This window comes from Acidovorax sp. SUPP2539 (genome assembly GCF_030158975.1).
Lineage (GTDB): Bacteria > Pseudomonadota > Gammaproteobacteria > Burkholderiales > Burkholderiaceae_C > Paracidovorax.
In genome coordinates, this window is record NZ_BQXJ01000007.1 from 1 (window position 1) to 57312 (window position 57312).

A 57312-nucleotide genomic window follows, 5' to 3' on the forward strand; every position below is an offset into this window, starting at 1 on the left:
CGCACGGCCTCCTGCTTGAACTCCTGCGTGTACTTCGCTCTCGTTTGCTTCTCGTTCAATTCATACTCCCGTCCCGGCATTCTCCGGGCTGGGGCTATGCACTCCAGAATTCGAGGGCAACCTCAGATCGCCACTTCGTTTTCGCGAGCGCTGAGAGCGCTCAGTCGCTTGGCTTCCTGAATCGGATCGGGAAGCAACTGGACAGGGATTGCACCGCCGCTCCACGTCATCGCCAAGGCATAAAGGTAGGCCGGACGTCGGTCACCGTTCTCGACGTTTCTTCGGATCTTGGCTCGCAGTTGCGAGGCGATCAGCTGCAGGCCATGCCCGTCATCCTGGATCTGTTTGACGATGAACGCTTCCAGGTGACCGTCGATTGCCCTGGATCGCTGTGTCGTTAGCCAGTCCAGGGACTTGAGCGCTGTGAAGACGATGTCGTGAATTCGAATCGATGCCTTACCTTCAGGCGCCGTGAGGCCATGGCGCTCGAACGCCCTCATACGAAGGGAACCGATGACGTGTTCAAAAAAGGCTCGATCTAAGTTACTTTGGTCCGCCCATTGAAAGAGGCTCAGCTCCTCCTCAAGCGCCGGCCTGAGCCTTCCTAGGATGCTGTCGGCAAGCCGCGCTCCGTGCAGTTGAAACTTGGCTACGTGCGCGCACTCATTCGCAAGCTCGTTCCAAGACGATCCTTCCCGTGCCGCGGCGTTCAGCATCGTCAGGGTAAGTGGGTGACCTCCGACTGTTCGCCAAATCGTGCGGAAGGCTTTGTCGGATAGCTGGCTCGCCACGTCGTGGGTGAGCAAGGTGCGGGCCTGATGCTCGTCCATCAGCGGCATGGCGAACGCTCCTGGGGATGAGTGCTGCCGCGTGATCACGACCCGCGAGTCGGGGCCGCACAAGTTCGCCAGCCCGCATGGGTCAAGCCGGGCGTTTGCGTCATCGAGGACCAACATCGTGCGCTCTCGCCGCAGCAAGGCACTCACGTTTCGTTCGGCACCTCCGCGCCGCAGAGGGACCGCAGAGAGGCGCTCAATGCCGTCGATATCTCTGCCGCTGACCCAGAAACGGTAGTGGAATCGACCTTCTGCGCGCGCCAGGCACGCGGCTGCGGCCTGAGATTTGCCGATGCCGCCGATGCCTGTGATCTCAACGCATTTCTTCGTCTCCAGCAGCCGGTCAAGTTCCATGTCGACCGCTGTGTTTGGCAAATAATTCTCGCTCAATGGTGCTGCGGTCAGAGATGCGGGGTGGTCGTCCCGAATGTCCGACAACACAGGCAGGTGGACCGACAGCTTGTCTATGGCGCCGTCCCGAAGCATGAGCGTATCGACGATGGCCTCAGCGATCGCCCGGCTGTCCATAAGATGCAGGCGCCTACCGGACATCCGCGCTTGCCCGAGCGCTTCGTTGACCATGCCTTCGATTTTCCCCGTTTCAGCACGTTGCGAGCTCAGAAGGTAGACATCTTGTGCTCTCGGCGCGAGATCAAGCGCGTGCTCCAGATCGCCCCAGGGCTTGGCCATCTGCCCCGAAAAATACCCCTTGACGATGGAGGCCTCCACGACCACGCGGCCGTCTTCCGAAACGGCATCAAGCGCACCGCCGACAGGGCTGCCAGTGACGGAAGATCCGCGCTGCACCAGCGTGATGTCGTGCAGCTGTTCTATCAGGACGACGGCGAACCTCTCGAATACCGAGCCTGGGGCGAGGACCGCCAGCGATTCCATCAGGCGCGTCACTAAAAGACTACGGGTGTGTTGGTGCACAAAAAGCCTAAACTGATGTCAGCGCCACGCGGCCGCACTCTTCGCAGGCGCAGTCACAGCGACTGCTCAATGATGCGACGTACTGCGGCAGCGACTTGATCGACGGGCTGGTCTGCATTCACGACGCGGCACCGTCGCGGGTCGTTGCGTGCAATCTCAAGCAACGCGCTTCGGATCGCTGAAAAATCCCGGGTTTTTTCCGCGGGGTCATCTTCTTGGTCGCCACGCAGCCTGCGGCGGCTTATAGCCACTTGCGGCGGCAGGTCAAGGATAAGCGTTAGATCTGGGAGTGTGGTTCCTACGACAATGTCGCAGGTGGCTTGAAAGAGTGGACGAAGATTCGTTTCAGACACAGACACCTGGAAAGCGGAGGTGGAGTCCAAGAATCGGTCGGACACGACCCAGGCTCCGGCGGCCAGAGCTGGCCGAATGACATTCTTGACGTGGTCGTAACGAGCAGCGCTGACCAAAAGGAGCTGCTCCGTTGGGTCCAGCGTGCGCTGAGGCCGCGTCAAGATCGCTCGCACCTCCGCACCTAGATGTCCTCCGTCTGGCTCCTTGGTCTGTAGTACGGACCGACCTGAATCACGCAGGTGCTTGACAATCCGCCGAACCTGCTCAGACTTTCCGCTTCCGTCGATGCCTTCAAAACTAATAAACGGCACTGCTTTCCTTCTAAAGCCGCAGTTCGCGGGTCGCTGCTCGAAATGAGGCGATCGAACACAGTGGCGTTCGTGTCCGCAGGCATGCTGTCGCCCAAGAAGCGCGATCATATGCTGGCTCGCCGGCAGCTCTACTTGAACTATGGCGCTCTCTCGCTTGCAACGATCCTGAATGATCAGGGATTCAAGACCTTGCTGGTGCACGGCGAGCATCGCGAGCCCAGCGAACTGCTCGATGCGCTTGTGCAAGACGGAACGTTGCCGTCCTCACTGCCGGTCATGCTGTCGATCCCGAGCTTCTACGCTCTCGGATGGGCGCAACGGTTTTGCAAGCTTGTCCGCCTCGCGGACCCCTGCGCAAAGATCATCGTTGGCGGGCGCTGGGTTGTCGGTCCGGATCCTGGCTGGCTTCGCAAAAAGCTTCCTGAAGCGGACTTGCTTATTCCAGGGCTGGCTGAGCCTGTCATAACGAGTTTGCTCACCGCCACGCCGATCGTGCGCCGGCTCTCCGCACCGACGCCGCAGTTCGTTCTGAACCATCGACTGGTCTCGGGGTTTGAGCGGTATCAGCCAAGCATTGAGGCGTCGCGAGGGTGTGGCATGGGGTGCAGTTTCTGCGAAGAACGAGACATCCCCCTCGAGAAGCTGCTGCCAGCCGAGCAGATCGCGGCCGCCTTGGCGATGATCGCGGGGCAGTACGGAACCAGCGATGTTCGCCCGTACCTGCAATCGTCGATGTTCGCGCCCAATCTGAACTGGAGCACTTGTCTGGTTAGCGCAGTGCGCTCACATGGCCTAGAAATCAAGTGGCGCACAGAGAGCCGTGTCGATGCGCTGACGCCAGAGACTATCGCCTGCCTGGCCGAAGCCGGCATGAAGGTCCTGGACCTAGGGCTCGAGACCGCCTCTCCCACTCAGATCCTGAGCATGCGCAAATCGGCACACCCTGATCGTTACCTGCATCGAGCTTCCAAGCTCCTTAAGGCTTGCGGACAAAACGGAGTGGCTGCCAAAGTCAATGTGTTGCTCTACGCGGGAGAGACGGCCAAGACACTCACCGAGACGCGCTCATTCCTCGATGAACACAACGAGCACATTGCCGGCGTTTCAGTCGGCCCTGTGGTGGCCTACGGCCCTCCCAAGACTGCCAATATCTTGTTGCATGAATGGTCGGGTAGTGGCTGCGTCGCTGTGGACTCCCGCAGCACCGATGAGACGGGCATCACCCATGTTCACTTGAGCCGGGAAATGGATGCAGAATCGGCCGAGCTTGCCAGCCTGGACATGTCGCGGCGCTACATGAACGCAAACGCGTACTACCGCCTTAAGAGCTTTTCCTACTACCCTCGTGACTACACGCGCCATGACTTCGACCGCGACGTCGACGCAAGCGACAAGTCGAGACTGCCCTTCCGCCAATAGCTGAATGAGATCGCAAACACTCTGGTTTTTCAGCCCAAGCGGTGGCATTCTTCTTCCGAGCGAGGATGTGCGGGCGGGCGGTCTTCGTTGAAGTTGGGCGACTTGTACCGAGCGAAGTCGCTCGCGGCGCACGACGGCCGATGTCCGGTGTCAGCGACCTCAGACATTCGCGCGGCAAATCTGACCGTCCGCACTCAGTCTGAAGCAGCCGTCCGTCACGCGAGGTTGATGGACGACCCTCGGCCAACATCGGACCGTGAGTGCCCTGTCTCGAGTGTCTGCTTCAACGTTTGCAGTCTTTTTTTCTGGGACGTCTGCCGACAGGCAGTTTTAGGTGGTTGCTGCACTGCGGCAGAGCATTCTTCTCTGCGGACTTTAACGACAATTCATCAACGGGTTGCTTCGAAAAGTCGCGTAGTCAGGCCAGAGCAGCGACGACTGTCATCTCCACCCGCAGGCTGGCGGTGGCAAGCGCCGCCTGAACGGTCGTGCGCGCAGGTGCGGCGGCATTTTTCCCCTCGAGCCATGCCTCCCATACCGCGTTCATTCCTGCGAAATCTGAAATCTCGCGCAGGTAGATGGTGACGGTGAGCAAGCGTCTCGCATCGGTGCCTGCCTCCGCAAGCAAGTCGTCGATGCGAGACAGCACTTCCGCAGTCTGTTCCTCAATGCCGGACTCGGCGGCAGCGCTGCCCTTGGCGGTCTGGCCACAGAGATAGGCGAGTCCGCAATACGTCACGATCTTGCTGATACGGGAGTTGGTGTGACGGCGTTGGATGTCCATGTTCATTTCTTGGTCGATGCTTGTTGAGAGGCGGCAGCGGGTGCAGCCATCGCGGCAAGCGAGCCCAGGCGCACCGGCTTGAGCGGCGCACGCACGCGATAGGCGCCGACGTCGCCGGGTGCTCGGTCGAGCGCCTTTGCAAGCACTTGCGTCACCGTAATGCCGCACATGCGTCCCTGGCACGGGCCCATGCCGCAACGGCTGAAAAATTTGGTCTGGTTCGGGCCTTCACAGCCCAGCTTGGCCATTTCGCGGATGCGGCCGGCCGTGACTTCCTCACAGCGGCAGACCAGCGTTTCATCCGGGCAATCGACCAGCCACTCGGGCGGGCGGTACAGCGCATCCAGAAACGGTCGGATGACGGTTTGCGCGGCAAGTTGTCTGCGCCACGGAAGGGCTCGGCGGTCGACTTGTGCGGCATCGAGCTTGCCCATCGCAAGAACTGCACCCAGGGCCGCGATGGCGCCTCGCGCTTCGGCGGCAAGCGCGCCACCGATGCTGCTGCCGTCACCGGCGAGGCGAAGCCCGGCAAGCGATGTACTTCCCCAGGCGTCTATGACCGGCTGCCAGGTCAGTTGGGCGTCGCTCCACACGTGGTCCACCCGAAGCAGCCGGCTGATCTGGGTGTTGGGCACCACGCCGTGGTGCAGCAAGACCACATCGGCTTTTAGTCGGTGGCTCTTGCCCTGGCTGGTGAAGCTGACCGTCTCGACACGCAACTGGTCGGACGAGGCCTCGAAGCGGACCGTCTCGGCATGCTTGAAATGCGGCACGCCCGCGCGCCGCAGTTGCCACAGCATGCGAAGGCCCTTGGCCAGCATGCCCGGCGCACGCAGTGCGGACGCGGCATGTGGCATGGCCCGCGCGCGATTGGATGCGGGGGAGGTATCGACAATGCCCGCGACCCGCGCACCCGCCTTCAGAAGCTGACAGGCCACCAGTAGCAGCAAGGGCCCGTTGCCGACCAGCACAACCGCACCGGACGGCACCTGCCCGGCGGTCTTCAGCGCGATCTGCGCGGCGCCCGCGTTCATCACGCCGGGCAGGGTCCACCCCGGGATGGGGGAGGGCCGTTCGATCGCGCCGTTGGCCACCAGCAGCTGCGGCGCGCGCAGGGCGAACGATCGGCCGGCCTTCTGCGCCGTCACCGTCAGGTCGCGGTCGATGTCCCAGACCAAGGTGTCGTAGTGCACCTCGACACCCGAGGCGACAAAGCGCCGCACCAGGTCGCCGCCGTGGCGGTAGTCCGGGCCCAGCAGAGCCGCGACGGTGGGCGGTGCCACCGATACGTTACGGTAGATCTGGCCACCGGCGCGCGGCTGCTCGTCGAGCACGACGGTGCGCAGGCCGGCATCCATGGCGGTGATGGCAGCGGACATGCCCGCCGGGCCGGCACCGATGATGACCAGGTCGTGGGTAAAACCGTTGCCCTCAACGGAGACTGCCGCCGCTTCGCGGGTGCTCAAGCTGTTCATGCCGTCTCCTCGTTTTCAATGCGGCGGGCACCCGTCGGCAGGCGCACCTGCATGCCGTTCTTCACCTCGACGAGGCACGACTGCACGTTCTGCGAGCCGTCCACTTCGACGAGACAGTCGAAGCAGACGCCCATCAGGCAGAGCGGCGCCCGCGGTGCACCGGAAACCGATGTACGACGAAACGGCACCACGCCTGCGCCCAGCAAGGCGGTGGCCAGGGTCTGGCCTCCCCGGGCTTGGATCGCACGACCCTCGACGTGGATCACGATGCTTTTGCGCTGCTCCGCAGCGGGTAGGTCAATGGGCTTGAACATCGAAGCGCTCCGCTTTGAATCCCTGGATTTCCGTCGGCTCCGCGCCGCCACGCATCCAGTCGACCAGGGGGCCTGCGTGGACGGGCGCCAGCGTGATGCCGCTGTGGCAGGTCACCACGAACGCGCCGGGACATTGGGTGGACTGTTGATAGATGGGGTAGCCGTCCGGGCTCATCACCCGCAGGGCGCCCCAGGTGCGGACCACATTGGCGTCAGCCAGCATCGGGAAGGTGCGGGTGGCCCGGGCCGCAATGCGCGCCAGTTCGCCGTGGGTGGTGCCGTCGTCCATGCCGACTTCTTCCTTGGAGTCGCCGATCTGCACCACGCCCTCGCCGGTCTGGCGCACGTAATGCGTCGGGTGGAAAAGAAAGGGCTGCATGCGCTCGGTCACTAGGATCTGGCCGCGCACCGGGCGCACCGGCGCGTCAAGACCCACCTGTGGCGCCAACTCCTTGTTGGCCAAGCCGGCGGCCAGCACCACCCGGCCCGCGATGTAGGTCTGGTCACCCGCCTGCACCTTGAACTGGCCGGCCTCATGCTCGATCTTCTCCACATGCACGCCGCTGATCAACCGGCCGCCGCGAGCGTAGAAGCCCTGCACCAGGGCGCGCAGCGTGCGCAGCGGGCTGACGTGGCCGTCCAGTGGGCAGTACACGGCGCCGACCACATCGGGGCCGATCGCCGGGGTCAGCTTGCGCAGTTGGTCGTGGTCCAGCACCTGGTACGGATAGTCCATGCCCAGCTCCTGCCCGAGGGCGTCGAGCTTGCGGGCATGGGCGACCAGCGTTTGCTGGTCGAAGCTCATTGCGAGGCCACCAGGCTGCTGCAGTTCGACGTCCACGCCGGTGAGCGATAGCAGGTCGTCGGCAAGCGCCTGCCAATCCTTCGCAGACCGCATCGTCCAGCGCGCGTAGCCGGGTCGGCCCAAGCCCTTGTTCTGCACCCACACCAAGCCGAAGTTGCCTCGCGAGGCCCGGAAGGAGCTATCGCTCCCGTCCAGCACGCAGACCGAGTCGCCGGCCCGGGCCATGCCGAAACCGATCGACATGCCGACGACACCCCCGCCCAGGATGAGGGTGTCGAATTCATTTCTACTGCTCATGCATGTCTCCGCATAGTTCGATGAGTCCCGTCACTCCGGCTTGATGCCGCGATCCTTGATGACCTTGGCAAACTTTGCAGCCTCGGCTTGCACGAACTTGCCGACTTCGGCGGGCGTCTTGCCGGTGTCCGGCTCGATGCCCAGCGCGATCAGCTTGTCGCGGAATTCCGGCGTTGCGACGATCTGGCGGATCGTGGCGTTGAGCTTGTTCACGATCTCGGGCGGCGTGCCTGCTGGCGCCTGGATGGTTTCCCAGGCCACCAGTTCGTAGCCCGGCAGGCCAGACTCGGCGATGGTCGGGATGTTGGGCACCGCCGACACGCGCTTGGCGCTGCTCACGGCGATGGCCCTGAGCTTGCCTTGCTTCACCAAGGCATTGGATGCGGCCACGGTCGGCATCATCATCGTGACCTGGTTGCCCATCACATCGACCAGCGCCGGGCCGGTGCCCTTGTACGGCACGTGAATCATTTCCGCGCCGGCCATCGACAGCAGAAGTTCGGATGCGATGTGGCCCGCGCTGCCAGCGCCGTAGCTGGCGTACGGCAGTTTGCCGGGCTGGGCCTTCGCAAGCCCGATCAGCTCTGGCAACGATTTCGCCGATACCTCGTTCGGAGTCACCAGCATCAGCGGAATGATGCCCAGCAAGGCGACTGGCGCGAAATCGGTGTCGATGTTGTAGCTGAGCTTCTGCAGCGCCGGGTTGATGGCGAACGAAGACGAGACCGACAGCAGCGTGTAGCCGTCGGCCGGCTGGCTGCGCAAGTACTGGGTGGCGATGACGGTATTTGCGCCCGCCTTGTTATCCACCACGACTGGCTGACCCAGCTTGGCGCTCAGAGCGGTGCCTAGCATGCGCGCCGTGGCGTCCGAAGAGCCACCTGGTGGGAAACCCACGATGAGCCGGATCGGCCGGTTGGGATAGGTCTGGGCTGCCGTCTGCGCCTGGAGGGAGGGGGCGACCGCCAACAAACCGTACACGGCGGCGGCTGCCACACGGCGGGTCAAAAGCAAGGCCAAAGACCTTTTCGACAAATTTCTTGTGCTCACGTCATCGATTCCTGATAAGGGTTGGGGGGCGGCCTTTTGGCTTTGCTTTCCTGCAGGGATGGCGGATTGTTGGACAGATCGACATCAATAACAATTCAAAGTAGATAGGCTCCTTATGTTTGAATGTTATGTATGAAGCCGAGCCTGAACCTCCGACAAGTCGAATCCTTTTATTCCGTCATGCGCACCGGCACGGTGGTGGCGGCCGCGAGGCTGATGAACGTGAGTCAGCCGGCGGTCAGCCGCTCGATCGGCCTGCTGGAACTGCGGATCGGCTACAAGCTTTTCGAACGGCGTGGACGGCGGTTGGTGGCGACGCCGGAAGGCGACGCGCTCTATCGCGAGATCGAGCCCATCTATGGCAGCTTGGACCGCATCGCCCAGGTGGCCCTGGACATCGGCGAGACACGGGCCGGGGCATTGCGCATCGCCTGTCTGCCGTCTCTGTCCCAATCGCTGCTACCACTGGCACTGGGCCGCTTCCTGGCGACACGACCGCACGTGTCGGTCTATGTGCAGAGCCTGCCGTCGCGGCAGGTGGCCGACCAAGTGGCCACGCGGCAATTCGACGTGGGCCTCATTGAGCTGCCCTTGTCGCGCCCCGCCATTTCTGTGGAGCCGCTGGAGCCCTCGACCTCTGTCGCGGTGATGCCTTCCACGCACCGCCTGGCTGGCAAGCGCCAACTGTCGGTGAAGGACCTGGACGGCGAGCGCATGGTGCTGCTGTCGCAGCATAGCTTCCTGCGCTACCAGATCGACGACCTTTTCTCGCGCTCCGGCGTCAACCCGAAGGTGGTGCTTGAGACACCACATTCGGTGATCGCTTGCGGCATGGTGGCAGCCGGCCTGGGCATCACCTTGGTGTCGCGTTGGGCCGCGTCGTCGTTTGTCGGGCCGACCGTGGTGGTGCGCCCTATCAAGGAAGAAATGACATCGCGGTCCGCACTGATCTTTCCTTTTCCTGGTAACAGGCTCGCTCTGGCCGAGGCCTTCGCCAAGGATTTAAAGGACGAGATTCGAAGAACCGAATGAGCGGCGAGGTGATGCAGATCAGCCGGTAGCGAAATCAGCCCGCGCCTGCTCCTCGCAGATGACTGCATGGGGCCCGAAGGCACGTTCGCTTGGTCCCTTGCCACGGTCGGCTTTGCAGCGAGGCTGTGTAATAACGCACGGAGAACTTGCCCCGCTGCAGCGCTACTTGAGACCCACAGTGGTTTACTCGAATTGGCCGAGTCTGCGATTCGTCTGAGTGGTCTTTGAGATGCCCTCGGGCGACCGATTCCCGCTTACAAAGACCCTTTCGGGCTCCTATGCGCCCGAGAGGCGCATTGCCTTCATTGTGTTTTCGAAGCCCAGAATGCGGAGCACGCGTTTGAAGTTGTACGCCAGCACGCTCAGGCTCATTTCGGTGGACACGTTCTCGATGCCTCGGGTCAGGAAGTGCGTCCAGCCCATCCAGTGCTTGAGGGTGCCGAAGACATGCTCGACGGTGCTTTTGCGCACCGTCATGGCGTGAGGCATCCGGTCCAACCGTTGCTGAACCCTGTCCATGACCTCCTCGTGTTCCCATCGCCTGATGCGCCGGTACTGGCTCGTTGTGCATTGCGCTTTCATGGCGCAGGCGGGGCAGGCGCTGGACCAGTAGATGCTGATCTGCAATCCAGCTTCTTCTCGGCTGAAGCGGCGGATCGCTCGCTGGCCCGCTGGACATTGGTACTCATCGTCGCGAGCGACATAGATGAAGTCGGTTTTATCGAACCGGCCTTCGAATCTGGCATTGGATGTCATGGGCTTGGGAACAAGCGCGGCAACGCCGGCATCCTCGCAAGTCTTGAGTCCAGGGCCGCTGTAGTAGCCACGGTCGGCGATGGCCTTCAAGCGGCGTTTGCCCATCGCATCGCGTGCCGCCAGGGCCATCGGGCTGAGTTGCGCTCGGTCACTGCCATTGTTCGTGACCTCGTGGGCAACGATGAGATGGTTCTTGGTGTCTACCGCAGCTTGCACGTTGTAGCCCACCATGGCCGTGCCCTTGGCGCTGTAGGTGGTCATGGCGCGCGCATCAGGATCTGTCTGGGAGATTTGACGATCCGGCATGGTCTCCAACTTAGCCTTGATCACCTGCAGACCTTGAAGGCGTTGGCGCATCTTCTGGATCTTGCCTTGCAGCCGATCGGTCTTGGCCTGCATCTCCACAGGCTGCGTCCGGTCTGCCGTCTCCAAGGCATCGAGGTAACGCTGGATGCTCTCCTCCAGTTCGCGTTCTCGGCGCTCGATCTTGCCGGGCGTGAAGTTGCGCTCCCGGTTATTGACGGCCTTGAACTTGCTGCCGTCGATGGCCACGACGGAATCAGTGAACAGCTTCAATTCGCGGCACAGCATCACGAAGCGACGGCAGACATTGCGGATGCCCTTGCCGTTGTCGCGCCGGAAGTCCGCAATCGTCTTGAAGTCGGGAGCAAGTCGGCCGGTCAGCCACATCAGTTCCACGTTGCGCTGGCACTCACGCTCCAGCCGGCGACTGGACTGGATGCGGTTGAGGTAGCCGTAGAGGTAAAGCTTCAGGAGCACTGCGGGATGGTACGAGGGCCTGCCGGTTGCAGCCGGCATTGCACCTTGGAACCCCAGGACCACCAGGTCCAACTCGTTGATGAAGGCATCAACGATTCGAGCCGTGTTGTCCTGTGCAATGAAGTCATCCAGGCACTCCGGCAGCAACGTGACCTGATGCCGGTCCTGACCCTCGATGTATCTGGGCATATTGATCTCTGTGTTCAATATGTCGCCAGACTTTACTGGCGCACGCGGCAGGCCGCGAGAGGGTTTTCACACAGCCTCCAGCGAATGCTGACGGAGATGTCGCCATCCTGAATTCACCGTTATGTCCATACAGTGGTCATCCAGGCACCAGTAGCACTTCAGAGAAATGAGGGATTTTCAACCTTGATGCGGCGCCCCATCAGGATCCTCTTTAAGCCAACGCATCGGTACGAGCTTGATGCCTTCACGCCACTCTTTCAAGCCAACAACCCCCGCACTGTCACCCCACACATCGCGCGACGCATGATCCAGCACGATAACCTGCAGCTTGCCCTCGGCTTTCATCACAACCTTGCCCAGGACTTCAAAAACCTTCCGGACTGCGTCGATATCCTCGTCGCGCAGGCGCAGCTCCTGTTCCCCCTCATCCGGACGTCGCACCAGGTTTTTTGGGAAGTAAACCTGGCTGGGCTGATCCAGCACAAGGAAGCTTGGCACCGGGCTCTGATTCTGGGAAAGGTAGAACTGATGCAGCGCGAGCAGCATGGCAAGATGATAGGAAAGCCAGTTAGAGCCGCTGCCAATTTCCGAAAGGTAATCTTCACGATCGGCGCCGCGGACTTTGATTGTCAAGTCGCTGATTTCCAGCGAGATCGGGTCGTCAGGGTTCTCGACGTCTAGGGACGGCAGGAGTCGACCGGCATAGCTGTTTACGGCATTCAGGGCGCGGCGCTTGCGCGTGTCTACATCCTGTGCTTTCAGCTCAACCTCCAACGCTTGCACGATGTCGCGCAGCTTTGCCACCTCATCCACCAAGCCGCTGTCGCTGCCTAGTCGCCTATGCAGATCCAACGCTGCTTCCAAATTCCCGACAAAGCGCTCGCCTTTTTTCGCTGCGAACTGGCGCTCACTGGCTTCCTTTGATCGGCCGGACAATGACCGCTTGCGAAGCTGAACTGAGCGAAGGCGTTCTGTTGTCACGCCAACCTCGGTCGTCACACGCTGCAATTCCCGATCAAAGGCCGCTGGTACCTCCTTGTCAACGCCTGCTTCAGCCTCAACTTCTTCAAGCCGGGCGGACAGCACTTTGAGCTTTTTGCGGGCCGACGCCGTGTGGCTACCACACATGGGGCAGTCAGCCTGGTCGTCGGTATGGCCGATCAACCAACTGGACAGCTGTAGGCGGCCTCGCTGCAAGCCTATGGCAGCGCCGTACTGGTCGCCACCCACGAGCATTCGGTTCATCTCTTCCAGCCGGTGCCGCAGAGTGGTCAGCTCGCGCGAGACCTCCCGCTCCTCCGCCTCCAGGCCGTTGAGTTCGCTCAGAGCTTCGGAAATCGTCGCGGTGCTGACAGTGATCGTCAGATCCGTGCGGGCGACAACTTCCTCTAGTAACTCGATCATCTGGCCCCGCGTCAACTGCTGCTCCGGCTTAGGCGTCAGGCCCAACTCCTGCGCTTCGCTGAACTTGGCAGTGAGATCGGCAAGCCAGCGCGCCGACACCTCTTGGGCTTCCTTGAGTTCGCGCTCCTTGCGCCTCAATTCCGACCTCGTGCGCTGCAGCTCGAACTGCTTGGCCATCAACCCTGGTGTCACGGCCCCCAACACGTAAGGAAAGATCTTGCGCAGCTTCTCGCGGTGCTCGTAGGTGTTGGTCTTGAAGAACAACACATCAGGGTTGGCAATTATGTTCTGCGGCTGAAAAGTAAAGGCAGCCAGATCCCGAAAACTCGGCCTTCCGTCGAATCCGTTCGATTCCTCGCCGCCCGAAAAGTCCAACTTTGAGAGACCTGCCAGATCGTCAAGCAGACGCTTCACCGCATCGGCATTAGTGTTCTTTACGATGCGCTGCGGCACGTCGACGATGGTGTTTGCTTCCATCAGAAACATGTCGTCGGTGCTTCGCTGTGCTCCGGGTTCCCGACGTGCCAGCAGTTTGTCGCCTTGGGCGGTCGCAACGATCACACCAAACCACTCACAGTGCTTGCGAATGGTGTTGACAGGGATGGAGCACGTGCTGGAGCCCAGACAATAATCAATGATGGGGATGACCGCTGACTTGCCGGTGCGCGAGGCCCCGCTGATCACATTGACCTTGCCTAAGGCAAACTGTAGCCGGCGCGGTTTGAAGGCCGGATTGCGGGGCCAAAGCAGAATCGCACGTAGCTGGAAAAACATCAGAGCCTCACCTTCAGCGTTGTCGCAATCTCGTGCAGGGTCAGTGACCCACACCACGCGCCGAGCTTTTCCGCGTCGTTCATCAGCTGCTTTACTTCATCGGGGAGCCCGCGCGCCTTGGTCTTGGACAAGGGTATGACCTCGCCGGTATCGGGCAGATGGATCAAGTGCCCCGCGGCCGCCAGTTCGATGGATTGCAGCGTCAGGGTTCGCCAGCGCAGCGCTCGATCATGGATTTGCAGCAGCAGGTCTTGCTTGGAGACGCTGGTCTCGCCGAACTTGGCCGCGAAGGCTCGAAGTCCCGAACTCGGCCGGGTACGGCGCAGCAGTTCGGCGGTAGCTTGGTGCAACACGATTGGCAACACTACAAACAATGTGGGCAGAGCGGGTGCGTCGTTCGTCGGGTGCGTCGTCCCATAGGCACAGCAAAAGCGCCAAAGGATGGCCGCGCCAAGTGCGGGGTTCTGTACGTTCTGCGCTTCTCTGGCCAGCATCGTCATGCCGCCTTCTTAGGTCTGAGTTGAACTGCGAACTCAGGATGCCAGCCAATCAATAGGTCATCAGCCAAGCGGTGCAGGCAGCCCGGGATGAAGTGGTCAGGTGTTTCCTTCTGCTGCACAGCCATGGTTAGGTCCATGCAATCGGCGTATAGCGCTAAGCCCTGCGCATCAAGACATTTGTCACCATGAGCAACGTTGCAGGCAAGCCGCTTGTTCTTCCACCTGCGCTTCAGGTTAACGTCAAGTTCGTCGAACGACGCAGGGTCCACATCTCCGCTGACGGCCCAAGCCGTGCGGTCCGCTGCTGCCATGAGGTAGTCACTCACTGCCTCGAGCTTGTCCTCAAACGGCAAACCGATCATTTCAAGCTGTTGAACGAACACTCTGGGAAGATAGACTTCGGTTTCTTGATTGCTGGGCCGCTTTGCATGACTCTGCAGCACCGTGTCTCGGTCGACCTTCTGGACGTAAGCGGTGTACCAAGTGTGGAACTCTTCACTCGTGACGATGGCCGGCTTGCCCACCTCCAAGAGTGCGTCAATGCGATTCTTGACGACGCCACTCATGTGGTCAGCGATGTCACGAATGCGGCTAGGAGAGATCGGGTGTGTTTCGAGAATGGCTATGACGTCGGCCTGTGGGCTCCCCGAAGCGCACGTCAGTGTGAAGTTTTTGATCACCTGCGTCACCAGCTTTGGGTCAGCCTCGAAGACCTTGCTAACGTAGTGCGTGATCTCAGTCGCAACAGCACTACGCAGGGGGTAATTTGGCGCTTCGCCCCACAGCGTGGTGCGTGCCATCAAGATGGCGGCCTGGGCGGCGTCCAACGTTTTTGCAGCAGAAAAGGCATCGACCAATGTCCCCGACACGGGGCGCGACACATACATTTCGAACACCGTACGGTCCGGAACGCAGCCGCCGTCCTCTGCCAACGTGATCCAGTTCGACAAAGTCTTCCAAAGCGATTGGGCTCGATCCGCGACAGGATTGGCCGTGCGAGCGCTCTTGCTCTGTCCGAGCTTGACACTCTCGGGATTTTCTTGCGCGACGTCGTCCAAATACTCCATGCTGCAGGCGCTATCTAGAGGAGCCTGGAACAGTAGCTGCACGAGACGCGTGTACTGAAGCCCGATGCCCAGCGCCTGACCAGGAACTTCGGTCTTACGCCGCGGCCGAGAGTTTCCTCCCCCCGTCGTTTTCGACATTGCCCCCCCTTGATTTGATGCCTACACAATCTTACATGCGCTGCAATAAGAGCCTTCAAAGATCTTGAGCGGCAGAGGACGGCACAGCGCGAGAGCGGCCGGAATGTTAATCGTCCTGTGGCGAAGCAGGCTTAGCCGAGCCATCAGCCATCAGCAGCAGAATTTCGCGCAGCTTGTCTAGCAGTTCGTCGAACGTGACGACCACCCCGTCTCTCGACGGTGAGCGTCCAGTGGCCCCATCTTGAAGACAGACCGGCGGTATAGGAGCCTCGTGTCCACTAACTCTTGGTGGACACGTGAACACTATCTCAGATCAACAAGTCAGCCCGTGCCGGCGGCGTCGCCTGCACAGTGACGAATTCAAAGCCGATGCCGTAGCCAGCTGCATGCAGCCTGGCATGTCGATGGCTGCCGTCGCAATGGCCCACGGCGTCAATGCCAACCTGCTGCGCCGCTGGGTCCGCGAGGCCGAGCTGATGCCACCGGGCATGGCCCTCGGTAAGCCCACTGCCTGCGGCATTGAGGCGCCAGAGGCCAAACCGTTGTTCGTCCCTGTGAGCCTGCCGCCACTGGCGGCGGCAGCGCCGGTCGCTGATATCCGCATCGAGCTGCAGCGCGGTGCCACAGCGATCACCGTCACCTGGCCGGTAAGCGCCGCCAGCGAGTGCGCCGCGTGGATGCGTGAGCTGCTGCGATGATCCGCATTGACGCGATGTGGTTGGCTGTAGAGCCTATCGACATGCGTGCCGGTGCCGACCGGCTACTGGCGCGCGTGGTGCAGGTATTCGGTGCTGCTCAGGCCCACCACGGCTACCTCTTCGCCAATTCCCGCGGCACTCGCATCAAACTGCTCGTGCACGACGGCTTCGGCGTGTGGTGTGCAGCGCGGCGCCTGAACGCCGGTCACTTCATCTGGGCCCCAGCTACTTTGGGCGGTCCTGCCTCGCTGGAACTCGGGCGTGCTCAGTTCGACGCCCTGGTACTCGGCTTGCCCTGGCAGCGTCTGCCAGAGCTGCAGCGCATCTGCCGGGCATGACAGCCGCACGCTGACAACGGCAGTTGTGCTGATGGTGCTGCCAGACAGTTCCTGGCACGATGCCGTTGCGGCGCTCGCCCGGCAGATGCTTGAACACATCGAGCAGCAGGCTGGCCAGTTGCAGCAGAAGGATCGAGAGATTGAACGCAAGGACCGCGAGATCGCGCTGCGCGAGGCAAAGCTGGAGAAGGTGCAGTTCGAGCTGGCGCGCCTGAAGCGCTGGAAGTTCGGCGCCAAGACCGAGGCCATGAGCGCCGACCAGCGGCGCCTGTTCGAGGAAACCTTGACCGAGGACGAGGCAGGCCTGCAGGCTCAACTCGATGCACTGCGCGCGCAGGTCACGCAAGCCGGCCAGGGCATACCCCCGAATCCCCCGCCGCGCCGGCCGCGACGACAAGCGCTACCCGAGCACTTGCGTCGTGTCGAACACCAGCACGAGCCCACAGACACCAGCTGCCGGAGCGAGGGCTGCGGCCGCGCCATGATCCGCATCGGCGAAGACGTCAGCGAGCGGCTGGACATCATCCCGGCCGAGTTCTTCGTGCACCGCCACATCTATGGCAAGTGGGCGTGCCGCTTCTGCCAAGTGTTGAAGCAGCAGCCCACCGTTCCTGAGATCATCGACTCGGGCCTGCCCGCCAGCGGGTTGCTGGCCCATACGCTCATCAGCCGCTTCGCCGACCACTTGCCGTACTACCGGCAGGAGGAGATCAATGCGAGGGCCGGCGTACATACGCCACGCTCCACGCTCGCCAGTTGGGCTGGCCAGGCTGGAGCGGCCCTGCAGCCGCTGTACGAAGCGCAAAAGCGCTTCGTGCTCGCCAGCCGGGTTCTGCACGCCGACGAGACGCCGGTAGCGCTCTTGGACCCGGGCGCTGGCAAGACCCGCACAGCCTATGTGTGGGCTTATGCCCGCAGCCACCACGATCCGACACCGGGCGTGGTCTACGAGTTCGCCCGCGGGCGTGAGGCGCAATATCCGAGGGACTTCCTGGCTGGGGATGAGCGCGCCGGGCTGCCCGCTTGAAAAGGCACGCTGCTGACTGACCGCTACGGCGCCTACGACCCGGTGCTCGATGAACAAGTGCACCCAGGTCGCAAGGCCGCAGCATGCGTGGCGCACGCCCGGCGAAAGCTCGACGAGCTTGCCAAGGCCGGCACCAGCGCGGTTGGCGAGGATGCGATACAGCGCTTTGCAGGCATCTATGCGGTCGAACGTGAACTCGCTGGCTTGAGCGATGAGGGTCAGCGCAGCGGGCGGCAGGCACTGGCCCGACCGCTTTGGGACCAGCTCGGCGCCTGGCTGCAACTTGAGCGCCGGCGCGTAGCCGATGGCGGCTCGACGGCAGCAGCCATCGATTACACGCTCAAGCACTGGACGGCACTCACCCATCACCTCGAAGACGGCGCGGTGCCCATCGACAACAACCACCTGGAGCGTCAGATCAAGCCATGGGCGATGGGGCGCAAGGCCTGGATGTTCGTGGGCAGTGAACTTGCCGGGCAACGCGCGGCCGTGGTGATGAGCTTGGTGCAGTCGGCCCGCATGTGTGGCCACGAGCCTTGGGCCTACCTGCGCGATGTTCTGCTGCGGCTGCCTACACAGCTCAACAGCCGCATCGAGGACTTACTGCCGCATCGTTGGCTGCCCGCCTAAAACCGCAGCTTGCCTGCCGCAAGGTGCGGCCGACTAGACGCTCATACTGGGGACTTGAGAGCAAGGCGGTGCAGCATCATCCATCGAAGACCGCCTATCCAGGCAAGGGCGCCAGCAACGCACCATCTATCTCAGCGCCGCTGAGGCCATGGCTTGCCATACGCGCGCGGTGGTCGGCCGAGCCCAGATAGCGCTGCAGCTGGCCGTTCACCGCCTCGCGCAAGGTGCTGTTGTTGGGCGCGAAGGAGAACGCGCCTCGGGGCGCAGGCGCGCCCTGTGCGGCGGGGTGGGCGACGGCCTGGGTGCCGGGGTGGGCCTGGGCCGCGGCATGGTTGCCTACGGCGGTGGCGGCAAAGGCGTCGATCTTGCCGGTCTGCAGGGCGGCAATGGCGTCGGGCTGGTCCTTGAACACGGTGAACTGGCCATCGCCCACGCCTGCCGCCTTGGCCGAGGCGATCTGCACTTGGCCGGCGATGACGCCTAGGCGCGCGTCGGCGCACGCCGCCAGGGCCGAGTAGCTGGTCAGCGCCTTTGGGTTGCCCGCCTGCACTAGGAAGCCGTCGCCAAGTGCCCACACAGGGCGGCTGAAAGCGACCTGTAGAGCGCGCTCGGGGGTGATGAAGATGGGCACGTTCATCTCCCAGCGCCCTTGCTGCACGCCGGGGAGGAGCGCATCGAAGGGCACGCGCAGGTACTCGATGTCCGTGGCACCGCAAGAGCGCAGCACGGTCTCTGCCAGGTCGATGTCAGCCCCGGTGACGGTGCCGTGCGGGGCCGTCCAGTAGAACGGGGGCTCGTCGACGTAGGCGATTCGAATCTTCATAGGGTCACATGGAGAAGGGAAAGAACTGGACCTGCGCGCTCATCAGTACGAGATGACCAATGCATCTTTCGATCCAGCTCATATTCGACTGTCAAGTCAAACAGCCGCCGCGTCAAGATGGAGTCACTGGACGCTTACCCTGTACAAGCTGGCAAACCTGTCGGTGCGCAAGCGCCGCAAGGCCAAGCGTATCAGCGGCGAGCTCCAGTCGCTGGCAGCCAGCCGGCGCATCAATGAAACCTGGAGCACAGACTTCGTGATGGACACACTGATCAACGGCCGGCGTATCAAGTGCCATTCAATGTTCGAGCTAGGCTGGCCGCTTACCCGCCTACAAGTTCGCCGCCTGGTGCGTACGAGAGATCCGTTCGATGGAACAGTTCGACAGAAATTGACAGGATGTCCAGCGCACCGACATTCTCGAATGTAGCCCTGCCTATCGCGTTGCGCCTTCACTGGATGCCGTTGTCGGGATTGGGTGCAGGAGAGAGCAACATGCGGAGAGCCTCACTGGGAAAGCCCTTCTCATCCTCGGTTAGGAGATTGAGGATCTCGCCAATGCGCAACCTCCTGCCTGCATCTTGCAACTCTAGTAGATGCTGTGCTAGCCGGCTGGTGCGCTGCACGAGAACGCGGTAGCGACCGAGGAATTGATACGGCTTGCCGGTTGGGGAGTTGAAATTGCGAAAGTAAACCGTTCCAGTCCAGCGGCTTTGAATATCTGCAATAACATCCGTCGGCTGTTCCATGAAGCGCATGAGTTCTAGGCTCATCGACTGGATGCAGAGATTTCCAAACGGGGGGGCGTTGATGTATTTGACCGAGCTGTCAGGGTCCGCATCGAAAAGCATTGACCCAAGGCGGTTTGTTTCTATGAAGTAAGCTGGCTGCGCTACCTCTCCGCGTGCAAGCCATGCTTGCACCGCGAAAAATGCAACTCGTGCGGTATCCGGACCTTCTGTATCGAAGGATAGGTATTGCCCACCCTTAACAGGGACGTCTGCCCTAGTCTGCAGAGTGAAGACCGTTCCGTGCAGTTGCATCAAAGCAGTCAAGTCAACGTGGAGCGGCTCAACTTCGCTTGGCGACTTGCCAGGTTCTATGGGGTACAGCCGCAGGCATAGGAGGTCCGGATAGCGCGCTACCGCCTCAGATAGCTCACTTGCGGTGAAAGAGTCGAAGACGTTGCCGCCATGCATCTGTGCCTGCTCGCGCAATGAAGCGATTGTTGCTGCGTCATTTGAATTGGTTTCCATCAGAAATTGACGATAACCCGTATGGAAGAGATCGACTATGTTTTTGATGAACCTGCGCGAGGCCGCATTGGGTAAGAGCTGTTGCCTGTCCAAGGAAAACTCAAAACCTCTTGGCGAGTGGTGGTTTGCACGGAGGTTTCCTACTCGTAGGAGATCGATGCAAAGCGAGCCCAGCTGAATTGGGACCGAGAAGCCGCAAATGCTGGTCTTCGGGCTGCGAATGCTCCCCATCACCGTTAGCAACGAGGCGCCTGGGTTAGCGAGAAACGAGGCCTTGCCGTCAATCATCCTGTACGCCAAGCCAAGAGACACCTCCGTTTCATCGAGTTCTCCGCGCCATCTAAATATCTTCACGCCGAGGTCATCCAGAATGCGACTACGGCCGCCCAAGATGTCGGAGTCCGAAACGTCTGGGACCTCAGATGGCAACACGATGTCCTCGCCATCAACTGTGATGGTTATCGGGACCGGAGAGCAATGCAGCGCCCCCTTTGCTTGGGAGAAGACGTCATCTAGCGCCGCCAGGTCGTTGAGGGTCAGCGATATGCGTGTGCCTGCAGGCCTAGTGATCGGCTCGAAGACGGTGTAGTCCTTCAGTTCCTCAAGGGACACGTCGAAGGCCACGCCGCGCGCTCGGCTGGCACCCTCTGGTCGGCCCCAATAGGACTCGAATCCTGCTGTCTCAATCCGAGCCCTGCTCGCGACCGTGAAGACGGACCAGAACCCAATACCGAAGCGGGCGATCGGGGCGTAGGCCTCGTCTGCGTAGCCTGTTTCCTTTGATCGGCTGCTCCCGACGGTGAGAAGGTTATTGAGGATCGTGCGCTCGGACATTCCGCAACCGTTGTCTGTCACCGTCACGGTCCGGTGCTCGCGGTCGAACTCGACCGCCACTTGAGGGCGGTACCGGTCTGCGGCGCTCGAGCGATGCGCGCGGTAGCGACATGCTTCAACCGCGTTCTGAACCAGTTCGCGAATTGCGATGCCAGTGTTTAACCTCCAGACCGCATTTGAGGCGATGAGATCGATGACGCTTCTCTTGTTCAAACGCACGCCGAGCCGCTCAAACCGACCGCTTGGATAGGCGAGGTTTCGTAACATCGGCTCCGGGCGGATCATCAGCCGCTGGTTCCTAGATCGGCGGTCAATGTCACAGTAGCCTTGCACCCACCCTTCTATGTCGTCGAGGGTCTGATGGGCCAGCGCAAGTACCTCTGGCTCTGAAAAGGTCCCTGATGCAATGACTTGCCCGTCAGGATTGACCGCAAGGCTGTCTCCCAGGCAAGCATGTTTCATGTTTTCGAGATAGGACTGCCTCGCTGCTGGGCTTAAGTCCCTCCCAATACGGTCAATTACCCCCTCCATGACACGCGTGTCGCTGTACTCAAGGGCATCGCCGATGCATACGATGGCAGCAAGCTGTCGGACGTCGAGCACCCGCTCCTGAGCCGCGTATGGCTCCCTAGCTTCTTCGAGCTCGGGGATGGGCATGTTGTGAGCTCTCATCATCATGTCCAGCGCGCCAGTCAGGTTCGTTGGGACCCTTAGCGCGTCAGCGTTCTCTCGGATGTATTCACCGCCCCGCTTGGAGTGCTCTTGCCGCAGGTGACGTTGAAGTCGCTCGTCCGTTTCCCATCCCGAGGCTTGTGTCAGGCCCAGTGACTCAAGTAAACGTACTGTCTCGCCGGGGAAGATGGTCATGCCTAGATCGTGGGCGTATGCAGCGCCGATAAGCAGAAAGATCTCTGCCGGCGCGAGCGCTTCGGGCGCTCCAGCTTCTAGGCATGCAGGTTTGATGACCTGTTCAATCCGGCGCACGACACGGAACCCATGATGGGCATCGTGCCTCGTGTAGTAGGGGAAGTGCTGCTGTGTCGTCGCAAGGATTGGCGCGATCGCGGCTACGAATGTCGTGATGCGTTTCGCATACTCTGCGTCGATGGCAGATAGGGCTTTGTAAAGCTGCGTATCGTGCAGTTCGTCGATCGGATCTCTTGGTTGCAACGGTTTCTCCTGATTGCGGTGGTTCGCCCAGTCCTTTTTCAGTGGCAGCCATCAGCCTCATCGTCTAGAAATTGCAGGTAGCTGTATTGGGCGGTCAAACTCTAACTGCCTATACAGCCGATGCGGTCGGGCAAAAAGGTTCATGTGGCAAGTTCCCTTTTGCGAACCTGTCGTCGATTTATGGCGGCGGCACCTGCAGCTTCTGCAGAGCTAAGAATCTCATAAATAAACGCGGTTACTAAATGAGCTTGGTCCGTGCCTAAAGAGGCGCGCCTACATCTGAATGCTGCATCAACTTTGATCAACACTTGCGCCAGTAAAGCTCTTGCCGGACTTTATATAGATCTGCCTCAGCGCGGGATCTTGTCTCTCGATTGGCTGCAGCAACGCGCCCCTCTAACTCAGGCAGCTGAAGGTCCAAAGACCTGCACTGCAACTTATCTCCGGATGACAGCCTGGACCTTCGGCGTTCCACATCCATTTTTTCGTGCGACATGCCAGTCAGAGGGCGGAAGCCATCGTCGAGCAGCTTGCGGTGCTCCTCACGCTGAACCTCGGCGCCTTTTCGAGTGACGCCAGTCATTTTGTTCACACCTTGGGTTGGGGTGGCATCGATGACCTTTGCTCCCACGCAAGGCTCATGCGAATACCCTACCTTCCCATTTTGCTCACAGCGATAAACCGCCTGCTGCCCCTGTGCGGCCAGGGGCAACAGGGCGAGCCATAGAAGTCTTTGCACTTTTGTTCCCTCCCCCGGCCATTGTGCAGAAGATCTTCACGATGCTTGCAAGGTTGGTCGGGTTGCAAGCCCAGTCACTTCAAACGGTAGTGCCCACGCGTGCCTTCCTTCAAACGGCCTATTTGCTTCAGCCGACTGATCGCGACAGCGATTGAGCCTTTCGGAATGCCCGCCCCTTCTGCGATCGAGGCTTGCGTCATCTGCGACCAGGCGCTGCGAGTCAGTTCCCGCTCGAGGTACGTTAAGACCTTCTCGTCGTTGGAACTGAGCGATTGGGCCTTGGGCACTCCAGATGACTGGGTCTTGGTTTTGGAACTGGCCCGGACGCCTTTGACTGGAGTTGGCTTGACGACTGCATCCTCTGCCTGGGCCTGCTGACCAGGCGAAATCTGAGGTGATCTCCGCAGCGGCAAAGCCTGAAGCAATTGCAAGTCATTCTGAGCCAAAGAGGCGGCAGTTTGATAAGCCGTGCGAAGTTGTTCTTCGATGGCTTGGAGTTCGTGGGACAGGCGGGCCACGGTTCGAAGTTGGGCATAGGCGCGGTCAGCCTCAGCACTGAATGGCAGGCTTGCTACGGTATCTACCACGCTCTGGGCACCGGACTGAACCTCCTGAGCCATGGCTTGCTGGGCTGCATAGAGTGATTCACCGGCCTGTTGCAAAAGTGAAAGCGTGGAACGGCTAAGCATGAAGGGCCTCTCAAAAAGCAAAGCACTCACCAGGAGCACACCCTTGGATGGTGCCATAGGGCTTACGTAGAACTGACGCCCGCGCGTCCACTTCTGCGACCACGTCCAAGCGATATGTTGCAGAATGTTCTTCCTAAGCACACAGAGGCAGGGAGGGGGAAATGATCACATCACGTCGCCATCGCGCAACCAGTCTGTTCAGACTTTGCTCGGAGAAAAGCACTTCGGGGCAGGCCTTAAGACAGATGCTGGCAGTGCTGTCAGCGTGCCTTCTTTCCAGTGCGGCCCTCGCATTCCAGATCGCCCCGATGGGCTCCGAGTTCGAGGCGCGGTTGACCAACGAATCCGAAGCATCACTGGCGCGAACCGCGGATAGCCTGGGCATCATGATCAAAGGCCGGGTTCACGAAGAGATCACTCAGATTGGGATGGGCTGTCCAGTCGATCCATCCAGCTTGGCTTCCGATAAGACCTGTGGTTTGCGAGATCGCCCCTTTGCCTCGGCGTATGTCATCTACGGCGTTCGATGGAACGACCTGCCGCCCTTTCGGCTGTCGCCGGAGGAAGGGAATTGCACTTACCTCGGGAAGTCATGCAATGTGGCGCAGACCATCCGATTCTCTACACAGCCATTGTGTTGGTACTGCCTTTTCAAGGATGCGGAGAAGAAGGCGCAAAGCCGCGCCATTGTGGGATGCAGCAAGGAGAAAGGCGCGCTGCAGGGGAACGTGATGACGCGTTCGCATTTTGGGGATCTGCAATTTCTGCATGCGATGGCAAGCCAGGAAGGCGTGCACCCTGGAGCGACCCGCGCCAAGGTACTCGATTGGCTGGAATTCGCCTGGAAGGTTTCGTCGCGAGAGATTAAGTCCGACACCTTCCTGCGAGACGTTCAGATCCCGACCGTACAAGAACACTTTGGATGCACAGAATGGCGCGTTGTCGACCTCTACATCCTGGGTCAACAAGACAAGCTGGGGCGGTATTTGCACCAGGTGGCCTTTGGTTCGGTGCTCCACACTGTGCAGGATTCGTTTGCTGGAGCCCATGTCTCTCGTGAAGCGCTACTGCCTGGTGGCATGTGCGCAGATACGGCCTATGAGGCCCCGCGCCGGATCGTGGAGTTTCACACCTACGGAGCGCAAGATGGGGCGCTGCACGACGAGCAAGACAGTCGCGAGGCGATGACCAAAGTCAGCGCGGCCGATCGCTGGCCAGATGCCATCGAGGCAACGCGCAATCTGGTGCAGTTCTACGAAGAGCGCGCGGGTTGGACCGATGTCCAGCCCTACATGCAGTGCCTGTTCGAGCTGGCCGATGATCGAAGAGATTCGTCGCCAGGAGCGCCGTACAAGCGATCACCCTGAACTGCGGCGCTCTCACTGAGCGTTGTTGGCCTGTTGATGTGGAACTGCACCCGTTTCATCGGGAATGAACGTTCCATCTTCGAGCAACCGTCCATGGACCACTGAGCCATCGGGAGAGGTCTTCCACGCTCGGTCCGGGTGATCGCCATCGAAGTTGACGAGATGCTGCCCCTGAAGGTGTTTCTTCCGGATCTCTTTACTTTCAGATCCCACCAGCCAGATCAGAGCGTCGATCAAATCCTTCGGTTTCTCTTGCGTCTTGCTGTTCATCACGCTTTCCTCCAGTCGAGAACCAGTGACCCATCAACACAAAACGCCTCAGTGACGAACAGCGTTTGCTGAGCTTGCATCGTTTGGCTCATTAATTGATGAAAAGCGTAGCGAGCAGACCCGGCAGTGTCCAGAGGGGGGTCAACCGACAACGTACGTCTCAAACCAGCCGAACCCCGGGAATGCGCTTCAGCGTGGCGGAGCATTGCTCCAACATGTCCAGTTGGTACTGCATGCCTCTGACCATGTTCTTGCCAGTGCGTCGCAATATGACGCCACCGCCGATGATGAGGATGCCCACGAAAACAAGGATGAGCGGAATCCCGATGATGATCATGGCGATGCCGCCCCAATGCATCAGCTTGCCCATCTTGCGGGCCTTCTCGATGTGAGCGACGGTGTCCTGCGACCCGCGCGCCTTCATATCAATTCCAAACGTCGGCTCATTCGGTCTGCCGACCGCGACCAGCACGGTCGCCACATCACCGCTCTGAACATGCTGACCGGATACCAGATGGAAGGAGCAGCCTTCCACGCCCTGGGCTGCCCGCAGCTTGGTCAGTAAATCCGCAAACACCGTGACGTTGCGAACACGCCCAGCATCGCGGAATTCAAGGTAATTGAACTTGGTTGCATCCACATCGCTTGTGGATGTGCCAACTTCCAAGAGCTGGTCGTGTACCACCTGTGGTTGCCAAGGCTTGAGGCTCATTCTTACTCCCGTTCAGATCTCAAATGTACGAATCAGTGTGTGTATCAATGAGTATACATAGCAGAGAGTTCTGGACGTGCCAACGCAGAGCCCGTCCACCCCAGCCAAGAAGAGTCGCGTTGAATTCGATCCGCGCAAAAGCCTGGGCCTGCGTATCAAGGAACTGCGTGTGGAGCATGGCCTCACGCAAGAAGAACTGTCAGATCGCAGTGGACTTTTCCGCACCTACATGAGTCGGATTGAGTCGGGGCAGGCGAATCCGACGCTCACCATGCTTCATCAGATCGCTGGAGCGTTTGCGATCGATGTCAGGGATCTGTTGATCCTTCCCCAAAACCAAAGACCTACCCGTGTTCGGGCGACTGCGACTGTCTCGCGTGGCCGTGTGAACAAGTAGCTCCCGTGTGCTGGCCGAAAAGCTTGGCAGGACTGTTGTCTGAGATGGAGCAGCTGTATGGTTAGAACAGACCGTTGGCGGTCGACCTTGATGTGCTTTCGTCGGCTTGAAAGCTTGCCCCGCTTGCGTCCTCGGGTATCCACGTTGAATTAGTGGTCATGACATACCGCCCTATGGTCCCATCTGCGTTGCGTTTTATCGCATCCGGGCTTCTGGGTGAGCTTTCAAAAGACGAGCGCTTGTCAGCGACGGAGGGGTTCACTGTCTTGGTGCAGGGTGAACAATTGTCTGTTCCATATCGCGTCTACTACGAACCGACAAACCTCCAATCCGTCATCTCTTGCTCGGGAAGCGACGTTCGATTGCTAGCGCTCTGCCTGGGAACCAGGCACTGGAATGGTTACGTGCGTGAGCAATGCCTGAGACAGATTGTGAGCATTGATCGACCATGGGCTGTACCGTTCGTAGTTCAGCTTTTGGGCGAGTATGTGATCGAGATCGTCGAAGTGGCTACAGCGACCCTTTCCCTTGCAGCACCTGAACTGCTGTCTGCGTTCGCTCTGGAAAATCCGCAGTTCATGGCCACGACCGAAAGGCGGGCTATTAGCTACTGGAACTGCTACCACCGTGGGCGCTTTCCAGCTTTGCAGTCCTACCCCGCCCTGCAGGCAATCGATGCAATCCGGTACCAGCAAGAAGGAGTATCTTCCTAACTCCTGATTAGACGACGCGGGACAAGGGTGCGGAACGCCTGTGAAGCCCCGCGATGCCTGTGCTGCATCCGTCTGACCCTCCCATCTTGGCCATCGCTGGGCTCGCGCATCGTCCCGATGATGAAGGGGCCTTAGACACAATAGATCAAGGGCGGATAGACGAGTGTCCACGCCGACCCAAGTACAGCGTGCAGGTATTGGACGAAGCTATACCGCCCGTTCGTGCGTTCCGAACTCTACGGAGTCAGGGCGCCCGGCAGCGGACTGAAACCATTCAATTACAGCCCATCAACCGTCGGCGGAAACGTATTTGTGGTTGCAACGGCAACGCCAAAAAAAGGTTTCTGGGCAGACGTGACGGATTTGCTAAAGGCGTACCCAATGCCTGGGCTTCTTCGTCCCTAAAGGCTTGGTCACGTGAAGAACGGACGGCCACAATTCGTGAGCGGTCCGCACTGTTCCGGCAGGTGTAGTGACTAATCGCGAAGTCCAGACGGCATACCCTGGAATTTGGGTGCTGGCTTACAAAGCTAAATTATTTATATATCCACACGACATGTTTTGACGAAGTCGATATATGCATCATCGCCGCACAAAATAATAAACACAATTAGTAACAAATAATTCAATGACTAGTCTTGCCCATTAAATTGCGATATTTATATGTGGGACTTTACTCTCCCCCTCCGATCGAGCCATCAAATTCGCACTTCTCATAGAGATAAAAAAAAAACGGGGCGAATAGCGCCGGAGGATTGCGATGTATGCGCCCCTAGACGGGCAGCCAGCACCTGTCTAGCATGGATCATTTCGGCAGATCTACCGTGATGGGCAACGTGCTGTGGCAAAGCGATTGCAGGTATCAGACTTTTCAGCGGGTCATTTTGGCGAGGCTCTTTTTGAGCTTCGACAGCGTCAGTGTCTGAGCCAGAGACAGCTTGCAGAGCTTGTGCAAATCTCCCCGTCCCTATTAAGTGAAATCGAAAATACTCGACGCCCGCCGCCCCCAGTCGCCAAAGTACGAGCGATCGGACGAGCTTTAAAGCTTACAGAGGCTGAGCAGCGTTGCCTTATCGCCTATGCAGAACGCGAGAGAGTTCGACTGGGCTTAAGAGTCACGAAAAATACCCCACAGCATGTTGCTGACCTACTGCGTGAAATTGCAGGCCTCGCTCGCGAACTCTCTCCTGACCAAGTACTAATGATCAAAAAAAACCTGATGGAGGAAATCATGAAATAAGAAACGGCAGGACCCCTTTTCAGAAGCCCCGCCGTCCAGGGTGCTCAGACCGAAGTCTTCGCGGTTCGCAACGCTAGATTAACCGATCTGACCCCCGGGTGGTGGATTTGTTCGCGCCTATCAGGCGAACAACTCGGAAGTCAGAATCATGCAAAGACTTGTCTTGTGCGGTGAGGTCCAGACACGACTGTCGACCCCGTCGCTACCTCTACCAGATCCATATGGCGCGCAAAACCCAGATACAGCTGAGTCTCGCCCCCCAGCAGTAGCCAGCAACTTCTGCAGCTGTCCCCAGCACCTGGAGGCAGCTCATGAGAACTGAAAAGAAGTTTTCCCCAAAAGTACTTGCTCGCTTCTTGAAAGAGGGGCGAGGCCTCGGCACGTACTCGGACTACATACCCTGGCACCGTGTCTCACGCTCAGATCCGTCGAGCCGCGGTCGATCCCATCTGCTCTTGTGGCGCGACCGGCAGCGGGAGTTGCTGTCGGATGGCGAATGGACAGGCCTTAACTTTGCTTCGATGCTGCCAAACTTGGTTGACCTCGTGGAGCAGTTCCCAATCAACCAGGAAGATGCTGCGCACGAGTTGAGTCGCTGGCAGATTGGGATTGGAGGACGGGTCTACCCCGGCACCATGACTTTGGCACACCAGATGGGTATCAAACATCCCGTTGTGACCGACATCGCAGAGACAGTCATCTGGACCAGCACAACAGACCTGTTGCTGGTTTTAAGGACGCCCAAGGCAACAAAACTGACCTTGTTGGCAGTTTCCTGCAAGCCATATGACACGCTGACTCCACGCGCCAAAGAGCTACTACTCCTAGAAAAAACGTACTGGCAAGCGCGTGGTGTGGAATGGCTGCTGATCACACCCGAGCAATACGACAAGCGGGTCGGACTGACCTTGAAAAGCGCTTCAGCCTGGGGATTGGCTGAGCCTGCCAGCGCGGCCGAGATCAACATTGCCACCTATGTCGTTCGGTCGATGCCTTTTCATCCCTATTCCGACGTCATCGGTCGACTGACTCAGATTTTCGGTGGATCAGAGCAGCATGTGTACCTGGGACAACGGGCACTTTGGCAGGCCGTTTGGCAAGGCCGACTGCCTCTTGACCTCCGCCGTCATTGGCGCCCTCACTTGCCTCTCACACTGCTGCCGATGACGGATTTCCTCGCGCTCAATCCGATTGCATCAAGGAGGTCGTCATGTCTCTGATGCCCAATCAGGTATTCCGCCTCGCAGGGGACGCTCTCGGTTTGAAAGCCGGACTTTTTCGAATCGTAATTGATGCCCCCGAGATCAATGTCGTCTACTGCTCACAGTTTGCCCCTTCGCACTTTCCTGAAAAAAAAAGAGGCGGGCGCACGCGGCTAGAGAAAACCAAACGGCCGAAAAGGATCGTCAAAACGCCGTTGGTAGGTCAGCTATTGAGCGTGCCTCGGCAGGCCCTCCTTGAGCTCCATGAAGCGCACGAGTTGACGCCTGTAAGCCTGGAGCTCGCATCGACCTACTACCTGCCTCTTACAGATCGAAATACAGCTGAAAAATTCGAGCGGCGATGCAATGTAATGAGTGAGTTCCTCGATCCGGAAAAGCTCAAGGAGGAACTGCTAGTGCACGGCAATCTGGGCCGTATGGTTCGAAACGCGATGATCAAGCACAAGGCTAGTCGAGGCCTTATCTACAACCTTTGGTCATTGCTATGTAGGTTTGGTTTGACCTCAACAAGCCTGCGACCGCGATGGGACCTTTGCGGGGCGAAAGGCAAGCCGCGCGACCTTGGCGAGGATGGGCGCCAGAACAAGGCCGGACGGAAGACGCTGAAGCAAAGGATTAGCAAACAAGCATACGGCTCTTGGGGTGAACCTATTCAGCCCGGAATGAATGCAGACTGGCGCGCCAAGATCATGGTGGCCGACAAGCGCATACCAGTTCCTAAACCATCGATGCGCAGGCGGTACGGAGAAATTATCGCAAGCGGGTTTGTTAAAGCAATGCGCTACGACGATGCTGGGAAAATCGTGGTTGTGGAACTCAAGCACGGTGAGTACCCAAACTACCAGCAGGTCAAACGGATTCTCACTGTCGAGACCACCGCATTAGACAAAATTCTTCAAAAAACTAGCAAAGGCCACTTTAAGCGCGCATTGCGAGGCATGACCAGTTGCAGTTGGCAGGGTTCCCCCGGCCCTGGGCTTATGTACGCCATCGACAGCACCATCGGTGACATCTATCTGAGATCGGCGGTAAACCCTGAGTGGATCGTTGGGCGACCGATTGTCTACATCATTGTCGATGTTTGGTCCACGGCAATCGTCGGTTTCTATGTATGCCTGACTGGGCCCAGTTGGGACACGGCGCAGGTAAGCCTTTTCAACACAACGGCATCGCCAGCGTTGTTGAGCAACCTCTGGGGCTACGAGTTACGCCAGTCATTGTTTCCGGCTCCTACGCTTCCGGCGCGTCTTCTGTGTGATCGCGGCGAATACCTTTCCAGACGTGCCAAGGCGACGGGTATGAAACTGATCAGAGATATGCAGTACACCCCGCCTTTTCGGCCCGACATGAAGGGCATCGTGGAGGTCCTCAATCGCATCGTGAAGAACACTCAGTACAACTTCCTACCTGGGACAATGGACGCTCGACGTGCGGAATACGACCTTCGGCGCTCCAACCCAGCCTCCGCGACGATGAATGTCCGGCAGTACACCCACTACCTGCACGAATCGTTCTTTGTCTACAACCTAACCGCGAATCGCGCAAATCGAATTGATGCTCATATGGCTGCCGCCGGTGTATTCCCCAGCCCAGCAGGACTCTGGAGTTGGGGGCATGCCATGGGCATTGGCTACAGGCGTGCCTCGGCGCAAGCAGAACTGGTGACCCAACTATTGCCAGCTAGTGAAGCTCGTGTCACCCCGCGCGGTATTCGGTTCCGCGGAAACTATTACGAATCTCCACTTGTGGAAGCGGAACATTGGGCCACCATCGCCAGATCCTCTGGAGGGAGGGAAATTCCAGCCCAGTACTACCCGGGATCGGTGTCGACCATTTGGACCCCTAATGTTTCCGGCGATGGCCTTTTAGACCTGAAGATAGCCGACCATGCGAATGCATCACCTGAAATCAACTACGACGACATGGCCGACGCATTCGCCTTTCAACAACTCAAGGCCGCCGACATTGAGCACCAACGCGTGTCTGCCGCGGTACTTGGTTTGAAGCGCATGGATGCCATCCGCCAGCAATCGATTGAACAGACCCGGATAGCTCTTGATCGGGCCAGAGGCCGAGCACCGACGATCACGGAGGCCCGTGCCATGGAAAATGAAATCGCTGCCCAGATGTTGCACTGTGAATACCGCGGCACCCGAAAAGACCGTGCAGTGGTCAGCGAAAACCATCTCAGCATGATGGAAGACATCTTTGCGGCAAAGGATAAGGAGGTGGCAAATGACCTCTAAAAATGCCCCCCCATACGACCCGTACGCTGACAACATCTTGGTCCAAGGGCTTGGTCCAATCCTCTCGCGGCAGGAGGCTGCGAGTTCACTCGTAGCTCTTCCCAAACGACCTCCACAGGATATTGGGACCATTCCGCGTCACCTGCGACTACACATGCTGATGGATGTCCGCAATCTACACATACCGAGCATTGAAGGGCTTCAGCTGTTCGAATCCATCGACATGATGATCAGGCAGAACTACCATCATTTGCACCCCTCATCTGCGAGCACCTGGAGCAAGATCAGCGGTGAACCTGTTCAATTCCAGCTACCGTTGAATGCTCCAGCCTTCGGAGCTGCGGTGGAGGGAGTATCAGGTTCGGGAAAGACTCAAGCGATTAGAAGGTGCCTAGGTAGGTATCCCCAGCAAGTCATCAAGCATCAGTCATTTTTTCGGATGACAAACGGCTTACAACAAGTTGTCTGGCTTTCACTGGATGTCCCCGCCAGCGGTAAAGCAACAGATCTCGCAGCCGCACTGATGACTGCTTGGAGAAAGGTCACCGGTAGCGCCCGGTTTGACAAGACACTGTCGGGAGACTGGCGCAATGGGATGCAGATGCTGGAGGAATGGCGACAAGTGGCATCGACCCATTTTTTGGGCTTGCTGCATCTCGATGAGATCCAAAACTTCTTCAAACTCTCAACACTGGATCGACGAAAACGGCGTAAGGTCGGGGAGGAACCTCCAGAGCTCAGCATTGTGGAAGATCAGTGCATCAAATGGATTCTCACATTGATGAACACGTGGCAAATACCATTGCTGGTATCGGGCACACCCGATGGGATCAGTGCGTTGACCAAACGATTGAGCAACGCCGAACGCATTGTCACCTCGGGGTATCACGCGTTTAAGCACTTTATCGATGTTGAAGACCCGTTTTTTCGACACCAATTCCTGCAGAGGCTGGGGGTGTACCAGTATGTCGCGCGACCAATACCGATTTCGGATGAACTGGCTGTGGTCATCATGGAAAAAACGGCGGGTGTCCAACGGTTGATCATCGCCTTATGGGTGGCCGCCCATCGAGTGGCATTTGAGCGCAAAGAAGACGACTTGCGGCTCGACGATTTCCGCGTCGCAGCGGATACCTATCTCGCTCCTGTGGGAGCGGCGGTCGACGCACTGCGCAGCCAAGATCCCAAGCGGATGGGACGGTACGAAGACCTGGTCACCCGGGACCACAGCTTCTGGGGTCAGTTCTGGGGTCCAGTCAAAAGCGACTGAGAGTCAACAAAGTTAGGTGCAAGGTGGGCCCGTTCACTGAACAGGCTCCACTATCGCTGCAAATTGCACTGACAAAACCTGCTTTGCTTTTCGAGCACGGGGGCGTACGCTGTTTTTGGGATTCATCCTCTTTAAGCATTTAGGCAAATTCGGGCCGCACATCCGAAGCAATCCCTCGAACTTTCGCTCAGACAGCCCAGCAACTTCTGCGCTCGCTGAAAAAGAAAGTCGCCGAAGGTAGAAGGCTCTCAAGCCGACAACACGACCGATCGCCTCAGGATCATCCGCATCGGAAAGAGTTGGAAGGCCCAAGCCGAGAAGCGCTTTCCTCACCGTGTGCGCGGGAAACTCCAATTTCTTCATCACTTCGCTATGCGCGCCGAGAGCCTCGACGTATAGGTCAATCAGGGTACTGTCGTCAGGTAAGTTGTGAACGCGTCGAGAACGGCGTACTCCTCGCTTCTCAGCATCGCTGCAGGCGTTACATAGCGCGTTAATCGCTTCGTCGGCACTCTCGAACAGCACGGTTAAGACCAGCAGATATGCCGTCACGGAAGACGCCGAAGTTCTTAAGTACATCACCCCGTCAATCTGGTGTAGGAACGTGCCTGGCTCCTTCTCCAGAATTCCATGGAACACCGCATCGAGCCAATGATGAGGAAACAAATCACATAGTCGATCGCTGATCAAATCGCCCTTACTCTGCCCAGGATTGGTCTTAAACCCGAGCGACCGGCCAAGGTCATTCAACATGGGAACAACTAACGCGACACTGAAGGGCTTTGGTTGATCGTAAAAAGTGGCCGCCAGATCGAGGAACCTTTGCACATATCCGTTCTGTAATGCCTCCTCTGCCCACACATATGGGATTGATGCACCGCTTCCGACGAACTGAGTTGGCGAGTGCAGGAGTGGATCCCCAGTGGACACGAAAGACAACGGTATCCTGTGCTTCGGACACCATAGCTGCCCTGGGATTTGGTGATCCCGGCGCCAATAGCTGACCCCATGAAAGCGAATGTCAGCAGTCACACAGTCTTTGCAGAAGTACGCTGCGTGGTAGGTCTTCTGCATCGCTGTGAAGTTGAGTGCCGTGCCCTCCCCCTCACTTCCATGGGCAACCTCAGGGTGATATGAGGTGATCCCTCGTCGTAACGGCAAAGTGGTATGCCGCTGTGCAAATTGAACTTCGGACATCCCTGCCATCCGACTCAGTAGTGCATGGACGGTCAGTTCACGTCTGCTCGTTCCTGCATGTCCAAAGTGCTCTGCCATGGCGTCCGTCATTTCCTTTAGATGCTTGTAGCCATTGACTCTCATGATCCGGCCGAGATATCCGCGATCCAGCTCCTCCGGCAATGGCACAGGCTGCACGAGCATGGTCATGAACGCTCTCCTTGAGATCGGGAAACAGGTGTCGAATGTTTCAGGACAGCAAGCGAACGGATGACAGCTGCCAAGGCTTTGGCATCTGACGCAGAACCATCCCAAGTCGCTCGAAGTGCCTCAATCAGTTCGTGGTTGCTGCGCACAGCATCGGCGCTGACCCCGCCCTCGAAGCGCTCAACGAAAAGGCACACCTCTTCAAACAAGCGGGAAGCCCTTATGCCCTCCCCTTTGAGGATACGGCTGACCTGCGATTGACTGGCCCCCACATGGGCAGCGATATCAGCCTGGGCGATTCCATGCGCCGTGCAGATGCGGCGCGCGTTCGCTGCGCGAGCTCTCACTTCTGATTTAATCATGCATTTAGCATATCTCAATACATATTTGCATATCAAGCGTGAAATGTTGGCGAGACTGGACTGTCATCAGCGAAAAAGGTCCTGGGAGGGGAGATGTGCAGTCAAAACCGCCTGGATCGCGTCAAAGGTGCGGGGCAATCGGTGCAGAGAAGCCCGCTTGGCCCGGAGATCAGGTATTTGCTGACACAACTGCCAGAAGTGGATGCGGCGTTCGTCCCGCTCCTCCATAAGGCGCAACGCTGCTTCACGAACCAAGCCGCGTAGTTGCTCGTCTCTGGCCTCCCAATCCACTACCGAGGGCCTCGGACGCAGCGTAGCTGGTAGCAGGTCGGGCTTGTTGGCATCCAGCCAGGCGCGGTCGTTCCGGTAGAGCCACATGTAGGTGCGCGGGTCCAGTTGGCGCATCCATTTGATCCCGAGACTTCCCGAGGACTGCAACAATTGAAGCCACAGTGCTCGCGAATGGGCTCTCGCTTTTGCGCTTCGTGCCGCAGACCAATCTGCATGCAGCTTTGCATCACTGAGCAGCAAGCGGGTGATGCTCCCGACGGAGACCCCGGCTTTAGAGGCCGCTTTTTCCTTGTCAGTCCCTCTGCGTAAGTCTCGGATTGCTTTGGCACGCACATTTGTGGATAGTTTCTGTGGCCGACGTGAAATTGCTATCCCAGCCTTTGCCGCCCAGACGAGCGCTGTTTGCGGATCGACCCCAACCAAGTTCGCCGCCTTGCGCACTGATTGACCCTCCTCCTGAATGAGGCTACATAGGCGGTCTATTCGCGGGTCAACGACTGGCAATGCGGTCAGAACATCGTCCAGGATAGGTGCGCGGTTGTGGGCGTCCTCAGATTTCAATGCGAAGTCAAACCGTTGGGCATCGCCAAACAGCCAATGGATGAGCAACAGGTGCCTGAGGGGGTGGGTGCCGGAACGAGGCGGCCTCAGCAGTCGGCCCAGTTGCGTCGCCATTCCCTCCTCGTCTTCGGCCAGCGAATCGAATTCAGGGATACGCCTGAGCGGCTCGCAGTAGTTGAGGAAGGCAGTCGCGATCTGTCCAGTGCGCAAGCTGGCCGCACCAGCGATCCAATCTCGCGCCTGCAGTTCCTGGCGGTAGACCTCGTGGAGTTTCCCTGGTAGTAATGGTTGATGTTCCTCTGATTGCACAAGGTGTTCAATGAGTTCGGCGAGGCTCAGTAACACGGAGGATGAAACGGTCTCGATGGGCGCCACGCAAGCGGGATTCAATTCGCTGAAGCGTGGCAAAAGCCATTGGAAACGCTCGACCCCATTGGCCTTCAGGGCAGATTGCAGCAGTGGTTGTTTGTGTGTCGTGCACATCCACACACCCGGGAACTGGTGCTTCAAATGCCAATAGGCCCACCCCGTCTCGCGGAGGTCCTGTTCCATGCATTGCGGGCAGGCTTTGAGGGGATGATTGGCGCGAAAGCGACTTGTGAGGATTCCAAGGCGCAGCTTCAAGTGGGCGACACTGGAGCTGGACATACACGCGACGGCATTTTCAGTCTCGTCTTGCTGAGCGAAGGCTGCGTAGAACTTGAGCAGTGTCCGCTCTCTCGATATGGAATCGACTTCGCCAAGCGACCCGTTCGTTCGCGTCGTGAAGGCCCCAAGACTGTTGGGTAAATCATGGTGGGTACCAGCACGTGCGCTGCCGAAGATCAGTTGGCAGGTTTGCGCAGATGTGACGTGCCCCCAAAGCTGGTGATGACGGCTAACAAGACTGAAAAAGGTTTCGTCAGGCAGCCAGGACAGCAGTTGGTATTCGGGAAAGAGCCTGTCCGTTTCTGGCATCTTGGTAGGCTATTCCGAACGAGGGCGCAGCACAAGGCGCCTAGCTTGCGGACATTGCAAGTCGTCGTCGCTATCGATTTGCGCGGGTGGCAGCAATGCAGCGGGTGCTGTCCACCGATATTGATCATCGAATTCACGCTGTGAAGCCCATTCCGGCCGTTGTCGCGTAGAGACGGCCGCCGCGTCCGTAGCCGGCCTTGGTGTTGCCGCCTACATTCACCAGGCGAGCAACTGCCGCCTCTGCTTGGAGCTCAACCGAACGCCGGGTTTTACGCTCGCGACCCACGCATCCTGCCGAGGCTGTTTGAGAACGCTCGATGTTCGACGCACGGGGCTAACCGCAGGCCAGTACCATTGAAGAATGGACTGCCGAATAGTCAGTACGGGTATGGAATACTGTCAAGCCAGTTCTCCAGATTGGCCATGCCAAAGTGCCCCGGATGAGTTGCTTGGTAGGTTGCAGCTTGGGCCGCTGGAACGACACCACGCCCGAACCCACTCGTCGGATTAAAGCCCGATGACGCATTGGCATCTAGCGTAAACCGAGTGAGAGTGACTTCGGGATGGTTCGCGAGGTACGAGCGAAACATCATGATTGCCGGGGCAACGTGGTTGAGCCAATCTTCAACAGGCTGATCGTCAGTTCCAAGGCGAGGATATCTATAGGCTGTGCCGCCAAGATTTTCCCAGCCGAACCTCTCAAACATTGCTCTCAGACGACCATGATCGTTTGCGTTGTAGTCTGTGAGATCAAATGTGAGAACGACAGGCATATAAGAATTTCCTTCGAGCAGCTGTGGCCTGCAATTCTGTGAATGCTCCAACGGCTATCGCCCAAAAATCACTTCAGAAAGTGATCGTATTGAGCCTTAACGCCGCTGGGGACGCTGGCCGGGTCGATGAGGGCCAATGTCTGTTTGAAGCGCTCCCTGCAAGAAGGCAGACTCGCGCAACGACGTCCTAGCGTTGTCTCGGCTGTCGCAGCAAGTCGAATCATCGTTGCGATCTCTCGGGGCGAGAATGACCGAATGATTTGCTCATAGCTTGTCGCCGCAGCCCAAGAAACGCCGTAGCCGTTGCCAACATTGCAGCACACGACCACCTGCACGAACTGTTCTTGGACGGTCTCCGGGACGGCACCTTGGCGCGACAATTCGAGCAGCCTCTCGGCGAAAGCGGGCTCGTTATAGAAGTTGTTCATGCCGTTGTGGGCGTTCCAGAGCCGTTCAATCGCTCTGTGAAACACAGCGTGTTGCTCCGACTCATTCAACAACGTGAGTAGGCCGAGCTTCTCGAAAAACTGAAGAGAAGCCGAATGTCGTGGCTCATCACCTTTGGCGGCGTAGTCGCTGTGTTTGTTGACGAGGTCGTACCGAAGGGCCGCAGTGAAGCTCCCCTTGAGCGCATTGCAGATGTCCAGTCCGTTCAACCGAGACGGCTCCGATGCGTTCGGGTCGCAATAGATCCCGTGGACCATGCCGATGAGCATCTGCCTTTGCGAGTCATGAGTCTCTGAGAGACGCTGCACCCAGATTCCACCTTGGTTCGCGGTAAAGCGCAGTCCTTTGATCGCAGAAATGAAGGCAGAGATTTCCACCCCCTTTGGCGAGGATGCATTTCCAAGGGCGTAGCGTACGCACCGGTTGAGGAATGTCGTGAACTCCCGATCATTTACTGTGCCTAGTGTCGGATGGGCTGCCGAGAAGTTGTTCCTGACGTCACGGCACTGGTCTAGGAAAAAGTGCCCGTCTTCATTCACGAGGTTGAGCTTCAGGCAAAGTTCCAGCAGTCGGCTGTCCTGCAACTCCACGAGGTGCTTCTCTTCGAAGTCCGCCTGAAGAATCTGAGCAACGATGGGGAGCCCGAAGTTGCGAACCTTGGTCCGCAGTTGCAGGATCGCCGCGTTCCAGATGTAGTTCATGGCTCCATCGAAAAGCCCTGTGCTCACGGCAACGCACATGCGGGCAATGAGTTGGTCGCGAAGCGCAGGGGGAATCTCGCGGAGCTCTCGCGGCAAGTCGCGCCACGCGTACTGAATTTCCTCGTCGCTCGCCAATACGGTACGCGGGATGCCGAGCGCTGTGGTGAGTGCTGCTAGAGCCGGCAGCATGGTCTCGGCAAGGGCAGGCAGCTGTGGCTCGGGCGCCCTAGGAACAATGGCTGTCATGTTTCTCTCCCTCATCAGTAATCCAGTTCTGGAGAGAATGTAACCCGTCCCGCAGCCGAGCCGCCGACGACATATAGCCGAGGAGACGCGCACGATCCGGGAGCCGACCGGTTGCGGTCGAACGCTTATCGCGGAAGTGCAACGGTCTATCGAGGCCACCGTATTCGAATGACCGGTACACGCTCAGGCCGTCGTTCACTTTGCCCGTGCCAGTGTCGCCGACCAGCCTCTTGCAGTCATCGGAGCGCTTAGGGGCTGCTCGGACCGCAAGAACTTCTAGAAAAGCCAAAGAAAAAGAGCGCTCAAATTGAGCGCTCTTTTTTATATAGCAACGAACCCAAACAGGGCTGCAGGTTGCTTCGTATTTCGAGGTCGTCTTTCCCCGTCGAGTTCGAGTTTACGACTTTACCGTTACAAATGACCACCCCGCAAACCCACGTAAATGCTGGAGGCTTGTTTACGACTTTATTTGCGTGTTTACGACTTTAATTACCCAGAATAGCAGTGCGGGAGCCGCCACAAGCACTCACTCCACCGTCACGCTCTTGGCCAGATTGCGGGGCTTGTCCACGTCCGTCCCCCTGGCACAAGCCGTGTGGTATGCGAGCAATTGCAGTGGCACCACATGCAGCAGCGGCGACAGCGGGCCGTAATGCTCGGGCATGCGAATCACGTGCAGGCCCTCGCCGCTTTCGATCCGTGTGTCGCCATCGGCCAGCACATACAGCACGCCTCCGCGCGCGCGCACTTCCTGCATGTTGCTCTTGAGCTTTTCCAGCAGCGTGTCGTTGGGCGCGACGGTCACGATCGGCATGGCGCTGGTCACCAGGGCCAGGGGGCCGTGCTTGAGTTCCCCTGCCGGGTAGGCCTCGGCGTGGATGTAGCTGATTTCCTTGAGCTTCAAGGCGCCTTCGAGCGCGATGGGGTAGTGCAGCCCGCGCCCCAGGAAGAGCGCGTTTTCCATGCGCGCGAAGTCCTCGGCCCAGCTGATGATCTGCGGCTCCAGCGCCAGCACGGCCTGCAGCGCGACGGGCAGGTGGCGCATGGCTTTCAGGTGCTCGGCCTCCTGGTCGTCGGTCAGGCGGCCACGCGACTGCGCGATGGCAAGGGTGAGCAGGAACAGCCCTGCCAGCTGGGTCGTGAAGGCCTTGGTCGAGGCCACGCCGATCTCGACGCCCGCACGCGTGATGTAGGCCAGCTTGCATTCGCGCACCATGGCGCTGGTGGACACGTTGCAGATGGTGAGCGTGTGCAGCATGCCCAGGCTTTGCGCGTGGCGCAGCGCGGCCAGCGTGTCGGCCGTTTCCCCCGACTGGCTGATGGTGACGACCAGCGCGCGCGGGTTCGGCACGCTGGTGCGATAGCGGTACTCGCTGGCCACTTCCACCTGGGTGGGAATGCCGGCGATGGACTCCAGCCAGTACTTGGCCGCGCAGCCGCTGTAGTAGCTGGTGCCACAGGCCAGGATGAGCACGGAGTCGATGTCCTTGAACACGCGCCAGGCGGCGGCGCCGGGCTCGCCGTCCGGGCCGGGTGCACCGTCGAACAGCTCGGGCACGATGCCGCGCACGCCCTCCAGCGTGTCGGCAATGGCGCGGGGCTGCTCGAAGATCTCCTTTTGCATGTAGTGTCGGTAGGGGCCCAGCTCGGCGGCGCCGCTGTGCGCCTGCACGGTGCGTACCGGGCGCCGATGGGCCTCCAGCGGCTGCCCGCCCTTGCCCACGATCCAGTAGCGGCCCAGTTGCAGGTCCACCAAGTCGCCCTCTTCCAGGTACACGATCTGGTCGGTCACCCCAGCGAGCGCCATGGCATCGCTGGCCAGGAAATGCTCGCCCTCCCCCACGCCCAGGATGAGCGGCGAGCCGGCGCGTGCGCCCACCACGCGGTGGGGTTCGTCCTTGTGGATGACGGCGATGGCATAGGCGCCATGCAACTGGGTGACGGCGGCCTGAACGGCCTGGAACAGGTCGCCGCTGTAGTGGCTGTCCACCAGGTGGGCGATGACTTCGGTGTCCGTCTGGCTGGTGAAGGTGTAGCCACGTGCCTGCAGGGCGGCGCGCAGCTCTTCATGGTTTTCGATGATGCCGTTGTGCACCAGCGCCACGCGGCCCAGGCGCAGCGGCTCATCCGCCGTGGTATCGCCCGTGCCCGTGCCATGGCTGAAGTGCGGATGGGCGTTGTGCACCGCCGGGGCGCCGTGCGTGGCCCAGCGGGTGTGGGCGATGCCGGTGGCCCCCTCGACCTGCTCGGCGTTCACCTGCTCGAGCAACTCGGCCACGCGGGCCGTGCTGCGGGCGCGGCGCAGGCCGCCCGTGCGGGAGGCGCCCAGGCTGGCATCGTGGATGGCCACGCCGCAGGAGTCGTAGCCGCGGTACTCCAGGCGCTGCAGGCCCTGCACGAGGATGGGGACGATGTTGCGCGTGGATACCGCGCCGACGATGCCGCACATGGACGTTCTCCTGAAAGGAATGTGGATGGGCGATGGTAGGCAGGGCGTCAAGAAATATGTATAAATTATTCAAACAATATTTGGAATTAAATTTCCATCAAAACACACATTGAAATTTAGTTCCATAAAATTAACGCCATGGAATCATTATTTCTCGACGACACCGACCTTCAACTGCTGAACGCCCTGCAAGACGATGCCACGGCCAGCAATCAGGCCCTGGCCGCAGCGGTTCGCGTGTCGCCTCCCACCTGCCTTCGCCGGGTCAAGCGCCTGCGCGAGGCGGGCCTGATCGAGCGGGAGGTGGCCCTGGTCCAGCCCGATGCCCTGGCGCGGCACCTGGGCCACGGCATCACCGCGATCGTGGAAGTGACGCTGGACCGGCAGGACACCGAACGCCTGGCAGCCTTCGAGCAGCGCATGCAGCCGGAAGCCGCGGTGCAGCAGTGCTACCGCGTCTCGCCGGGGCCCGATTTCATCCTGGTAATCTACGCACAGGACATCCCGGGCTATCTGACCCTGGCCCAGCGCCTGTTTTCCAGCGACGGCAACGTGCGCAACGTGAAGGCCTTCTTCAGCCTCAAGCGCAGCAAATTCGAGCCGAAGCTGCCGTGCGTGCGTCCGGAGAGCCTGCCCCCCCGCACGCCATGAGCCGCCGGACGGGCGCGGTGGCCATCGCCGCGCTCAGCTGGCAGCGGCGTCCGGACCAGCCGTCCCCGCGGCCGGCAATTGCAGGCACACGGTGCAGCCTTGGTGGGGCGCTGCACTGATGCCAATGGTGCCGCCCATGCGCGCCACCAGGCGCCGGCACCGCGCGAGCCCCAGGCCCAGGCCCTCGAACTGGCTCGCCGGATGCAGCCGCTGGAACACCTGGAACAACTGCCCCGCCTGCGCGGCAGGAAAGCCGGCGCCGTTGTCCTGCACCGTGATGTCCACCCGATTGCCGGGTGCCGGCCGCACCTGCACGGCGATGCGTGGCGGCTGGGCCCCGCGCGAGAACTTGAGGGCGTTGTCCAACAAGGCCACCAACACCTCCTGCAGCCAGCCCGCGTCCGCCCACAGCACGGGCCAGGCCTCGGCCGCGGGCAGATCCCAATGCACGGTGTCGATCCAGGCGCTGGCCACCCCCTCCCCGGAAGAGGTGGGCTCCTTCGCGGCCACGCTTTTTTTCAGCGCAGGTGCCGCAGCGGCGGCCGTCCGCGCCGCAGCCACCGCGCTCTGCAGCACCGGGCCCAGCGCGACCGGGCCCGGCGTGGCAGGGGCTGAGCCGATGCGCCCCAGCTGGATCAGCCCGTCGATCATGCTGCCGAGCTGCTGGCCTGCCTGTGCGATGGTGTCCAGAAACTGCAACGCCTCGGGATCGGCATTGCTCTGTGCGACGGTCTCCCGCACCAGCCGGCCGTAGGCGAGGATGTGGCGCACGGGCGCGCGCAGGTCGTGCGACACGGCCCGCAGGAACGCCTCCTGCTCCTGCCGCGCCGCGTCCAGTTCCGCGCGCAGGCGCGCCACTTCATCGGCCTGCGCTTGTTGACCCCGTTCGTCGCCGGGCAGATCACCGAGCCCGTCCATGGCTCAGGCCTTGGGCAGCTTGGCGGGCCGTTTCCAGTTTTCGATGGTCACCTGCCGGCCGCGCGCCACGCTCAAGGCGCCCGGCGGGGCGTCCTTCGTGATGGTGGAGCCGCCGGCGACCGTGCCCCCGGCACCGATGGTGACGGGCGCCACCAGCACGCTGTTGCTGCCGATGTGCACGTCGGCCTCGATGACGGTGCGGAACTTGTTGGCCCCGTCGTAATTGGCCGTGATGCTGCCCGCGCCGTAGTTCACGCGCTCGCCCACCGTGGCATCGCCCAGATAGGCCAGGTGGTTGGCCTTGGCGCCATCGGCCAGCGTGGAGTTCTTCACTTCGACGAAGTTGCCGATGTGCACCTCCCGGCCCAGTTGGGCACCCGGGCGCAGGCGGGCGAAAGGCCCGATGAGGGCGCCCGGGCCGACCTGCACGCCGGCTTTCTCGCCGTCGATGTGGGTGTAGGGGTGGACCACCGCGCCCGCCGCGATGGTGGCATTGGCGATGCAGCAGTGCGCACCGATCTGCACGCCCTCGCCCAGCTCCACGTGGCCGGTGAAGACGCAGTTCACGTCGATCTCCACGTCCTGCCCGCAGACCAGCCGGCCCCGGACCCCGATGCGGGCATCGTCGCGCAGATCGAAGCGCGCCGGGTCGGCCAGGCGCACGCCCTGCTCCATCAGCGCCGCGGCCTGACGGGCCTGGTGCGCGCGCTCCAGCTCCGCCAATTGCAGTGGGCTGTTCACGCCCGCCACCTGCAATGCGTCGGTGATGCGATGGGCCACCACCGGCACCCCATCGGCCACGGCCATGGCGACGATGTCGGTCAGGTAGTACTCGCACTGGGCGTTGTCGTTGCGCAGCCGGGCGAGCCAGCCGGCCAGCCGTTGCGCCGGCACGGCCATGATGCCGCTGTACACCTCGGTGATGGCGCGCTGGGCCTCGCTCGCGTCCTTGTGCTCCACGATGCCCTGCACCGCACCGGCGGCATCGCGCACGATGCGGCCGTAGCCGGCCGGGTCGGGCAGCGTCACGGTCAGCAGCGCGAGCCGCTCCCGCGCCGAGGCTTCCACCAGCGCATGCAAGGTGGCGGCCTGGGTCAGGGGCACGTCGCCCGACAGCACGACCACGGTGCCGTCACCCGCCAGCGCGGGCATCGCCTGCTGCACGGCATGGCCGGTGCCGAGCTGCGGCTCCTGGCGGGCGAACTTCAATTCGAAACCGGCGCCGGAATCACCCCCCGGACCGCCGGCGACGGCGGCCTCCACTTGGTCAGCGCCATGGCCAGTGATGACCACCACGCGCCGGGCCCGCAGGCTGGACGCCTGGTCCAGCACATGGCGCAGCAGCGGGCGACCCGCCAGGCGCTGCAGGACCTTGGGGGTGCGGCTTTTCATGCGCGTGCCTTTGCCCGCCGCCATGATGATGATGTCCAGTGCTGTCATGAAAGGGTCCGTTCGGTTGCGGCCGCGCGGCACGGCGACCGGCGTCCCAGGGGAATCTGCCGATTATCGGCGCCCTGCCGCGCCCGCCAGGGGTTTTAAGATTGCTACAAAATTAATAGCAATATGCCCTAGTACTTATTGCACTGGAGGCCGATTTCACCCAAAGCCTAGAGCAGGGGTACCGGCCGGGGGATGGCGTCGTAATACTCGGCGATGCGGGCCAGCGCGCGCGGATTGATGATGCGCAGCCGCCCATCGGCGATCTCGTGCAGACCCAGTTGCGCCAAGCGCCGCAGCGTCTTGTTGGTGTGCACGAGCGACAGCCCGAGCGAGTCGGCGATGTGTTGCTGGGTGATGGGGAATTCGACGGTGCCGTTCTCGGACAGCCCCAGGCGGTCGAGCCGGCGGTACAAGTGCATGAGCAGCATGGCCACGCGCTCGGTGGCATTGCGACGGCCGGTGGTGAGCAGGTTGTCGTCCACCATGCCTTCGCCGCGCGCCGCGAGCCAGGTCACGTCGTAGCCCAGCCGGCCATGGTCGCGAAACAGCGACCACAGCCCGTCGGCCGGGAACACGCAGAACGCGCAAGGGGTGACAGCCTCCACGCCGTGCATCGCGGTGTCGCCGAACTCCTGCTGCAGCCCCACCAGGTCGCCCGGCAGCAGGAAGTTGAGGATCTGGCGCCGCCCATCCGACAGCGTCTTGTAGCGGAATGCCCAACCGGTGTAGAGCGTGTAGAGCTTGCCGTTGGGTTGGTGCTCGCGGATCAGCGTGCCCCCAGCCGCCACGGTGGCGGTGCCGCAGCGGAACTGGTCGATGAACTGCAGCTCCTGCGGCGATACCGGAGTGAAAGCGGAAGGAGTGTTGCGCAACCGGCAGGCATCGCAATGGCGCGGAATGGCGTGCGCCAGGGATTCAGAAGCAAAGTCCACGCTCATAAAGGCGAATCGGTGAGAACTGGTGGGCGGCGATTCTAGGCACACCAGGGTACTCCTCCCTATGTCTTTTGACACTGTGCACGGCACGCCACAGACCTTGCGCCGGCGCACCAGCGCCGATTGACTTTCTCCCCCGCTGGGAGATCTTTCATCAGCCTGCCGACCGGCCCTGAAATGTCAAACGGGCCGGGAGCTTTGACAGCTTCCGGCCCGCCTTCAGCGCCACCGCGCCAGTTTCTTGCCGCCTCGCTGCGATTCCCTGGGGGAACGGCAGCAAGACGGACTTCAGGCGCAGCAGGCCTCGCCTTGCGTGGAGCGGGCCTTCAAGGCACTGTCCGCATGGCGCACCACCGCCGAAGCGCTGAAGCGGTACTGCACGGCATCGCGGCCCAGGGGCTCGATGACGGCGTGCTGGCCGGCCGCCACCCACAAGGTCTGGCCGGCATTGAGAAAGACGTCGCCGGCTGCCACGTCGCGTTCACCGTTCGGGCCGTCGTCGAGCGTGACCCAGGCATGGCCGGACATCACGCGCAGGGCCATCGGCACACGGGGGCGCAGGCTGTGGGCATTGCCGATGGCCAGCATGCAAATGTCTTTCGCCTCTCCGCGAGGCAAGACAGCGGATTGTTGAAAATTCAGAACATTTGAAGCGGTCATTTCTTTCTCCTGGAAAACCCTAGCAGTGTGCCTATCATGCGTCTGGCAATGTGGCACCGTCCAATGAAAACGCCCCAGGCGATTCATGCCGGAACCACATCAATGCAAAAGACCTCCCTGATCTATTCGCATTGCGCATCAATGCAGGTCCGAGGTGCAGTCGTCGGCGCCCAACGGCCTGCTCCCGCCCACTGCAGCAGCCCTTTCACGAGCCGGGCCCCAGCCCACGCCGCCCCGCGCAAAGCCCCCACCAAGTCCGCCCAAGGCGCTACGACGCCCCGCGACCAGGCCTCGGACTGCACCGCCGGCACTGGCAGGGCAACCGGATCCCAGCGAAATTGCACGCCTTCGGCCAGCACGCCACCCGAAAGCGCGGCCCGACCGCCGTGCCATGGCTCGATGACGGCATGGACCCCGGGCTCGAGCATCTGCTCATCGCCTTCGCCGAGGAACCAGTCGCCGGGCAATGCGCCCTTGCCGCCTGTCACCGTGAGCCAGACACCGCCGCGCTCGATGCGCAGCCGCGACCGCTGGGTGGGATACAAACCCAAGGCGCGGCGTGGGGGCAAAATCCAGCAACCCGCCATCGTCCGGGCCGACGCAGCGCCCGCCCGGGATTGTTGCGATTCCAGAACGGAAGGGTTTGACATGGAGTGCTCCTTGCATGAATTTCGGTGTTGACAGGACTGGATATTCGGCTCACCACCCCCATCCGGTCCAATGAAAAGCCGGAGATAATTTGATTCCCAAGCCTCATCAATCCCAGCCATGAATCTGCCTGCCCCCATCACCCACTTGCGCACCCGGCCAGTGGCGGTCGGCCACTGGCGCGCCTTTCTCGCGGTGGCCCGCCACCTGAACTTCCGGGCGGCCGCGGAAGAGCTATCGCTTACCCAGTCGGCGGTCAGCCGCCAGATCCAGGCGCTGGAAGAAGAAGTGGGCGTGCCGCTGTTTCTGCGCCACACCCGGGCGGTGGAGCTGACCAGCGCCGGCGCGCAGCTGCAGCGGGCCGTCGCCCCGGCTCTTGAACGCATGGATGCCTGCGTGCGGCTGGTGCGGCAGACCGCGGGCCGCAAAAGCGTGGCCATCACCACCTGGGCCAGCTTCGCCTCGATGTGGCTCATTCCCCGCATGGAAGAGTTCCAGCGCGAAAACCCCGACATCGACATCCGCATCGACGCGAGCGATGTGGCCGTGGACCTGGAAACCGCCGACGTGGACCTGGCCCTGCGCTACAGCCTGCCCAGCGCCAACATGAGCGGCTCGCAGCGCCTGTTCGGCGAGCAGCTGGCCGTGGTGGCGAGCCCCTGGCTCATCAAGAGCAATCCGCCCATCCGCGGGCCCGCGGACGTGGCGCGCTTCACGCTCATCGAAGCGGGCGATGCGCACCGCACCATGCACCTTGAATGGCTCACCTGGCGCCGCTGGTTCGAACTTAACGGGCAGGAAAAGCTGCAGCCCAAGCGCTGGCTGTACTTCAATTACGCCCATCAGATCGTGCAGGCCACGCTCACCGGCCAGGGCCTGGCCCTGGCGCGCATGCCGCTCATCGCCGACGCGCTGGCGTCGGGCGATCTGGTGGAAGTGCTGCCGGGCTACCGGCTCGATTCACCGCTGGCGTACTGGCTGCTGGTGGGGCCGCGCAGCGGGCAGCGGCCGGAAATCCGGGCGTTCTGCGCCTGGCTCACCCTGCAGGCACAGGCCACGCGCGAGGCCATCGGCGACGTGCCTGACCCCGACCTGAGCGACAACCTGGACTGACGCGCGTGCGGCGCGTGCAGCGTTCAGGCGCTGAGCGTGACCCGCGCGAACTTGCGCTTGCCCACCTGGAGCACGTAAGTGCCCGCTTCCAGCTTGAGCCCCTTGTCGCTGACGACACCGCCGTCCACCCGCACGCCACCACCATCGATCAGGCGGCTGGCCTCGCTGCCGGAAGGCGCCAGATTGGCCTGGCGCAGCAACGCGCCAATGCCCAGCGGCGCCCCGGCCAGGGCCACCTCGGGAATCTCGTCGGGCACCCCGCCCTTGCTGCGGTTGATGAAGTCCGCTTCGGCCGCATCGGCGGCCGCCGCGCTGTGAAAGCGCGCGGTGATCTCCTTGGCGAGCATCACCTTGGCGTCCTTGGGGTTGCGGCCGGCCTCCACCTCGGCCTTGAGCGCGGCGATCTCGGCGAGGGACTTGAACGACAGCAGCGTGTACCAGTCCCACATCAGCGTGTCGGAGATGGACAGCACCTTGGCGAACATGGTGTTGGCGTCTTCCGCAATGCCGATGTAGTTGTTCTTGGATTTCGACATCTTGTCGACGCCGTCCAGACCCACCAGCAGCGGCATGGTGAGCACGCACTGCGGTTCCTGGCCGTACTCCTGCTGGAGATGGCGACCCATCAGCAGGTTGAACTTCTGGTCGGTACCGCCCAGTTCCAGGTCGCTCTTCAACGCCACCGAGTCGTAGCCCTGCATGAGCGGGTAGAGGAATTCGTGCACGCTGATCGACTGCCCGGTCGAAAAGCGCTTGTGGAAATCGTCGCGCTCCATCATGCGCGCGACCGTGTACTTGGCGGCGAGCTGGATCATGCCGGTCGCGCCCAGCGGCTCGCTCCATTCGCTGTTGTAGCGGATCTCCGTCTTGGCCGGGTCCAGCACCATGCTGGCCTGGCGGTAGTAGGTCTCGGCATTGGCCTTGATCTGCTCGGAGGTGAGGGGCGGCCGGGTGCTGTTGCGGCCGGAGGGGTCGCCGATCAGGCTGGTGAAGTCGCCGATCAGGAAGATCACCTGGTGCCCCAGGTCCTGCAACTGGCGCATCTTGTTGAGCACCACGGTGTGTCCGATGTGGATGTCCGGCGCCGTCGGGTCCAGCCCCAGTTTGATGCGCAGCGGCACGCCGGTCGCCTCGGAGCGTGCCAGCTTCTTCGTCCATTCGTCGCGGGGCAGCAATTCGTCAGCGCCCCGCAGCGATACCTCAAGCGCCCGTCCTACACCATCGGTGATTGGGAATGTTGTAACAGCAGATTGATTCATAAGGGTTTTTTTGGGGGTTTCCGGGGCGCTCGTCGTTATACTCCGGCCCACATTTGCAGTGGCGGATTCTAGTGGTCCTGCCGGTTCGGACCTTGCACCGAATGGCTGCAGCCTGACCTAAGCTCGTGCGTTCCGCCCCCACCCGGCCCGAACGCACCTCACCCTGGGGTAAGACACTTTGAACAATGGCTTGACATCCGCCAGCCTCGCACTGCTGGACCGGCTATCGCGCATCGCCCAGACCCATCCCAAACGCATCACCGCCGCCATCGCAACGCTGTTGTTGACGGGCGGCGGCGGCGCTTTCGCCGTCGCCTCCTTCGCGCCGGACCCCGCCGACCTGCCCCGCAGCACGGTCGAATACGCGGTGGATTCGCTGGCCAGCGACCAGTCCCTGCCAGCGCTGGTGGACATTCCCAACTATTCCCTCTACCGCTCGGACCTGACCCGCAGCAGCGACACCGCCGAAGCCATCCTGCAGCGCCTGGGTGTGGCGGACCCGGCGGCCGCCGCCTTCCTGCGCAGCGACGGCCAGGTGCGCCAGACCCTGCTGGGTCGCTCGGGCCGGTCCGTATCGGCAGAAACCACGGACGATCACCGCCTCATCAGCCTCACAGCGCGCTGGGTCCAGGACGACAGCGGCAATTTCCGCCGGCTGGTCGTGCAGCGCAAGGGCAACGAATTCACCTCGCGCGTCGAGACGGCGCCGCTCACCGTGGGCACGCGGCTGGCCGGCGGCATCATCCGCAGTTCGCTGTTCGCCGCGACCGACGCTTCCAACATTCCCGATGCCGTGGCGACGCAGATCGCCGAAGTGTTTGCGAGCAACATCGATTTCCACCGTGCCCTGCGCAAGGACGACCGGTTCTCGGTGGTCTACGAAACGCTCGAAGCCGATGGCGAGCCGCTGCGCAGCGGCCGCGTGCTGAGCGCGGAATTCCACAACAACGGCAAGACGCACGACGCCGTCTGGTTCCAGGACACGCCCGCCTCCAAGGGCGCCTACTACACGCTGGACGGCGAGAGCATGCGCCGCGCCTACCTCACCTCGCCGGTGGAGTTCTCGCGCATCTCGAGCGGCTTCAAGATGCGCTTTCATCCCATCCTGCAAAAATGGCGCGCCCACCTGGGCACCGACTTCGCAGCGCCCACCGGCACGGCCGTGCGCACCGTGGGCGATGGCACGGTCGATTTCGCCGGGGTGCAGAACGGCTATGGCAACGTCATCTACGTCAAGCACCGCAACCAGCACGTCACCGTGTATGCCCACCTGAGCCGCATCGACGTGCGCAAGGGCCAGAGCGTGGAGCAGGGACAGACCATCGGCGCCGTCGGCGCGACGGGCTGGGCCACCGGCCCTCACCTGCACTTCGAGTTCCGCGTGGATGGCCAGCACCAGGACCCCATGGTGATCGCCCAGCAAAGCGAAGCCGCCACGCCGGTGTCCAGCGCCTCGCGCGCAGCCTTCAACCGCCTGGCATCGAACATGCGCATCCAGTTGTCGGCCGCCGCCCAGGTGCAGCAAGCCAGCGCCCAGTAAGCGCGCTGCGCGTTCCGGCCCCATGCCAGCGCTGTACATTGGGCTCATGTCGGGCACCTCGCTCGACGGAGTCGACGGGGTGTTGGCAGACTTCTCCGAGCAAAAATGCAAGGTCGCGCAATATGCATGTGCGCCCTTTGCTCCTGATTTAAGAGCAGAGCTGCTCGCACTCAACACACCCGGTGCCGACGAACTGCACCGCGCGGCGCTGGCCGGAAACGCATTGGCGCGCGCCTATGCCGGCGTGGTGCACACGCTTTTGAGACAGGCCGGCCTGCCGCCCTCCGCCGTTCGCGCCATCGGCGCCCACGGGCAGACGGTGCGCCACCGCCCCCAGACTTTTGACGGCACCGGCTACACACTGCAACTGGGCAACGCCGCCCTGCTGGCCGAATCGACGGGCATCGACGTGGTGGCCGACTTCCGCAGCCGCGACGTGGCGGCAGGCGGCCAGGGTGCACCGCTGGTACCGGCGTTTCACCAGGGGGTGTTCGGCCAGTCCGGCCGGACAGTCTGCGTATTGAACATCGGCGGCATCTCCAACCTCAGCGTGCTGGGTGCACAGGGTGCGGTGCTGGGATTCGATTGCGGGCCCGGCAACGCGCTGATGGACCACTGGTGCCAGCAGCACACGGGCCAACCGTTCGACCGCGACGGTGCCTGGGCGGCCAGCGGGCAGGTCCTGCCCGCACTGCTCGGCACACTGCGGTCCGAGCCGTATCTGTCGCAGCCACCGCCCAAAAGCACAGGACGTGACCTTTTCAACCCCACCTGGCTGGAAGGGCACCTGCCGGCGTTCGCATCGGCCGCCCCGGCCGATGTCCAGGCCACGCTGACCGAATTCACGGCCAGTGTCTGCGCCGATGGCGTTCGCCGTTTCGGCAACGGCGACAGCCCGTTGATCGTGTGCGGCGGTGGCGCCCTCAACAGCCACCTCATGCGTCGATTGCAGGCGCTTGCGCCCGGGGCCGCCGTATCGGCTTCCGACGAGCACGGCATGCCGGGCCTGCAGGTGGAAGCCGCCGCCTTCGCCTGGCTGGCCCACCGAGCCGTGGAGCGGCGCAGCGGCAATCTGGCCAGCGTCACCGGCGCGGCGGGGCCGCGCATCCTGGGCGCGATCTACCCCGCCTGATGGCTCAGACGTGCTCCGGCACGTCGGGCACATCGTCCGCAGCCGCGCCGCTTTCGGAGTCGCGTGGAGACAACTGCCAGAAGATGCCTGCCGAGGCGATGGTCACCAGCCCCATGCAGGCGAATGTGCCCTGGAAGGTCCACAGCGTCTGCTGCGCGCCCCCGCTCCCGAAGTGGCCAGTGAATGCCGAGAGCACCCCGCCCGCGGCGGCCACCCCCATGCCCATGGCCACCATCTGCACCATCGACAGCAGGCTGTTGCCGCTGCTGGCCATGCCCTGGTTCAAGTCCTTGAGCGTGACCGTGTTCATCGCCGTGAATTGCAGCGAATTCACCGCGCCGAAGATCGCCAGTTGCACGATGTGCCACCACAGCGGCTGCGAGGGGGTCGAGAGGGCAAAACTCGCCATCGTGATCCCCACCATCAGCGTGTTGCCCACCAGCACGCGGCGGTAGCCGAACCGCGTGATCAATGGCGTCGTGAAACGCTTCATCGACATCCCTGCCAATGCGACCGGCAGCATCATCAGTCCGGCATGCAGGGGGGTGTAGCCCATCGTCACCTGCAGCATCAGGGGGATGAGGAAGGGCATGCACGAGCTGCCCAGCCGCGAAAACAGGTTGCCCAGCAGCCCGATGCGCAGCGTGGCCACCGAGAACAGCCGTGGCGAGAACAGCGGGTTCGGTTTGCGTGCCGCATGGAGCCAGTATGCCACCAGGCTCGCCAGCCCGAAAATCAGCAGCACGAGCACACTCGCCTGCCGCAGCCCCAGGCTCGACAGTCCATCCAGCGCCAGAGACAGCGCCGCCATGCCGAAGGCCAGCATGAGATAGCCCGCCAGGTCGAAGCGGGCCACCGGGGCGCCGGGCACGGCCGGCATGTACCGCAGCGTCGCCAGGCACCCGATCAGGCCGACCGGCACGTTGATCAGGAAGATCCAGTGCCACGATGCCACCTCCACCAACCAGCCACCCAGCGTGGGACCGATCAGCGGCCCGATGAGGCCGGGGATCGCCACGAAGCTCATGGCCTGCAGAAACTTCTCACGCGGAAAGGTGCGCAGCACCACCAGCCGCCCCACCGGCAGCAACAGCGCTCCGCCCAGGGCCTGCAACACCCGCGCCGCCACCAATTGGTCCAGCCGGCTCGACACAGCGCAAAGCACCGATCCCACGACGAACAGCACGATGGCGCTCAAATACACGCGCCGTGCGCCGAAGCGGTCGGCCACCCAGCCCGATGCCGGGATCAGCAGCGCCATGGACAGCGAATACGCCACCACGACCGATTGCATGCGCAGCGGACTTTCCCCCAGGCTGCGCGCCATGGTGGGCAGGGCCGTGTTGACGATGGTGGCGTCCAGCGTCTGCATGAAGAACCCGACGGCCACCAGCCACAGCAGGATTTGAAGGGAGCGCTCTTGTTGCATGCCGTTTCGATCAACGGCGGTGAGGTGTTCCGCCGCACATGCCCAGCAAAAAGCCGCCCGAAGGCGGCTTTTGAGTCAGGCGAAAAATCGCGCCATCAGGCGGAGAAGCTCGATCCGCAGCCACAGGTAGTGGTCGCATTCGGGTTCTTGATGACGAACTGGGCGCCCTGCAGGTCTTCCTTGTAGTCGATTTCGGCACCGACCAGATACTGGTAGCTCATGGCATCGATGAGCAGCGAGACGCCGTTTTTGGTCATAGTGGTGTCGTCTTCGTTCGTGATTTCATCGAACGTGAAGCCGTACTGGAAGCCCGAGCATCCGCCGCCCTGGACGAACACACGCAATTTCAGGTCGGGGTTGCCTTCTTCGGCAATCAGGTCAGCCACCTTGGCCGCCGCGCTGTCGGTGAACAGGATCGGGGCGGGCATTTCGGTCTGGATGTTTTCGGCTACGGCGCTCATGGAGTGCTCCTTCGGGAGGGTTTGCCGTCGATGGTACTGCAATGCCCCTCGAATGTGGGTCAGCTGGCGTTTGACGCCAACTTCAGTGTGGGTTTTTCCTCGACCAGCACGGTCGATGGGCTCATCTGTCCCGATATCGTGGCGCCTTGGTGCATTTCAAGCGATTTGTAGTGCACGTTGCCGGTGATGCGGGCCTTGGGCTGCAATTCCAGCAGTTCTGCGGCATGCACCGGTCCGAGCACCGTGCCGTTGACGATCACGTGGGCCGCGTGCACCGCGCCTTCGACCCGGGCGGACTCCGATATCACCAGAATGCTGGGCTGCTCGTCGCTGGCCCGCACGTCCCCTGCCACCTCGCCATCGATCCGCAGGCCCTCGGAAAACCGCACTTCGCCGTTGATGCGGGTGCCATGGGCAATCAGGCTCTTGATCGGGGGCTGCTTCTTGCGAGAGAACATGGAACACTCCAGTCGGTTGGCGCGGGAGGGAATGGCCCATTGCCGACGCCGCCACCGCCGCTATTCTTCGATGCTCAGGGTCTGGGTGGCACGCACCGCACTGCCCTCCAAGACCCGCGCGGTCACGGTTTTTACCACGGCATTGCCGGGCAAAGGCCACAACCCTTCCACCCGGCGGTACTGCTGGAACTGAAGGGGCTGCCCATCCGCAGACATCGCCTGTGTCCAGGGGCGTCCATCGCGCGTGCCTGCCAGCAGCAACTCCAGCCGCCCACGGAACTCCGGCGCATTGCGCACCGGCTGGATCACCAGCACCTGCCAGCGCAACTGATTGCCGCCGATCACGTCGGCCTGCAGTCCACGGATGCTGACGCCCTCGGTCTTGCCCGCAGGAATGAGTTTTTCGAAAAAGCCCAGATCGTCCCGAAGGGCGCGGTTGTCCGCCTCCAGCTGGCGCATCTGGGCCATCAGGCGATCCATCGTGGTGCGCTCTGCGGTCAGCAGCGTGCCGGTAGAACTCGACGTGTCCTTTTGCAGCCGCTGCTCCTCGCGCAACTGGGCCACCTCTTCGCGCAACCGCACCAGTTCGGCCCGGGAGCGGGAGTCCAGGCCTGCGATGCTCTTGCCGAACTCGAAGGCCCAGAGCGCCAGCGCGGCGCACAGGCCGAAGAAAATGGCCAGCAGCACCCAGCGAACAGGCCATGGCATCGCGCTGCGGACCGACACCCGCGGGGCACTGATGGTCAAACGGCGCCGTAGCAGCTTGAGTCGCATGTTTCCCTATCCAACAAATGGAGGAGCAGAAATGAAAAAACCGCCGGACAGGCGGTTTTCTGAAGCCGGAAAGCACCCGAGAGTGCTTTCGGCCGACTGACATACCCCTCTTGCAGCCTTTGTAAAGGCGCAGTACGGCATGGCAGTCTTTTGCAGCGGCGAAGCTTAACGCTTGGAGAACTGCTTGGCGCGGCGTGCAGAACGCAGACCGACCTTCTTACGTTCGACTTCACGTGCATCGCGGGTCACGAAGCCGGCTTGGCTCAGTGCGGGCTTCAGCGTTGCGTCGTAGTCGATCAGGGCGCGGGTGATGCCGTGGCGGGTGGCACCGGCTTGGCCGGATTCACCGCCGCCGTGCACGTTGACCTGGATGTCGAAGGTTTCGACATGGTTGGTCAGCGCGAGCGGCTGCTTGGCGATCATGATCGAGGTTTCGCGGCCGAAATACTGCTGAATGTCTTTGCCATTCACAGTGATCTTGCCGGAACCCTTCTTGAGAAACACGCGGGCGACGCTGGACTTGCGACGGCCGGTGCCATTGTTCCATTCACCAATCATCTCAAGGCTCCTTAGATTTCCAGCGCCTTGGGCTGCTGGGCGGTGTGGGGATGCTCAGCACCGCCATACACCTTGAGTTTCTTGATCATCGCGTAGCCCAGGGGACCCTTGGGCAGCATGCCTTTGACAGCCTTTTCCAGCGCGCGGCCGGGGTGCTTGGCTTGCATGTCGCGGAAGTTCGTGGCCGTGATACCGCCGGGATAGCCCGAATGGCGGTAGTACACCTTGTCCAGGGACTTGGTGCCGGTGACCTTGAGCTGAGCGGCGTTGATGATGACGATGAAGTCACCGGTATCGACGTGAGGCGTGTAAATGGCCTTGTGTTTGCCGCGCAAACGGAGAGCAACTTCGCTGGCTACTCGTCCGAGGACCTTGTCGGTCGCGTCAATCACAAACCACTCGTGCACGACCTCAGCGGGCTTTGCGCTGAAAGTAGACATGAGTTTCTCTTTTCAAAGAACGGGGGGTTTGTCGGTCCTTTTCCACGGTCGGTGCATCTCTGAAGGAAGCCTCTTAGGTGGTGTGAATGCTCCGCCGCGGGACCAAAAAAGCGCTGCGAAGCCCGCCATTATACGAAGCGGCGGAAAAATGCCAAGGCAGGGCTATTGGGACAGCATCGTGCGGCGGCGTTCTTCGGCTTCCAGCCGGCGGCGGTTCTCGACGCACAGCGGGTGGCTGGCCACCGCCGCGTTCTGGCATTGCTGGTGGATGCACATCGGTCGGGCGATGAATCCGGCGTTGGCGCACGCTTCGTCCGGCCCCGCCACGCGTACGGCCGCAGGCTTGGGCGCTGCCGCTGGAGCTGGAGCTGGAGCAGGCTCGGGCGATGCAAGCGCGTCCGCGGCCACGGCCGCAGGCGTGGGCTCGGCCACCTTGCGGGGAACAGGCTTGGGCCGTGGCGCCGATGCAACGACGAATGCGGGCGCTGCGGCCACCGAAGCCGCGGATGCGGCCGGCAGGGCCGGTGCGGCGGCCGCTTCATCGACCACGGGGATCACCTCGGCAGGCGCAGAGGCCACCGGCGCTGGCGGCTCGGCCAGTTCCGTGATGATCTGGTCTTCCGGTGTGTACTTGGTGGGATGGCGCGTGTCGCGCGAGGCGTTCCACCACAGTCCGGCAGCGATCACGGCCACGGCCACCACGCCGGCGCCCGCCCAAAGCAAGGGACGGCGGCGCACGCCAGCGGCGGCCGATGCCGGCGGTTCCTCGCCCGCAGCCTGGCTGCGGCGGGTCTTCGGACGCCCCAGCCTTTCCGGATGCTGAGGACGGCGCTCCTCGAAAACCGTATCGCCACCTGTCACGGTATCTGCCACCTCTTGTCCTCCATCCATGAAAACCGTGTCATGCCCATCGGACACCACGGTGTCGCCCGCCTCCTGCCGATCGATGTGCAATTGCGCACCCGTGTCCACCGTCGGCGCCTCCACCGCAGCGGCCAGAGGCGCAGGCAAGGGTGCGCCCACCGCCGGCAAAGGAACCGAGGTGATGTCGATCATGGGCACCGCCACGCCCGTGCCATGCCGGTCGGCCGGCTCCACCCAGATATCGCCCAGCTCGGCGCGGAAATCGAACTGATCGATGCCCTCCGGCGGAGCGACCATGTCCATGGTGCGCAGGAATTCGTCGATGCTCTGGGGGCGCTCGTCCGGCCGCAGGGCCAATGCCTGTGAAATCGCGGCCACGAAGGGCGGGGAATATTCGACGCCGAACTGGCGCCGCACGGTCTTGGCCACCCGTGAGAACGGCACCATGCGGTCGCGGATCGACCGCAGCGTGGCCGGCAGCGGCGTGTCGTTGCACAGGCTGCCATGCACCACGGCACCGAGGGCATAAAGATCGCTCCACGGGCCCTGCCGCAGATCGCTCTCGCCGTCGTTGTACTGCTCGATCGGCGCGTAATTGACCTTCAGCACCGCCGTGTGCTGGTGCCCGTGGTCGCTGATCGCATGGCGTGCAGCCCCCAGGTCCAGCAGCACGGGAGGGCCGCTGTCCTGCAGGAAGATGTTGTCGGGCGAAATGTCGCGGTGCAGCGTCTGGCCGTCGTGCAGCACGCGCAGCGCGCTCAGCACCGACCACAGCATCTTGCGCAGCCAAGTCTCGGGCGGCGGCGTGCGCATGTGCGCGCGGGCCTGCTTGAGCGTCATGCCCGTGTAGAGCGGCATGACCATGTAGGCGGTGTGATTGGCTTCCCAGAAGCGGAAGACCTTGACCAGCGAGGGATGGTCGAACTGGGCAAGCAGCCTGGCCTCGCTCACGAACGAGGCCAGCCCCGCCTGGAAGGATTGCTCCTGGGTGGAAGACCGCAC

51 protein-coding genes and 1 pseudogene (1 of these 52 only partly in view) are annotated in these 57312 nt (G+C 61.3%); 17 read left to right on the forward strand and 35 right to left on the reverse strand.

What is annotated here, in order from left to right:
- Positions 1-122 precede the first annotated feature (122 nt).
- Both AVTE2539_RS21250 and tmk read right to left on the reverse strand, forming a co-directional pair.
- The gene (locus tag AVTE2539_RS21250; protein WP_284413679.1) at positions 123-1730 is read right to left on the reverse strand and encodes a hypothetical protein; all 1608 of its coding nucleotides are present in this window, start codon (positions 1728-1730) and stop codon (positions 123-125) included.
- A 92-nt stretch (positions 1731-1822) separates the two neighbouring features.
- Positions 1823-2434: a dTMP kinase gene (gene tmk / locus AVTE2539_RS21255; RefSeq protein WP_284413682.1), complete on the reverse strand. Its 612-nt coding sequence runs from the start codon at positions 2432-2434 to the stop codon at positions 1823-1825.
- Here tmk and AVTE2539_RS21260 point away from each other — a divergent pair.
- Positions 2363-3853 carry a B12-binding domain-containing radical SAM protein gene (locus AVTE2539_RS21260; RefSeq protein ID WP_284413684.1) on the forward strand — a complete coding sequence of 497 codons (1491 nt, stop codon included), beginning with the start codon at positions 2363-2365 and terminating at the stop codon, positions 3851-3853. The two genes, tmk and AVTE2539_RS21260, sit on opposite strands and share 72 nt — an antisense overlap.
- A gap of 418 nt (positions 3854-4271) precedes the next feature.
- Here AVTE2539_RS21260 and AVTE2539_RS21265 read toward each other — a convergent pair whose 3' ends face one another.
- Genes AVTE2539_RS21265 through AVTE2539_RS21285 form a run of 5 tightly spaced genes read right to left on the reverse strand, consistent with a single transcriptional unit; the run spans position 4272 to position 8542 of the window.
- Positions 4272-4643, reverse strand: a complete 372-nt coding sequence (locus AVTE2539_RS21265; RefSeq protein WP_284413686.1) for a RidA family protein — start codon at positions 4641-4643, stop codon at positions 4272-4274.
- Positions 4640-6112, reverse strand: coding sequence for an NAD(P)/FAD-dependent oxidoreductase (locus AVTE2539_RS21270; RefSeq protein WP_284413688.1), 1473 nt, complete (start codon positions 6110-6112; stop codon positions 4640-4642). Before AVTE2539_RS21270 ends, AVTE2539_RS21265 begins: the two co-directional genes overlap by 4 nt.
- A complete protein-coding gene (locus AVTE2539_RS21275) occupies positions 6109-6426 on the reverse strand; it encodes a (2Fe-2S)-binding protein (RefSeq protein WP_284413690.1) in 318 nt (105 codons plus the stop codon). Before AVTE2539_RS21275 ends, AVTE2539_RS21270 begins: the two co-directional genes overlap by 4 nt.
- A complete protein-coding gene (locus AVTE2539_RS21280) occupies positions 6410-7528 on the reverse strand; it encodes an NAD(P)/FAD-dependent oxidoreductase (RefSeq protein ID WP_284413692.1) in 1119 nt (372 codons plus the stop codon). The genes AVTE2539_RS21275 and AVTE2539_RS21280 overlap by 17 nt, the downstream gene beginning before the upstream one ends.
- Positions 7529-7558: 30 nt before the next feature.
- Entirely contained in the window at positions 7559-8542 is a 984-nt protein-coding gene (locus AVTE2539_RS21285; RefSeq protein ID WP_284413694.1) for a tripartite tricarboxylate transporter substrate binding protein, read from the reverse strand.
- A gap of 168 nt (positions 8543-8710) precedes the next feature.
- On the opposite strand from AVTE2539_RS21285, the gene AVTE2539_RS21290 reads away from it, so the two are divergent.
- Positions 8711-9610, forward strand: coding sequence for a LysR substrate-binding domain-containing protein (locus AVTE2539_RS21290; protein ID WP_284413695.1), 900 nt, complete (start codon positions 8711-8713; stop codon positions 9608-9610).
- 276 nt (positions 9611-9886) lie between these two features.
- Here the strand turns inward: AVTE2539_RS21290 and AVTE2539_RS21295 are convergent, their stop codons facing one another.
- The 4 genes from AVTE2539_RS21295 to AVTE2539_RS21310 form a co-directional block, all read right to left on the reverse strand.
- On the reverse strand, positions 9887-11335 hold the full coding sequence (locus AVTE2539_RS21295) for an IS1182 family transposase (protein WP_284413698.1): 1449 nt from the start codon (positions 11333-11335) through the stop codon (positions 9887-9889).
- A gap of 177 nt (positions 11336-11512) precedes the next feature.
- Positions 11513-13513, reverse strand: coding sequence for a DUF3732 domain-containing protein (locus tag AVTE2539_RS21300; protein WP_284413700.1), 2001 nt, complete (start codon positions 13511-13513; stop codon positions 11513-11515).
- Positions 13513-14013, reverse strand: a complete 501-nt coding sequence (locus AVTE2539_RS21305; protein ID WP_284413702.1) for a three component ABC system middle component — start codon at positions 14011-14013, stop codon at positions 13513-13515. Before AVTE2539_RS21305 ends, AVTE2539_RS21300 begins: the two co-directional genes overlap by 1 nt.
- The gene (locus tag AVTE2539_RS21310; RefSeq protein ID WP_284413704.1) at positions 14010-15218 is read right to left on the reverse strand and encodes an ABC-three component system protein; all 1209 of its coding nucleotides are present in this window, start codon (positions 15216-15218) and stop codon (positions 14010-14012) included. Before AVTE2539_RS21310 ends, AVTE2539_RS21305 begins: the two co-directional genes overlap by 4 nt.
- 296 nt (positions 15219-15514) lie before the next feature.
- Between AVTE2539_RS21310 and tnpA the strand changes: the two genes are divergently transcribed.
- The 3 genes and pseudogenes from tnpA to tnpC all read left to right on the forward strand — a co-directional run bounded on the left by tnpA (position 15515) and on the right by tnpC (position 17911).
- Positions 15515-15916, forward strand: a complete 402-nt coding sequence (gene tnpA / locus AVTE2539_RS21315; protein WP_284413706.1) for an IS66-like element accessory protein TnpA — start codon at positions 15515-15517, stop codon at positions 15914-15916.
- A complete protein-coding gene (tnpB, locus tag AVTE2539_RS21320) occupies positions 15913-16254 on the forward strand; it encodes an IS66 family insertion sequence element accessory protein TnpB (RefSeq protein WP_284413708.1) in 342 nt (113 codons plus the stop codon). Before tnpA ends, tnpB begins: the two co-directional genes overlap by 4 nt.
- Before the next feature lie 85 nt (positions 16255-16339).
- A pseudogene (tnpC, locus tag AVTE2539_RS21325) lies at positions 16340-17911 on the forward strand (IS66 family transposase).
- 94 nt (positions 17912-18005) lie between these two features.
- Here the strand turns inward: tnpC and AVTE2539_RS21330 are convergent.
- Complete coding sequence (locus tag AVTE2539_RS21330; RefSeq protein ID WP_284413711.1) at positions 18006-18734, reverse strand: transporter substrate-binding domain-containing protein; 729 nt, start codon at positions 18732-18734, stop codon at positions 18006-18008.
- Between the two features lie 52 nt (positions 18735-18786).
- Here AVTE2539_RS21330 and AVTE2539_RS21335 point away from each other — a divergent pair, with 52 nt between their 5' ends.
- Positions 18787-19164, forward strand: a complete 378-nt coding sequence (locus tag AVTE2539_RS21335) for a hypothetical protein (RefSeq protein ID WP_284413713.1) — start codon at positions 18787-18789, stop codon at positions 19162-19164.
- A gap of 22 nt (positions 19165-19186) precedes the next feature.
- Here AVTE2539_RS21335 and AVTE2539_RS21340 read toward each other — a convergent pair whose 3' ends face one another.
- Both AVTE2539_RS21340 and AVTE2539_RS21345 read right to left on the reverse strand, forming a co-directional pair.
- On the reverse strand, positions 19187-21994 hold the full coding sequence (locus AVTE2539_RS21340) for an HD domain-containing protein (protein WP_284413715.1): 2808 nt from the start codon (positions 21992-21994) through the stop codon (positions 19187-19189).
- A gap of 813 nt (positions 21995-22807) precedes the next feature.
- Positions 22808-23479 (reverse strand): hypothetical protein, encoded by a 672-nt coding sequence (locus AVTE2539_RS21345; RefSeq protein WP_284413717.1) that lies wholly within the window; start codon positions 23477-23479, stop codon positions 22808-22810.
- 104 nt (positions 23480-23583) lie between these two features.
- On the opposite strand from AVTE2539_RS21345, the gene AVTE2539_RS21350 reads away from it, so the two are divergent.
- Positions 23584-24789 carry a hypothetical protein gene (locus AVTE2539_RS21350; protein WP_284413719.1) on the forward strand — a complete coding sequence of 402 codons (1206 nt, stop codon included), beginning with the start codon at positions 23584-23586 and terminating at the stop codon, positions 24787-24789.
- 12 nt (positions 24790-24801) lie between these two features.
- Here the strand turns inward: AVTE2539_RS21350 and AVTE2539_RS21355 are convergent, their stop codons facing one another.
- Positions 24802-25059, reverse strand: coding sequence for a hypothetical protein (locus AVTE2539_RS21355; RefSeq protein ID WP_284413721.1), 258 nt, complete (start codon positions 25057-25059; stop codon positions 24802-24804).
- A 160-nt stretch (positions 25060-25219) separates the two neighbouring features.
- Positions 25220-25771, reverse strand: a complete 552-nt coding sequence (locus AVTE2539_RS21360; protein WP_272565963.1) for a hypothetical protein — start codon at positions 25769-25771, stop codon at positions 25220-25222.
- 76 nt (positions 25772-25847) lie between these two features.
- Here AVTE2539_RS21360 and AVTE2539_RS21365 point away from each other — a divergent pair, with 76 nt between their 5' ends.
- The 6 genes from AVTE2539_RS21365 (at position 25848) to AVTE2539_RS21385 (ending at position 32860) form a co-directional block, all read left to right on the forward strand.
- Positions 25848-26168 carry a helix-turn-helix domain-containing protein gene (locus tag AVTE2539_RS21365; RefSeq protein WP_284413724.1) on the forward strand — a complete coding sequence of 107 codons (321 nt, stop codon included), beginning with the start codon at positions 25848-25850 and terminating at the stop codon, positions 26166-26168.
- Between the two features lie 158 nt (positions 26169-26326).
- Entirely contained in the window at positions 26327-26881 is a 555-nt protein-coding gene (locus AVTE2539_RS21370) for a hypothetical protein (protein WP_284413726.1), read from the forward strand.
- An 841-nt stretch (positions 26882-27722) separates the two neighbouring features.
- Positions 27723-28121 (forward strand): helix-turn-helix domain-containing protein, encoded by a 399-nt coding sequence (locus AVTE2539_RS26315; RefSeq protein WP_349817213.1) that lies wholly within the window; start codon positions 27723-27725, stop codon positions 28119-28121.
- A gap of 311 nt (positions 28122-28432) precedes the next feature.
- Entirely contained in the window at positions 28433-29341 is a 909-nt protein-coding gene (locus tag AVTE2539_RS21375; RefSeq protein WP_284413728.1) for a PDDEXK family nuclease, read from the forward strand.
- Entirely contained in the window at positions 29332-31590 is a 2259-nt protein-coding gene (locus AVTE2539_RS21380; protein WP_284413729.1) for a TnsB C-terminal domain-containing protein, read from the forward strand. Before AVTE2539_RS21375 ends, AVTE2539_RS21380 begins: the two co-directional genes overlap by 10 nt.
- 154 nt (positions 31591-31744) lie before the next feature.
- A complete protein-coding gene (locus tag AVTE2539_RS21385; protein WP_284413731.1) occupies positions 31745-32860 on the forward strand; it encodes an AAA family ATPase in 1116 nt (371 codons plus the stop codon).
- Positions 32861-32893: 33 nt separating this feature from the next.
- Here AVTE2539_RS21385 and AVTE2539_RS21390 read toward each other — a convergent pair whose 3' ends face one another.
- From AVTE2539_RS21390 to glmS, 6 genes are all read right to left on the reverse strand, one after another.
- Positions 32894-34246 carry a TniQ family protein gene (locus tag AVTE2539_RS21390; RefSeq protein ID WP_284413734.1) on the reverse strand — a complete coding sequence of 451 codons (1353 nt, stop codon included), beginning with the start codon at positions 34244-34246 and terminating at the stop codon, positions 32894-32896.
- A complete protein-coding gene (locus AVTE2539_RS21395) occupies positions 34243-34605 on the reverse strand; it encodes a hypothetical protein (protein WP_284413736.1) in 363 nt (120 codons plus the stop codon). Before AVTE2539_RS21395 ends, AVTE2539_RS21390 begins: the two co-directional genes overlap by 4 nt.
- Before the next feature lie 66 nt (positions 34606-34671).
- Positions 34672-36414, reverse strand: coding sequence for a TnsD family Tn7-like transposition protein (locus tag AVTE2539_RS21400; RefSeq protein ID WP_284413738.1), 1743 nt, complete (start codon positions 36412-36414; stop codon positions 34672-34674).
- Positions 36415-36791: 377 nt separating this feature from the next.
- On the reverse strand, positions 36792-37187 hold the full coding sequence (locus tag AVTE2539_RS21405; protein WP_284413740.1) for a hypothetical protein: 396 nt from the start codon (positions 37185-37187) through the stop codon (positions 36792-36794).
- 68 nt (positions 37188-37255) lie between these two features.
- Positions 37256-38581 carry a hypothetical protein gene (locus AVTE2539_RS21410; RefSeq protein WP_284413742.1) on the reverse strand — a complete coding sequence of 442 codons (1326 nt, stop codon included), beginning with the start codon at positions 38579-38581 and terminating at the stop codon, positions 37256-37258.
- A 526-nt stretch (positions 38582-39107) separates the two neighbouring features.
- Positions 39108-41030, reverse strand: a complete 1923-nt coding sequence (gene glmS, locus AVTE2539_RS21415; RefSeq protein WP_284413744.1) for a glutamine--fructose-6-phosphate transaminase (isomerizing) — start codon at positions 41028-41030, stop codon at positions 39108-39110.
- A gap of 138 nt (positions 41031-41168) precedes the next feature.
- Here glmS and AVTE2539_RS21420 point away from each other — a divergent pair, with 138 nt between their 5' ends.
- Complete coding sequence (locus AVTE2539_RS21420; RefSeq protein ID WP_284413745.1) at positions 41169-41681, forward strand: Lrp/AsnC family transcriptional regulator; 513 nt, start codon at positions 41169-41171, stop codon at positions 41679-41681.
- A gap of 33 nt (positions 41682-41714) precedes the next feature.
- Here the strand turns inward: AVTE2539_RS21420 and AVTE2539_RS21425 are convergent, their stop codons facing one another.
- From AVTE2539_RS21425 to AVTE2539_RS21445, 5 genes are all read right to left on the reverse strand, one after another.
- Complete coding sequence (locus AVTE2539_RS21425) at positions 41715-42599, reverse strand: sensor histidine kinase (protein WP_284413747.1); 885 nt, start codon at positions 42597-42599, stop codon at positions 41715-41717.
- Positions 42600-42602: 3 nt separating this feature from the next.
- Positions 42603-44039 carry a bifunctional UDP-N-acetylglucosamine diphosphorylase/glucosamine-1-phosphate N-acetyltransferase GlmU gene (gene glmU / locus AVTE2539_RS21430; RefSeq protein WP_284413749.1) on the reverse strand — a complete coding sequence of 479 codons (1437 nt, stop codon included), beginning with the start codon at positions 44037-44039 and terminating at the stop codon, positions 42603-42605.
- A 167-nt stretch (positions 44040-44206) separates the two neighbouring features.
- Positions 44207-44977, reverse strand: a complete 771-nt coding sequence (locus AVTE2539_RS21435; RefSeq protein WP_284413751.1) for a Crp/Fnr family transcriptional regulator — start codon at positions 44975-44977, stop codon at positions 44207-44209.
- A 285-nt stretch (positions 44978-45262) separates the two neighbouring features.
- Positions 45263-45562 carry a DUF2917 domain-containing protein gene (locus AVTE2539_RS21440; RefSeq protein WP_284413753.1) on the reverse strand — a complete coding sequence of 100 codons (300 nt, stop codon included), beginning with the start codon at positions 45560-45562 and terminating at the stop codon, positions 45263-45265.
- A 194-nt stretch (positions 45563-45756) separates the two neighbouring features.
- On the reverse strand, positions 45757-46284 hold the full coding sequence (locus AVTE2539_RS21445; RefSeq protein WP_284413755.1) for a DUF2917 domain-containing protein: 528 nt from the start codon (positions 46282-46284) through the stop codon (positions 45757-45759).
- A 118-nt stretch (positions 46285-46402) separates the two neighbouring features.
- Between AVTE2539_RS21445 and AVTE2539_RS21450 the strand changes: the two genes are divergently transcribed.
- Positions 46403-47395: a LysR substrate-binding domain-containing protein gene (locus AVTE2539_RS21450; protein WP_272565107.1), complete on the forward strand. Its 993-nt coding sequence runs from the start codon at positions 46403-46405 to the stop codon at positions 47393-47395.
- 23 nt (positions 47396-47418) lie between these two features.
- Here the strand turns inward: AVTE2539_RS21450 and tyrS are convergent, their stop codons facing one another.
- The gene (gene tyrS, locus AVTE2539_RS21455; protein ID WP_284413758.1) at positions 47419-48654 is read right to left on the reverse strand and encodes a tyrosine--tRNA ligase; all 1236 of its coding nucleotides are present in this window, start codon (positions 48652-48654) and stop codon (positions 47419-47421) included.
- Positions 48655-48832: 178 nt separating this feature from the next.
- On the opposite strand from tyrS, the gene AVTE2539_RS21460 reads away from it, so the two are divergent.
- Together AVTE2539_RS21460 and AVTE2539_RS21465 are read left to right on the forward strand one after the other, a co-directional pair.
- A complete protein-coding gene (locus tag AVTE2539_RS21460) occupies positions 48833-50194 on the forward strand; it encodes a M23 family metallopeptidase (protein WP_284413760.1) in 1362 nt (453 codons plus the stop codon).
- Between the two features lie 22 nt (positions 50195-50216).
- Positions 50217-51326 carry an anhydro-N-acetylmuramic acid kinase gene (locus AVTE2539_RS21465; RefSeq protein WP_284413763.1) on the forward strand — a complete coding sequence of 370 codons (1110 nt, stop codon included), beginning with the start codon at positions 50217-50219 and terminating at the stop codon, positions 51324-51326.
- Positions 51327-51330: 4 nt separating this feature from the next.
- Here the strand turns inward: AVTE2539_RS21465 and mdtD are convergent, their stop codons facing one another.
- The 7 genes from mdtD to AVTE2539_RS21500 form a co-directional block, all read right to left on the reverse strand.
- On the reverse strand, positions 51331-52755 hold the full coding sequence (gene mdtD / locus AVTE2539_RS21470) for a multidrug transporter subunit MdtD (protein WP_284413764.1): 1425 nt from the start codon (positions 52753-52755) through the stop codon (positions 51331-51333).
- Between the two features lie 95 nt (positions 52756-52850).
- Positions 52851-53216: an iron-sulfur cluster insertion protein ErpA gene (gene erpA / locus AVTE2539_RS21475; protein WP_008907234.1), complete on the reverse strand. Its 366-nt coding sequence runs from the start codon at positions 53214-53216 to the stop codon at positions 52851-52853.
- Between the two features lie 59 nt (positions 53217-53275).
- On the reverse strand, positions 53276-53674 hold the full coding sequence (locus AVTE2539_RS21480; protein WP_272565112.1) for a bactofilin family protein: 399 nt from the start codon (positions 53672-53674) through the stop codon (positions 53276-53278).
- A gap of 60 nt (positions 53675-53734) precedes the next feature.
- A complete protein-coding gene (locus tag AVTE2539_RS21485) occupies positions 53735-54448 on the reverse strand; it encodes a DUF6776 family protein (RefSeq protein ID WP_284413766.1) in 714 nt (237 codons plus the stop codon).
- A gap of 165 nt (positions 54449-54613) precedes the next feature.
- Complete coding sequence (rpsI, locus tag AVTE2539_RS21490) at positions 54614-55006, reverse strand: 30S ribosomal protein S9 (protein WP_092745279.1); 393 nt, start codon at positions 55004-55006, stop codon at positions 54614-54616.
- Positions 55007-55017: 11 nt separating this feature from the next.
- Entirely contained in the window at positions 55018-55446 is a 429-nt protein-coding gene (gene rplM, locus AVTE2539_RS21495; protein WP_092745280.1) for a 50S ribosomal protein L13, read from the reverse strand.
- A 162-nt stretch (positions 55447-55608) separates the two neighbouring features.
- On the reverse strand, positions 55609-57312 hold the 3' portion of the coding sequence (locus tag AVTE2539_RS21500) for a serine/threonine protein kinase (protein WP_284413769.1). Its footprint extends 222 nt past the window's final position; the window shows 1704 of its 1926 coding nt (coding positions 223-1926); its start codon lies beyond the right edge, outside the window; it ends in the stop codon at positions 55609-55611.

Excerpts from the sequence above, each read along its gene's own strand:
- AVTE2539_RS21250 (WP_284413679.1), bottom strand. The coding sequence starts at position 1,730 with ATGGAATCGCTGGCGGTCCTCGCCCCAGGCTCGGTATTCGAGAGGTTC.
- AVTE2539_RS21265 (WP_284413686.1), bottom strand. The coding sequence starts at position 4,643 with ATGAACATGGACATCCAACGCCGTCACACCAACTCCCGTATCAGCAAG.
- AVTE2539_RS21270 (WP_284413688.1), bottom strand. The coding sequence starts at position 6,112 with ATGAACAGCTTGAGCACCCGCGAAGCGGCGGCAGTCTCCGTTGAGGGC.
- AVTE2539_RS21275 (WP_284413690.1), bottom strand. The coding sequence starts at position 6,426 with ATGTTCAAGCCCATTGACCTACCCGCTGCGGAGCAGCGCAAAAGCATC.
- AVTE2539_RS21280 (WP_284413692.1), bottom strand. The coding sequence starts at position 7,528 with ATGAGCAGTAGAAATGAATTCGACACCCTCATCCTGGGCGGGGGTGTC.
- AVTE2539_RS21290 (WP_284413695.1), top strand. The coding sequence starts at position 8,711 with ATGAAGCCGAGCCTGAACCTCCGACAAGTCGAATCCTTTTATTCCGTC.
- AVTE2539_RS21295 (WP_284413698.1), bottom strand. The coding sequence starts at position 11,335 with ATGCCCAGATACATCGAGGGTCAGGACCGGCATCAGGTCACGTTGCTG.
- AVTE2539_RS21300 (WP_284413700.1), bottom strand. The coding sequence starts at position 13,513 with ATGTTTTTCCAGCTACGTGCGATTCTGCTTTGGCCCCGCAATCCGGCC.
- AVTE2539_RS21305 (WP_284413702.1), bottom strand. The coding sequence starts at position 14,013 with ATGACGATGCTGGCCAGAGAAGCGCAGAACGTACAGAACCCCGCACTT.
- AVTE2539_RS21310 (WP_284413704.1), bottom strand. The coding sequence starts at position 15,218 with ATGTCGAAAACGACGGGGGGAGGAAACTCTCGGCCGCGGCGTAAGACC.
- tnpB (WP_284413708.1), top strand. The coding sequence starts at position 15,913 with ATGATCCGCATTGACGCGATGTGGTTGGCTGTAGAGCCTATCGACATG.
- AVTE2539_RS21330 (WP_284413711.1), bottom strand. The coding sequence starts at position 18,734 with ATGAAGATTCGAATCGCCTACGTCGACGAGCCCCCGTTCTACTGGACG.
- AVTE2539_RS21335 (WP_284413713.1), top strand. The coding sequence starts at position 18,787 with ATGACCAATGCATCTTTCGATCCAGCTCATATTCGACTGTCAAGTCAA.
- AVTE2539_RS21345 (WP_284413717.1), bottom strand. The coding sequence starts at position 23,479 with ATGGCACCATCCAAGGGTGTGCTCCTGGTGAGTGCTTTGCTTTTTGAG.
- AVTE2539_RS21350 (WP_284413719.1), top strand. The coding sequence starts at position 23,584 with ATGATCACATCACGTCGCCATCGCGCAACCAGTCTGTTCAGACTTTGC.
- AVTE2539_RS21355 (WP_284413721.1), bottom strand. The coding sequence starts at position 25,059 with ATGAACAGCAAGACGCAAGAGAAACCGAAGGATTTGATCGACGCTCTG.
- AVTE2539_RS21360 (WP_272565963.1), bottom strand. The coding sequence starts at position 25,771 with ATGAGCCTCAAGCCTTGGCAACCACAGGTGGTACACGACCAGCTCTTG.
- AVTE2539_RS21370 (WP_284413726.1), top strand. The coding sequence starts at position 26,327 with ATGACATACCGCCCTATGGTCCCATCTGCGTTGCGTTTTATCGCATCC.
- AVTE2539_RS21375 (WP_284413728.1), top strand. The coding sequence starts at position 28,433 with ATGAGAACTGAAAAGAAGTTTTCCCCAAAAGTACTTGCTCGCTTCTTG.
- AVTE2539_RS21380 (WP_284413729.1), top strand. The coding sequence starts at position 29,332 with ATGTCTCTGATGCCCAATCAGGTATTCCGCCTCGCAGGGGACGCTCTC.
- AVTE2539_RS21385 (WP_284413731.1), top strand. The coding sequence starts at position 31,745 with ATGCTGATGGATGTCCGCAATCTACACATACCGAGCATTGAAGGGCTT.
- AVTE2539_RS21390 (WP_284413734.1), bottom strand. The coding sequence starts at position 34,246 with ATGACCATGCTCGTGCAGCCTGTGCCATTGCCGGAGGAGCTGGATCGC.
- AVTE2539_RS21395 (WP_284413736.1), bottom strand. The coding sequence starts at position 34,605 with ATGATTAAATCAGAAGTGAGAGCTCGCGCAGCGAACGCGCGCCGCATC.
- AVTE2539_RS21400 (WP_284413738.1), bottom strand. The coding sequence starts at position 36,414 with ATGCCAGAAACGGACAGGCTCTTTCCCGAATACCAACTGCTGTCCTGG.
- AVTE2539_RS21405 (WP_284413740.1), bottom strand. The coding sequence starts at position 37,187 with ATGCCTGTCGTTCTCACATTTGATCTCACAGACTACAACGCAAACGAT.
- AVTE2539_RS21410 (WP_284413742.1), bottom strand. The coding sequence starts at position 38,581 with ATGACAGCCATTGTTCCTAGGGCGCCCGAGCCACAGCTGCCTGCCCTT.
- glmS (WP_284413744.1), bottom strand. The coding sequence starts at position 41,030 with ATGTGCGGCATCGTCGGCGCGGTATCCACGCGCAACATCGTCCCCATC.
- AVTE2539_RS21420 (WP_284413745.1), top strand. The coding sequence starts at position 41,169 with ATGGAATCATTATTTCTCGACGACACCGACCTTCAACTGCTGAACGCC.
- AVTE2539_RS21425 (WP_284413747.1), bottom strand. The coding sequence starts at position 42,599 with ATGGACGGGCTCGGTGATCTGCCCGGCGACGAACGGGGTCAACAAGCG.
- glmU (WP_284413749.1), bottom strand. The coding sequence starts at position 44,039 with ATGACAGCACTGGACATCATCATCATGGCGGCGGGCAAAGGCACGCGC.
- AVTE2539_RS21435 (WP_284413751.1), bottom strand. The coding sequence starts at position 44,977 with ATGAGCGTGGACTTTGCTTCTGAATCCCTGGCGCACGCCATTCCGCGC.
- AVTE2539_RS21440 (WP_284413753.1), bottom strand. The coding sequence starts at position 45,562 with ATGCTGGCCATCGGCAATGCCCACAGCCTGCGCCCCCGTGTGCCGATG.
- AVTE2539_RS21445 (WP_284413755.1), bottom strand. The coding sequence starts at position 46,284 with ATGTCAAACCCTTCCGTTCTGGAATCGCAACAATCCCGGGCGGGCGCT.
- AVTE2539_RS21450 (WP_272565107.1), top strand. The coding sequence starts at position 46,403 with ATGAATCTGCCTGCCCCCATCACCCACTTGCGCACCCGGCCAGTGGCG.
- tyrS (WP_284413758.1), bottom strand. The coding sequence starts at position 48,654 with ATGAATCAATCTGCTGTTACAACATTCCCAATCACCGATGGTGTAGGA.
- AVTE2539_RS21465 (WP_284413763.1), top strand. The coding sequence starts at position 50,217 with ATGCCAGCGCTGTACATTGGGCTCATGTCGGGCACCTCGCTCGACGGA.
- mdtD (WP_284413764.1), bottom strand. The coding sequence starts at position 52,755 with ATGCAACAAGAGCGCTCCCTTCAAATCCTGCTGTGGCTGGTGGCCGTC.
- erpA (WP_008907234.1), bottom strand. The coding sequence starts at position 53,216 with ATGAGCGCCGTAGCCGAAAACATCCAGACCGAAATGCCCGCCCCGATC.
- AVTE2539_RS21480 (WP_272565112.1), bottom strand. The coding sequence starts at position 53,674 with ATGTTCTCTCGCAAGAAGCAGCCCCCGATCAAGAGCCTGATTGCCCAT.
- AVTE2539_RS21485 (WP_284413766.1), bottom strand. The coding sequence starts at position 54,448 with ATGCGACTCAAGCTGCTACGGCGCCGTTTGACCATCAGTGCCCCGCGG.
- rpsI (WP_092745279.1), bottom strand. The coding sequence starts at position 55,006 with ATGATTGGTGAATGGAACAATGGCACCGGCCGTCGCAAGTCCAGCGTC.
- rplM (WP_092745280.1), bottom strand. The coding sequence starts at position 55,446 with ATGTCTACTTTCAGCGCAAAGCCCGCTGAGGTCGTGCACGAGTGGTTT.